The 57,671-nt window shown below is 28.0% G+C and carries 51 protein-coding genes and 1 tRNA gene (1 of these 52 running past the window's edge); 24 read left to right on the top strand and 28 right to left on the bottom strand.

Annotated features, from left to right (window positions below):
- Positions 1-53 precede the first annotated feature (53 nt).
- The 3 genes from secF to yajC are packed head-to-tail and all read right to left on the bottom strand — an operon-like array spanning position 54 to position 2,986.
- The gene (gene secF, locus BRSU_RS10635) at positions 54-977 is read right to left on the bottom strand and encodes a protein translocase subunit SecF (protein ID WP_048595341.1); all 924 of its coding nucleotides are present in this window, start codon (positions 975-977) and stop codon (positions 54-56) included.
- A 33-nt stretch (positions 978-1,010) separates the two neighbouring features.
- Positions 1,011-2,522: a protein translocase subunit SecD gene (secD, locus tag BRSU_RS10630; protein ID WP_048595340.1), complete on the bottom strand. Its 1,512-nt coding sequence runs from the start codon at positions 2,520-2,522 to the stop codon at positions 1,011-1,013.
- A gap of 32 nt (positions 2,523-2,554) precedes the next feature.
- Positions 2,555-2,986 (bottom strand): preprotein translocase subunit YajC, encoded by a 432-nt coding sequence (gene yajC, locus BRSU_RS10625; protein WP_048595339.1) that lies wholly within the window; start codon positions 2,984-2,986, stop codon positions 2,555-2,557.
- A 205-nt stretch (positions 2,987-3,191) separates the two neighbouring features.
- Here yajC and BRSU_RS10620 point away from each other — a divergent pair.
- Both BRSU_RS10620 and BRSU_RS10615 read left to right on the top strand, forming a co-directional pair.
- Positions 3,192-3,276, top strand: a tRNA-Leu gene (locus BRSU_RS10620).
- Positions 3,277-3,352: 76 nt separating this feature from the next.
- Entirely contained in the window at positions 3,353-3,553 is a 201-nt protein-coding gene (locus BRSU_RS10615) for a hypothetical protein (RefSeq protein WP_048595338.1), read from the top strand.
- A 9-nt stretch (positions 3,554-3,562) separates the two neighbouring features.
- Here BRSU_RS10615 and BRSU_RS10610 read toward each other — a convergent pair whose 3' ends face one another.
- From BRSU_RS10610 to BRSU_RS10585, 6 genes are all read right to left on the bottom strand, one after another.
- Positions 3,563-3,856, bottom strand: coding sequence for a DUF6506 family protein (locus BRSU_RS10610; protein ID WP_048595337.1), 294 nt, complete (start codon positions 3,854-3,856; stop codon positions 3,563-3,565).
- Between the two features lie 354 nt (positions 3,857-4,210).
- Positions 4,211-6,175: a methyl-accepting chemotaxis protein gene (locus BRSU_RS10605; RefSeq protein ID WP_048595336.1), complete on the bottom strand. Its 1,965-nt coding sequence runs from the start codon at positions 6,173-6,175 to the stop codon at positions 4,211-4,213.
- Between the two features lie 118 nt (positions 6,176-6,293).
- Complete coding sequence (gene lpxD, locus BRSU_RS10600) at positions 6,294-7,334, bottom strand: UDP-3-O-(3-hydroxymyristoyl)glucosamine N-acyltransferase (RefSeq protein WP_048595335.1); 1,041 nt, start codon at positions 7,332-7,334, stop codon at positions 6,294-6,296.
- Positions 7,335-7,437: 103 nt separating this feature from the next.
- Positions 7,438-7,863, bottom strand: a complete 426-nt coding sequence (locus BRSU_RS10595; protein WP_048595334.1) for an OmpH family outer membrane protein — start codon at positions 7,861-7,863, stop codon at positions 7,438-7,440.
- 44 nt (positions 7,864-7,907) lie between these two features.
- Positions 7,908-10,541 (bottom strand): outer membrane protein assembly factor BamA, encoded by a 2,634-nt coding sequence (gene bamA / locus BRSU_RS10590; protein WP_048595333.1) that lies wholly within the window; start codon positions 10,539-10,541, stop codon positions 7,908-7,910.
- Positions 10,541-14,923, bottom strand: coding sequence for a translocation/assembly module TamB domain-containing protein (locus BRSU_RS10585; RefSeq protein WP_048595668.1), 4,383 nt, complete (start codon positions 14,921-14,923; stop codon positions 10,541-10,543). The genes bamA and BRSU_RS10585 overlap by 1 nt, the downstream gene beginning before the upstream one ends.
- 292 nt (positions 14,924-15,215) lie before the next feature.
- Between BRSU_RS10585 and BRSU_RS10580 the strand changes: the two genes are divergently transcribed.
- The 9 genes from BRSU_RS10580 (at position 15,216) to BRSU_RS10540 (ending at position 22,383) form a co-directional block, all read left to right on the top strand.
- Entirely contained in the window at positions 15,216-15,650 is a 435-nt protein-coding gene (locus tag BRSU_RS10580; RefSeq protein ID WP_048595332.1) for a PTS sugar transporter subunit IIA, read from the top strand.
- A 274-nt stretch (positions 15,651-15,924) separates the two neighbouring features.
- Positions 15,925-16,356 carry a PTS sugar transporter subunit IIA gene (locus BRSU_RS10575; RefSeq protein ID WP_048595331.1) on the top strand — a complete coding sequence of 144 codons (432 nt, stop codon included), beginning with the start codon at positions 15,925-15,927 and terminating at the stop codon, positions 16,354-16,356.
- 22 nt (positions 16,357-16,378) lie between these two features.
- Entirely contained in the window at positions 16,379-17,437 is a 1,059-nt protein-coding gene (ulaG, locus tag BRSU_RS10570) for an L-ascorbate 6-phosphate lactonase (RefSeq protein WP_048595330.1), read from the top strand.
- A 32-nt stretch (positions 17,438-17,469) separates the two neighbouring features.
- Positions 17,470-18,945, top strand: coding sequence for a PTS ascorbate transporter subunit IIC (locus BRSU_RS10565; protein ID WP_048595329.1), 1,476 nt, complete (start codon positions 17,470-17,472; stop codon positions 18,943-18,945).
- A gap of 27 nt (positions 18,946-18,972) precedes the next feature.
- A complete protein-coding gene (locus tag BRSU_RS10560; protein ID WP_048595328.1) occupies positions 18,973-19,281 on the top strand; it encodes a PTS sugar transporter subunit IIB in 309 nt (102 codons plus the stop codon).
- 10 nt (positions 19,282-19,291) lie between these two features.
- The gene (locus BRSU_RS10555; RefSeq protein ID WP_245158092.1) at positions 19,292-20,209 is read left to right on the top strand and encodes an L-ribulose-5-phosphate 3-epimerase; all 918 of its coding nucleotides are present in this window, start codon (positions 19,292-19,294) and stop codon (positions 20,207-20,209) included.
- Between the two features lie 3 nt (positions 20,210-20,212).
- A complete protein-coding gene (locus BRSU_RS10550; RefSeq protein ID WP_048595327.1) occupies positions 20,213-20,908 on the top strand; it encodes an L-ribulose-5-phosphate 4-epimerase in 696 nt (231 codons plus the stop codon).
- Positions 20,909-20,937: 29 nt separating this feature from the next.
- The gene (locus BRSU_RS10545) at positions 20,938-21,576 is read left to right on the top strand and encodes a 3-keto-L-gulonate-6-phosphate decarboxylase UlaD (protein WP_048595326.1); all 639 of its coding nucleotides are present in this window, start codon (positions 20,938-20,940) and stop codon (positions 21,574-21,576) included.
- Between the two features lie 3 nt (positions 21,577-21,579).
- On the top strand, positions 21,580-22,383 hold the full coding sequence (locus BRSU_RS10540) for a Cof-type HAD-IIB family hydrolase (protein ID WP_048595325.1): 804 nt from the start codon (positions 21,580-21,582) through the stop codon (positions 22,381-22,383).
- 78 nt (positions 22,384-22,461) lie between these two features.
- Here the strand turns inward: BRSU_RS10540 and BRSU_RS10535 are convergent, their stop codons facing one another.
- The 6 genes from BRSU_RS10535 to BRSU_RS10510 form a co-directional block, all read right to left on the bottom strand.
- The gene (locus BRSU_RS10535; protein ID WP_048595324.1) at positions 22,462-23,340 is read right to left on the bottom strand and encodes a D-psicose 3-epimerase; all 879 of its coding nucleotides are present in this window, start codon (positions 23,338-23,340) and stop codon (positions 22,462-22,464) included.
- Between the two features lie 79 nt (positions 23,341-23,419).
- Positions 23,420-24,412 (bottom strand): autoinducer 2 ABC transporter substrate-binding protein, encoded by a 993-nt coding sequence (locus tag BRSU_RS10530; protein ID WP_048595323.1) that lies wholly within the window; start codon positions 24,410-24,412, stop codon positions 23,420-23,422.
- A 22-nt stretch (positions 24,413-24,434) separates the two neighbouring features.
- Positions 24,435-25,439: an ABC transporter permease gene (locus BRSU_RS10525; RefSeq protein WP_048595322.1), complete on the bottom strand. Its 1,005-nt coding sequence runs from the start codon at positions 25,437-25,439 to the stop codon at positions 24,435-24,437.
- Positions 25,440-25,502: 63 nt separating this feature from the next.
- The gene (locus BRSU_RS10520; RefSeq protein ID WP_048595321.1) at positions 25,503-26,516 is read right to left on the bottom strand and encodes an ABC transporter permease; all 1,014 of its coding nucleotides are present in this window, start codon (positions 26,514-26,516) and stop codon (positions 25,503-25,505) included.
- Positions 26,517-26,538: 22 nt separating this feature from the next.
- Complete coding sequence (locus BRSU_RS10515) at positions 26,539-28,032, bottom strand: sugar ABC transporter ATP-binding protein (protein ID WP_048595320.1); 1,494 nt, start codon at positions 28,030-28,032, stop codon at positions 26,539-26,541.
- A gap of 97 nt (positions 28,033-28,129) precedes the next feature.
- A complete protein-coding gene (locus BRSU_RS10510; RefSeq protein ID WP_083997900.1) occupies positions 28,130-29,086 on the bottom strand; it encodes an AraC family transcriptional regulator in 957 nt (318 codons plus the stop codon).
- Between the two features lie 199 nt (positions 29,087-29,285).
- Between BRSU_RS10510 and rhaB the strand changes: the two genes are divergently transcribed.
- From rhaB to BRSU_RS10480, 6 genes are all read left to right on the top strand, one after another.
- Positions 29,286-30,686, top strand: coding sequence for a rhamnulokinase (rhaB, locus tag BRSU_RS10505; protein ID WP_209435152.1), 1,401 nt, complete (start codon positions 29,286-29,288; stop codon positions 30,684-30,686).
- 19 nt (positions 30,687-30,705) lie between these two features.
- The gene (locus BRSU_RS10500; protein WP_048595318.1) at positions 30,706-31,950 is read left to right on the top strand and encodes an L-rhamnose isomerase; all 1,245 of its coding nucleotides are present in this window, start codon (positions 30,706-30,708) and stop codon (positions 31,948-31,950) included.
- Positions 31,951-31,979: 29 nt separating this feature from the next.
- Positions 31,980-32,807 (top strand): rhamnulose-1-phosphate aldolase, encoded by an 828-nt coding sequence (gene rhaD, locus BRSU_RS10495; protein ID WP_209435151.1) that lies wholly within the window; start codon positions 31,980-31,982, stop codon positions 32,805-32,807.
- 102 nt (positions 32,808-32,909) lie between these two features.
- Complete coding sequence (locus BRSU_RS10490; protein WP_048595316.1) at positions 32,910-34,496, top strand: FGGY-family carbohydrate kinase; 1,587 nt, start codon at positions 32,910-32,912, stop codon at positions 34,494-34,496.
- 23 nt (positions 34,497-34,519) lie between these two features.
- Positions 34,520-36,034, top strand: a complete 1,515-nt coding sequence (locus BRSU_RS10485) for an FGGY-family carbohydrate kinase (RefSeq protein WP_048595315.1) — start codon at positions 34,520-34,522, stop codon at positions 36,032-36,034.
- A 154-nt stretch (positions 36,035-36,188) separates the two neighbouring features.
- Complete coding sequence (locus BRSU_RS10480; RefSeq protein ID WP_048595314.1) at positions 36,189-37,229, top strand: hypothetical protein; 1,041 nt, start codon at positions 36,189-36,191, stop codon at positions 37,227-37,229.
- On the opposite strand, the gene BRSU_RS10475 is transcribed toward BRSU_RS10480, so the two are convergent.
- A complete protein-coding gene (locus BRSU_RS10475) occupies positions 37,226-37,957 on the bottom strand; it encodes a ComF family protein (protein ID WP_048595313.1) in 732 nt (243 codons plus the stop codon). The two genes, BRSU_RS10480 and BRSU_RS10475, sit on opposite strands and share 4 nt — an antisense overlap.
- A gap of 11 nt (positions 37,958-37,968) precedes the next feature.
- The gene (locus BRSU_RS10470) at positions 37,969-38,760 is read right to left on the bottom strand and encodes a prohibitin family protein (protein WP_048595312.1); all 792 of its coding nucleotides are present in this window, start codon (positions 38,758-38,760) and stop codon (positions 37,969-37,971) included.
- 247 nt (positions 38,761-39,007) lie between these two features.
- Here BRSU_RS10470 and BRSU_RS10465 point away from each other — a divergent pair, with 247 nt between their 5' ends.
- Positions 39,008-39,940, top strand: a complete 933-nt coding sequence (locus tag BRSU_RS10465; protein WP_048595311.1) for an alpha/beta fold hydrolase — start codon at positions 39,008-39,010, stop codon at positions 39,938-39,940.
- 385 nt (positions 39,941-40,325) lie between these two features.
- Here BRSU_RS10465 and BRSU_RS14870 read toward each other — a convergent pair whose 3' ends face one another.
- The 9 genes from BRSU_RS14870 to BRSU_RS10430 form a co-directional block, all read right to left on the bottom strand.
- Positions 40,326-40,484: a hypothetical protein gene (locus BRSU_RS14870; RefSeq protein WP_245158091.1), complete on the bottom strand. Its 159-nt coding sequence runs from the start codon at positions 40,482-40,484 to the stop codon at positions 40,326-40,328.
- 48 nt (positions 40,485-40,532) lie between these two features.
- A complete protein-coding gene (locus BRSU_RS14865) occupies positions 40,533-40,814 on the bottom strand; it encodes an NUDIX domain-containing protein (RefSeq protein WP_245158090.1) in 282 nt (93 codons plus the stop codon).
- A gap of 21 nt (positions 40,815-40,835) precedes the next feature.
- Complete coding sequence (gene tilS, locus BRSU_RS10455; RefSeq protein ID WP_048595310.1) at positions 40,836-42,200, bottom strand: tRNA lysidine(34) synthetase TilS; 1,365 nt, start codon at positions 42,198-42,200, stop codon at positions 40,836-40,838.
- 9 nt (positions 42,201-42,209) lie between these two features.
- A complete protein-coding gene (locus BRSU_RS10450) occupies positions 42,210-43,124 on the bottom strand; it encodes a DUF1848 domain-containing protein (RefSeq protein ID WP_048595309.1) in 915 nt (304 codons plus the stop codon).
- A 12-nt stretch (positions 43,125-43,136) separates the two neighbouring features.
- Entirely contained in the window at positions 43,137-43,760 is a 624-nt protein-coding gene (locus BRSU_RS10445; RefSeq protein WP_048595308.1) for an MBL fold metallo-hydrolase, read from the bottom strand.
- A 25-nt stretch (positions 43,761-43,785) separates the two neighbouring features.
- Complete coding sequence (locus tag BRSU_RS10440; RefSeq protein ID WP_048595307.1) at positions 43,786-44,541, bottom strand: lipocalin/fatty acid-binding family protein; 756 nt, start codon at positions 44,539-44,541, stop codon at positions 43,786-43,788.
- Between the two features lie 42 nt (positions 44,542-44,583).
- The gene (locus BRSU_RS10435; RefSeq protein ID WP_048595306.1) at positions 44,584-44,967 is read right to left on the bottom strand and encodes a PepSY-like domain-containing protein; all 384 of its coding nucleotides are present in this window, start codon (positions 44,965-44,967) and stop codon (positions 44,584-44,586) included.
- 32 nt (positions 44,968-44,999) lie between these two features.
- On the bottom strand, positions 45,000-45,143 hold the full coding sequence (locus tag BRSU_RS14600; protein ID WP_167336130.1) for a hypothetical protein: 144 nt from the start codon (positions 45,141-45,143) through the stop codon (positions 45,000-45,002).
- Between the two features lie 245 nt (positions 45,144-45,388).
- Positions 45,389-45,844, bottom strand: coding sequence for a PepSY-like domain-containing protein (locus BRSU_RS10430; protein WP_048595305.1), 456 nt, complete (start codon positions 45,842-45,844; stop codon positions 45,389-45,391).
- A 170-nt stretch (positions 45,845-46,014) separates the two neighbouring features.
- Between BRSU_RS10430 and BRSU_RS10425 the strand changes: the two genes are divergently transcribed.
- Complete coding sequence (locus tag BRSU_RS10425; protein ID WP_048595304.1) at positions 46,015-47,361, top strand: MATE family efflux transporter; 1,347 nt, start codon at positions 46,015-46,017, stop codon at positions 47,359-47,361.
- A 427-nt stretch (positions 47,362-47,788) separates the two neighbouring features.
- On the opposite strand, the gene BRSU_RS10420 is transcribed toward BRSU_RS10425, so the two are convergent.
- Both BRSU_RS10420 and BRSU_RS10415 read right to left on the bottom strand, forming a co-directional pair.
- Complete coding sequence (locus BRSU_RS10420) at positions 47,789-48,766, bottom strand: cobalamin biosynthesis protein CobD/CbiB (RefSeq protein WP_048595303.1); 978 nt, start codon at positions 48,764-48,766, stop codon at positions 47,789-47,791.
- Positions 48,767-48,810: 44 nt separating this feature from the next.
- Positions 48,811-49,395, bottom strand: a complete 585-nt coding sequence (locus BRSU_RS10415) for a histidine phosphatase family protein (protein ID WP_048595302.1) — start codon at positions 49,393-49,395, stop codon at positions 48,811-48,813.
- 249 nt (positions 49,396-49,644) lie between these two features.
- On the opposite strand from BRSU_RS10415, the gene BRSU_RS10410 reads away from it, so the two are divergent.
- From BRSU_RS10410 to BRSU_RS10390, 5 genes are all read left to right on the top strand, one after another.
- Positions 49,645-52,041: a sodium-translocating pyrophosphatase gene (locus BRSU_RS10410; RefSeq protein ID WP_048595301.1), complete on the top strand. Its 2,397-nt coding sequence runs from the start codon at positions 49,645-49,647 to the stop codon at positions 52,039-52,041.
- Between the two features lie 330 nt (positions 52,042-52,371).
- Entirely contained in the window at positions 52,372-54,204 is a 1,833-nt protein-coding gene (locus tag BRSU_RS10405; RefSeq protein WP_048595300.1) for a methyl-accepting chemotaxis protein, read from the top strand.
- Between the two features lie 218 nt (positions 54,205-54,422).
- The gene (locus BRSU_RS10400; protein WP_048595299.1) at positions 54,423-55,184 is read left to right on the top strand and encodes a hypothetical protein; all 762 of its coding nucleotides are present in this window, start codon (positions 54,423-54,425) and stop codon (positions 55,182-55,184) included.
- A 69-nt stretch (positions 55,185-55,253) separates the two neighbouring features.
- Positions 55,254-56,186, top strand: a complete 933-nt coding sequence (locus BRSU_RS10395) for a sugar-binding transcriptional regulator (RefSeq protein ID WP_048595298.1) — start codon at positions 55,254-55,256, stop codon at positions 56,184-56,186.
- Between the two features lie 548 nt (positions 56,187-56,734).
- Positions 56,735-57,671, top strand: partial view of an arylsulfatase gene (locus BRSU_RS10390; protein ID WP_048595297.1) — the start only. Its footprint extends 1,346 nt past the window's final position; only the first 937 of its 2,283 coding nucleotides appear in the window; its start codon is at positions 56,735-56,737; the stop codon falls past the right edge of the window.

The raw sequence follows: 57,671 nt of genomic DNA, 5'->3' as shown, positions 1-57,671 counted from the left end.
CATACATCATAAACAATGCATACTCTTTTTATAATTTATAATTTTTTAAATTTTTAGTCTTTCTTGGTTTTCATAAATAGTATTAAAAGTCCGCTTGCTATGAAATTACTAGCATAAGTACCTACAACAACACCGCAGAAGAATGTGAATGCGAAATCATAAAGTATGAATCCTCCCCATATCATAATGGCAAGTGCAGCGAGTAGGGTAGAAATACTAGTAATGATTGTTCTTCCTACAACGTTATTCAAACTTATATTTACTATCTCTTTGAAAGGTTTCTTTGAATCAGCATTTTCTCTTATTCTGTCAAATACTACGATAATGTCGTTGATTGTATAACCTATCAAAGTAAGCATTGATGAAAGAACTAATACTGAAAACTCTTTATTTAAGAAAAGAAGTATACCGAATACTATAACAACATTATGTATAAGAGTAATTATAGCAGGAAAAGCATATCTATAATTAAATCTTATAGTAATATATATCATTATGATAATCCAAGATACGATTATCAAAATAAATGCCAATTTTAAATTGTCAGCAGATACTACACCGCTTATGATGTTGCTTCCTATTAGCTTAACTTTTTCCTGAGTATATTTATCATAAAGCACCTTCATAGCTCTGTCAGATTCTTCATTAGAACCTCTGAATCTTAAAAGAAAGGCATTTACATTATCAGCACCTTCAAGTTCCTGTATATTAACAGTTTCTGTTCCGAAATTATTATATAAAGCTCTTATTTCAGCAATATTAATTACTTCAGGATTATCTATCTGTACTTTTAATTCAACACCGCCTGCAAAGTCAATACCCATATTAAAGCTGTTTGTGGTAAGTTTGTTTATAAATAATGCAATAGAAGCTATAAACAATATAGATGATACCACAGCAGCTATAGGCATAATTTTAACAAACGGTATTTTATTTTTTGTCAAATCATTATTTTCTTTTTTTATATCTTCACTCATTTACGAAATCCTATTTATTTTTAAGAAGTTATATTAAATAAAGAAGAATCCTGCTTTCTTTACTATTTTAGTTCTTATAATCTCTTCATAGATATATCTTGTAATGAATACAGCTGTGAATAGGTTTATTAAAATACCGAAGAACAAAGTAATAGCAAAACCTTGTACAGGACCACTTCCGAATATCCAAAGTATTAAAGCTACAATTATAGTTGTAATGTTGGAGTCAAATATTGTCGCAAATGCTCTGTCATAACCAGATATAATAGCATCAGCAACACTAGATTTTACTTTTAACTCATCTTTTATACGCTCAAATATGATAACATTGGCATCAACAGCCATACCTATAGTAAGAATAAGTCCGGCTATACCAGGCAATGTTAAAGTAAATCTTAAAGGTGATAATACTGCTATAATGAGTACAACGTTTACAAGCATCGCAATAGTTGATAAAACTCCTGATACTCTATATACAGCTATCATAAATACAGCAACTAAAACAGCAGCCATAAGTAATGCAGTAGCTCCAGCTTTAACAGAGTCAGCACCTATAGACTGTCCTACAACTTCTTCTTCTACAATGCTAACATTAAGAGGTAAAGCTCCTTCTTTTAATATTCTAGCTAAGTCCTGAGCTTCTTCTAAAGTGAATCTTCCTGTGATAACACCTCTTCCGCCTCTTATCTCATCATTAATATTAGGAGCACTTATAACTTTATCATCTAATACTATAGCAAGCATTCTATTTTTATTTTGTGCAGTAACTTCAGCGAATTGAGTAGATCCTTCGGCATTAAGTTCAAATTCTACAGTAACCTCTCCGAATTGACCGCCGCCTACCTGAGCATTGATTAAAGCACTTCCCTCTAATGAAGGTTCTTTATTAACAATAACAGGAGCTCCCCTTACTCTTCTTCCAAAATCATCTTTCTCGCTATAGAAATAAAGCTGTTTTCCATATTCAGGTACTTTAGCTGTATTAGTGAATACTCCCATAAGCATATCATTAGTAGTTAAAGTAGCTGTAGCTTGTTCATCAACCAAATTGAAAGTTAAAGCTCCCTGACTAAGTACTACACTTTTTATTCTGTCAGGGTCTCTTGCACCAGGAAGTTCAACAACTACTCTGTCTTCTCCCTGCTTTCTTATACCTACTTCACTTACTCCAAATTGGTCTATTCTTCCTCTAAGTCTTGATATAAGTCTTTCCATAGCATCATTTTTCTCTTCAGCTGTAAGAGATGAAACTGTTCTGTCCAATCTGTTTGCATACTCTTCAAAATCAGCCTGAAGTACTATCCTTATACCGCCTTGTAAGTCCAAACCCATATTTACAGATTCGCTTCTTAAACGTTTAAGGGATTGAACATTATCTATTTGTTCTTTAGTATATCCTTTAGCTATCATTTCATCTAAAGACATATTACTTTCTTCTTTCTTTTCATCAGATGTGAAAAAATACCATCTCACTGTAGGAGTAATAAACCAAGCCATTACACCAAGTCCTAAAATGATGAATGCTAGTCTTAAATTATGACTCATATTATACTATCCTATTATTATATTTTTAGTTATTATTCTTTTTTATCTTCTGCCTGAGCTTTTTCCAAATCTTCTTTTAATTGATTTTTATCTTCTATAGCTTTTTTATCCTCTTTTTTCTTCTCTTCTTTTTTAGGAGTGTTTAGCATTTCTTCTGTAACTACAGCAGATATAGAAGATTTAACTATTTCCATTTTAGTATTTTCACCTACTTTAACTATTGCAACTCTTCCGCCTTCTTTATCAGAAACATATTCAGCTATTATTCCACCTGCTATTATTATTTTATCTCCTTTCTTTAATTCAGCTATACTTTGTGCTAATTTTTTTTGCTGTTGTTTTTGCGGTCTTATTAACAAAAAATAAAATATGGCAAATATGGCAACCATCATACCTATAGATACTAATGGGTTTCCTCCTGCCTGAGCTTGTTGTCCTTGTGCATATAATGTAGCTGTGAACATTCTTTAATTACCTCTTGAATTTTTGAAATTTTTTTTAATAATATATCATATTATCAATAATTTATACTTATGTCAATATTTTTTCTAATATATTTCAAATATGAAAATAGTATACTTTAATCTGATTAATTTATAAAATATAAAAAAAATCAAAAATATCACTTGATTTTTTTTTATTATATGTTAATATTTTAGGCAACTACCAGCTCGGGTGATGGAATTGGTAGACATAGCAGATTTAAAATCTGCTGGTCCTTGTGACCGTGCCGGTTCGATTCCGGCCCCGAGCAAATAACAATCAATTTATGAAACGGAGTAAGCAGAGTTTGTAGTGTAATACCTATAAACTTTTTTTGTATATTGAATATGGTAAATAATCATGATAAACTTTCTAAACAAAATATTATTATTCTAGTAATAGGACTTGCTATATTTGCTATCAGCTTTCTATTTATAGCTATGGTAGGACAAAATCCTGAAGGTTTTATGGGATTTTTAGCACCTTTCACTATGCTTGTTGGTATTGTTACTATAGTTGCCGGTTTCTTATATAAATCCAATTCTTAATATAATTATTTAATTCTCATTTCCGAACAATTTTTTGTAAATATCATTCTGTTCTTCTAAATGCACTACAAATCCAACTGCGATCTTATTTTCTGTAGCTTCTATTATTTTTCTAGCTCCTTCTTCTCTGAATCCTCCGCACAACTCTATACAGTCAATGCCTTCTGATTTTAATTCTTTAGCTATTTTGCATGCTTCTTCTATATTTGAAACTCCTATTATTTGTGAAATGCCATTATGTATAGATGCTTTATCTTTTTTACTGTCAAAAATTTTATCCATTATTAAATAAGCGAATTTCATTTTATGCTCCAAAAAAGTATTTGCTTTATTATAAATATAATTTCAAAAAATATAAATAGGGTTGGGTGTGAGGCAGAGTTATAAATTTAAAAATTTTCAGTATATACTTAAACAACTATATTTTGTCAATTTTTATATTTCTAAATTTAAATTATAATTTTTGATGATATAAAATATAATCTAATATTGTTGGAATAATATAAATTATTAGTTTTTGTACAATAACAAGTAATAAGCCGCACGTATAAAGTACATTCGTACGGCTAGTAGTTGACAAAGTTAAAAATTTTTAGTATATACCAAATAATTATGGTTTGTAAATTTATATATTTTCAGCTATCATAAAAATATTTTTTATTTTAAACTGAAAAATTTCATCAGATCAGCAAGTTTTTCAGTTTCTTTTTCCATATCAATAACTATATCAGCATTAGTTTTTACCAAATTGCTATTTTGTTCAGCACTAATATCAACACTATTAACGGCACTTTGAACCTCTCTTGCAGAAGCATCTTGCTGAGTAGAAGATTCAACCATTTGACTTACTATATAGCTGCTTTCTCTAGCTTTATTAGTGATATCTTCTAATGCATCCATAGTTTCTTTTATTTTTTTATTTCCATCCTGTATTTTTTCTATACTAGTATTAACTATATTTGTAATATTTTTTACAGATTCCTGAGAAGTTTGTGCTAAATTTCTTACTTCCGCAGCTACAACAGCAAAGCCTTTTCCTTGTTCTCCGGCACGTGCCGCTTCTACTGATGCATTAAGAGCAAGTATATTAGTCTGCATAGCTATATCATCTATAATTTTTGTTATGTTTGAAATTTCAGAAGTTGCTTTTGTAATATCTTCCATAAGAACCATAGATTCTTTTGATAGATTATAGCAATGTTCGCTTGAATTTGTAAGCACTTGTATCTTATCATTAGTTAATACTATATCATTAGTAGTTTTATCTATAACTTTTAATGTATTAGTCATAGTTTCATTTATAAGTTTTAAATCATCTCTTTGTTTTTCAGTTCTGCTTGATAAATCCATTGTACCAGCACTTACATTCTTACTTGCATTTTCCATAGTATTAGTGGTGTCTAGTATTTGTTTTATTATATTTGATAATTTATTTTGAGTATTTTGAATAGAATTAAATATCATTCCTATTTCATCTTTCCTGCTGCTTAAAGATTTATTTTCATCAGGACTTAAATTACCGCTGCTTAGTTTTTCAGATATATGCATAACTTTCAATATAGGGTCTATTATACTTTTCTTTATCACAATATTTATAATGATTAAAAATACTATAATAATAATAATAGCTAATATACAAGTTACAATAGCATTTTTTATATTTTCTTTTACTATGACAATTTCAGGTACATTTACAAGTAGAGCTAATGAATTATTATCATCTTTCAATGAATCTAATGGTATTAAAATATTAAATGTTTTTTGGTCATCTATTTTGGTTACGAAAGAATATTTATTATTATTGTTTAAATTATCAATTATTTCTTTTGAATGATTTTTATATATATCTGATATTTGTTTCCCTATATTTTGAGTATTAGTTGCAGCAAGTATAGTTCCGTTTTGATTAATTAAATATCCAACTAAACCATTATTTGTAGATATATCAGATACTATTGCAACTAAGTTATCTGCAGAAAAATCAACCCCTATAGTACCTAAAAAATTGCCTGAATCATTTAATATAGGCTCAACTACACTAACAGTCAATACAGTTCCAGCATCCTCATAAGTATCATCTTTTTCTACATCACTTATATATAATTGTTTTGTACTTTTTGGTATAGTATAATAATTTGGATTAGCATCAAATTCTTCTTGATACACTTTATCATAAGTAACTACATTATTATCATAAAAATATGAAGGACCATACCTTCCATCAACTTCAGAACCATAATCTGTATCTATAAACTCATTATCTCTTCCGTCAAAAGCGTTTTTTTCCCACATTTCATATATTGAAAATAAGTTTTTATTATTTTGAAGCATATCCCCTAAAATTATTGCATGCGATTCTCTTGTAACAGTTCCATTTACTATATCATTTCTTAGTGATGATGACAATGTTTTTAACGTTGATATATAACTTAGCATTTCTATTTCTATATCTTTAGCATATGTTGTAATCATATATTCTGTAGAGGCATACCCTTTTCTTTTTGAAGTAGAAATATTATGTGTTACCATATAAGTAATAACAGCTACAAACATTATTGATATAGATACTGTAAGAAGTACAAATATTTTAAACTGAAGTCCAAGAGATTTTTTATTTTCCATAGAATAATCCTATTTATATATAAAAATTAATAATATTTAATATACAATAGTTTTGAGTTTTTGTAAAAAAATATTTGATATTTTCATATTATTTTTTACAATTTTTATTAAAATAAATTTACTTAATTCTTTTTATTTTTATTTCAAAACGCTCTTCAACCAGATTAATCAATTCAGGTAATTTTTGTTCTGCAATCATTTTTAATTTTTCTCTTTCTATATTTTGTGCCGGAGTCCCAAGCATAATAGAATTTGAAGGTATTTTTACATTTGACATTACAGCAGTTCTTCCTCCAAATATAACTCTGTCTCCTAATGTAACATGATCTGCTAATGCAGCCTGTCCTCCTAATATACAATGATTTCCTATTTTAGAACTTCCTGCTATTCCTACTTGAGATACTATAATAGAATGTTCTCCTATATCACAGTTATGTGCTATTTGCACTAGATTATCTACTTTTACACCTTCCCTTATTATAGTAGAACCTAATGTGGCTCTATCTATACAAACATTCGCTCCAAGCTCAACATCATTCTCTATTATAACATTTCCTCTTTGAGGTATTTTCATTTGCTTTCCATTAACTTCGAAGAATCCAAATCCGTCATTTCCTATAACAGTAGAAGAACCAATTATAACTCTGTCTTTTACTACACATCTGTCATGAATAGTAACATTAGCATAAATAATACAGTTTTCTCCAATAATTACATTATCACCTAAAAATACATTGGCTTCTATAATAGTTCCTTTTCCAACTGTTGTATTTTTTCCTATATGTACATTATCACCTATATAAGTATTATTATCTATATTTGCATTTTCTTTTATTACTGCTGTAGATTCTATAGTGCCAAGCGGATATTTTTTATCTTCAAATAAAAAGTAAAGCAATTTGATAAATGCTTCTTTAGGATTATTATGTATCAATGCAGTTTTATTTTTTAAATCTTTTATTTCATTAGCAGTATCTTCTCTCAAAATCAATGCATTGGCATTACTGTTTAATGCAGTTTCAAGATATTTGTTATTATCTATGCATACTATTGAATTTTCTATAATGTCATTAATAGGGGAGAGTGTAGATATTTCTTTATTTTCATCTCCTATTATTTTTTTTGCTTGAATAAAATTGCTTATATCTTTTACTTTCATAATAAATTTCTCCATTTTATTTATACAAAAAACTAAAATGCATTAATTAACTTTAATGCATTTTAGTTATTATAAAAATCATTGTTAAATTATTTTCTGTTTATTATTTTTGCAAAGATGCTTTAACATTTGCTATAACAGCTTCTGTTATATCAAAATTTCTATCAGCATAAAGAATAGCATGTTCAGTTCTTTCTAGTATTAGAGTATATCCTTCTTTTTTTACTATAGACATAAGAGAATTAGCAACTTGTCTTTTTACTTCTCCTCTCAAAGAATAATCTCTGTTTTGTGCTATAGATGTATCTTCCATATTTGTCTGCATAGCATCTCTTGTTTTATATTCTTCCAATTTTAATTTTAACTTTTCAACAAATTCATCATCGCTTGTGAGTTCTTTTATTACTCTTTCAAGATCAATATATCCAACCTTTGTGAGTCTATATGACTGAGTAAAAACTCTAGGACTAACAATAGATACTGTAAGTACCGCTATAAATAATAAACTCATAATATAATACTTTTTCATTTTTATCTCCTTAGAATTATAATAAAAATTATTTTTATATATTTTTAATAGAATGGATGGTTCATAGTAAATGCAATTCCCCAGCCTCTTCCAAGCCAAGCACCTAGAGGAGTAAATGTATCTCCCTCAAAATCCTGAAAACCTTTACCAAATCCAACATCTTCTTTATTGTAAACAAATCTTTTAGCAATATAGAATCTTACATTAAATATCGGTATTGTAAGTCTAAATCCGAATCCTACAGAATATATATATTGAGAAGGATCGAATATATCTTTAATATTCATAAATTGAGAAGGATATGAATGAGCATCTCCATCCTGATTCCAACCTGTACTATATGGCATCCATAATTGTCCTGCATCAAGGAAAGTAACAAATCCAAGAGTTTTAGGTATTATAGGTACGCGAAGTTCTGCAAAGAATCTTACTTTTGCTCTACCATAACTCCAAGAATCAGTAGTAGGTTTACCATCTGAACCATTAGCACCTAGCATATCATAAGTTGATAAACCTCTATTTTTCTTAAATATAGTATATTTAGATGTATCCCATCCCCTTACATCTTCAAATGGGTTAAGATAGTATAAAACATCCGCATCGTTTTGAAGAGAGAGTCCTGGTGTAGCAATTATTTGTCCTAATTCTCCGTAGAATGCAAATGAAAGCCATTCTGTAGCAGGTACGGCCAAGAATCCTGTAGCACTTAATCTTGTAAGCTGTGTATGTCCAAAATAGAAATCTACCATACCTCTTAAGAAACTTCCTTTAGTAGGGTTTAAATAATCGTTTCTGCTGTCTCTAAGTAAAGAATATGAGACAATGAATGTTGTGAACCAATCACTTTCCCATCTTTGGAAAGACCCATCCTTTTTATTAACTCTATGGGTTAAATATTTTTTTATGTCACTAAGAACATAATTAGGACCTGCAGCAGTAGCTCCTTGGTCATGCCATTGCTGATACTGCTGTACTATAGTATCAAATGTTATGAATGTTGAATAGTAGTCAGCAAAATAATAACCAAGTCTTACTATACCTTCAAAACCATGTCTAGTATAGTATGAATATTTAGGTATTCCAAAATCACCTGTTCCTATTTCATATCCCGTGTTTATTCCTTCATTAAAGTATGATAAGTCTACACCTAAATATATAGGTAAATTAAGCAAATAAGGTTCAGCAAAATTTACTGCTATACGTTTTTGCTGTTCTCCAAATTCCCCGCTTAATCCCAACTGTAAGCCTCTTCCTAAGAAGTTATTTTCTCTAATAGAAGCAAAAACTTTAAATCCGGAACCAGTGGAAAAACCGCCACCTCCAGATACCATGGCTGTTTTTCCTTCAGTTACATTTAAATTTAATTCCATAAGCCCTTCAGCAGAACCAGGTTTTACCCCTAAATTTATATTATCAAAGAATTGAGTGTTATATAATCTCTCCTGTACTCTTTGTATTTTTGCAGTATTGAATACTTCTCCAGGTTTTATATCTATATATCTTTCTATAACAAAATCTTTAGTTTTTGTATTCCCAGCTATAGTAATATTTTCTATATGTACTTTATCATTTTCAACTATATCATACATTATATTTACAATTTTATTTTCTTCATTAACGTTGATTACAGGTATAACTTGTCTGAATATATAACCTCTTTCAGAGTATTTATTTTGTATACCCTGAAAATCTGACATATGGTATGTATAATTATACAAAGCACCTTTTTTAGATTTTATATCTTTTTGTATATTTTCAGAAGGTATAATGAAATTTCCTTTAAATCCTATATCACCAAAATAATATTTATCACCTTCTGTAATATATATATCTATTATTAAATCCTGTTCATTCTTTATTTGAGGATTTCTCCATTGATAGGTGAACTTTACATTATCAACTTTGGCTCTATAATAACCTCTGTCTGCATAATATTTAACTATTTTATCTTTGTCTCCATCAAATGTGAATTCATTGAATTTACCAAGTGTCATAAAGCCATTTTCTTTTGTTGACATTTGTCTCTTAAGTTCATTTGCAGTAAAATGAGTATTTCCATGGAATCTTATGTTAGCAACTTTAATTTCATTACCTTCAACTATATTCATCTGTATTAAAACATCAGAAGTATCTTTATTTTCTACTACTTTAGGCTCAACATAAGCTTTTAAATATCCCTTGTCCTGATAGTTAGTGATAATAGCATTAACAGCATCATTCAATTTTTGAGGTATATAAGGATCACCAGCTTTCATTATCGGTTTTACTGCATCATTAAGAGCTGTTCTGCTTAATCTTTTATTTCCTATATATTCTATATCTTTTATTATAAATCTTTCAGCTACTACAATATTTAAAACTACTCCGTCATCTTCTCTGTTGGCATCTATTGCAACTCTGTCAAATAACTGAGTATCAAATAATTTTTTTATAGCCTCATTTATTTGTGTTCTTTGAAATTTACTTCCAGCTTTTATAGGAAAATTGTTTATTATTTGTTCCTTTGTAAGTCTTACTTCACCTGTAACATCTATACGATTGATTGTAAGACCTTCATATACAGCTATATTTCTTGCTGTTTGTAAATTTTCAAAGTCACTTTCTGCAGATATCAGCAAAGCTGCAGCAAGCAAAAGAAATGAAAATAAAATAATACAATTTTTCTTAATAAAATTCACTAAAATCTCCACCGAGTAACAATATTAAAATCTTGTCCTTTTCCTCTTATATCGAAAGGATTTATTTTATACTCAAACACAAAATTTGCAAGTTTATAATTTTTTAATAAAGACACTTCAAAACCAAATTGATGGTCAAAATAATAAGGATCTACGTTTCTTCCATTTAAACTAGGTCTTGTTGTATCATTAACTCTATATGTAACATCGTATTTTAGGTATAAATATTTAGAAACATATTTACCTATACCAACACTTGTATTATCCCATACAGAAGTAGGACTAATATTGTTATTGTTTGTAACAAATAATAAATTATTTACTACTGTAGGGCTTAAGTTAATATAGTCAATACCTAAAAACTGTCTAAACCATCTTTCTACAGGTCTTAATACAGTACTTCTTAATAGTAAATCGCTGTAATTCATTGTAAGCTGCTGTAATTGATCATTATTTATGCTGCTTCTATTTGCTGTGCTATCTGCAAACATTTGATCTTCACGGCTTCCAAAACTTCCCTGCGGTATTCCAGCAAGCTGATTAACCTGATACTGCCCTAAAGCAGGTATAGTATAGAATTTTACAGGTCTTAATGCTCCATCCTGAGATGATAATAGCTGCGATAATCTTGCATCCATTTCCATATATAAAGTTACACTTTCACCTGCTAATTCATTTTCAAATGACTGAGAAGATGTATTTCCTGTTGAAGGATAATATTTTTTATATGTAAAAGCTGTAGCCTCTATTATAGGATCTAAACTGTTAGCTGTTGGAAATGTTACAGAACCTCTTTCTAACTGATATACATTTTGTAAATAGTATATACTTCCCCTTTCTACATTTATAGTTCCAGCAAGTTCTATTCCGTCAATAAGAGTATTATAAACTCTCATTTTAGAACCTTCTTCCAAATATACATCTCCTACTAAGTTATGAGCAACTCTAACCTGACGCCAAGCTTCTATAGTAAAATCCCAATATATTTTACTTAATATACCGTAAACTCTTTCTCTATATGTACTTCCGGAAGCAAGAGTGGAAAGCTGTACATCGCTTTTCATAAGAGTAAGTATTCCGCCTATTCTAGGTGCTCCAATATTTCCGCTTACTGTAAGGTCAACATGTACAGGACCTTTAACTTTGGCTATACCTAAATTTAAATTACCATCTAAAAGTCCAAGCTGTTCATCTGATGACAGCAAATCAAATGCCATATAATTTATATTATTTTTAAATATTTCTGCTTCGCCTGTTACAGTTAAATTTTTATTATTTCTAGATGTAAATGTTAAGTTATTAACATTAAACATATTTCCATTAAAACCGAAATCTACTATAGTATCATCGAATATATCATTGAAATATGCTATTTTTACTTTTTTTCCATGTCCTAAAAATCTTCCGTCTATTGCAACATTATCAGCATCACCATGTATATGGGCATACAATGTATATGGCTTTCCATCTACCATAAAATTGGTAGGAGATGAATTTATTTCTGTGAATAATACATTGAATATTTCAAAAATTTCTACATTTATTATGTCTGATGTAACTAATAAATCGACTTGATCTTTTTTAGTATTTTTTATAACTCCGTCTATATTGAGCATATCATCATTATTATATATATAAATTAAATCAGTTCTTGTATTTCCATCTTCTCCTACTATAGAGCCCTTTATACCATGATTTTTTGTGTTTGTAAGTAATATATCATTTTTATCTCTAATGACTGTAGTTCCAAATTCAGGTAATTTTCTTTTATTTATTGTAATAGGTCCTGTTTGAAGTCTATATTCTTCTTTTCCATTAGGAAGTTTTCTCATATTATAATTTATTGTTCCTGAAAATGAACTCATAAATGTCATATTATTAACTTCTACTGTCATATTTTGAAGATCTCTTGAGAAATAAGCATAAGGTATTTTTATCTGTTGTTTTTTTGCAAATGGTTTTGCTGTAAGAGTTCCAAAATCTCCTGTCTTAGTTATAAGTACATCTTTTATCTCTAATTCATTTTCTCTATAATATCCATTTAAAGAAACATCAAATTGCATTCCAGGTATCTGAAAATCTTTCACATCAAATTTTTCAAGATAAATTACAGGATTATTCATTAATCCTATTATAGTAGCATTAGCAGTTAATATGCCATAGGCCTGACCACTGATATCGAAAGGCAGCTGATTAACAGTTATTTTACCATATATATTATTTTTATTGATGGAGGTATCTACTGCAAATATTCCATTGTTTTCTAAATCTTTTAATAATGCAGCAAATTTTGTTATACCATCTGTAGAACTTAATATACCATCTCCTGCTATTCTGTTTTCTCCATAATCTAAAATAATATTTGTAAACATTAAACTTTGATTTGATAATTCAAATTGTGTATTTAAAGCAAATATTGGAGCAAGGTTTTTATTAGCCTTTACATTACCATATAAGTATAAAGGCTTTTGCATATAGTTATTTATATTAACATCTACATTTATATCAATATCTTTTATACTTAATGTTTTAGGAGTTTTTATATTTAAATCCATTATACCGTTTGTAGCTATAACTCCGCTTGCTATTATTTCTGATTTATCTGTTGAAGCATATATTATTTTGCTTCCATTAGTGGATGTTGTGCTGAATCCGCTTAAACCGTAATTTCCAGCAGGAGTATTGACATTTCCATTAATTTTAACATTGAAGTTTTTATCATATTCTATTTTAGCATTAGCATTTATTCCACCATCTTCAGAAAGTCTATAATAAATATCATTAATATCTATAATATTTTTGTAAACAGATGCTCCTATTCTTATTAAATATTCTTCTGTATATATTTTTCTAGATGAAGCCTGCAACACATGTACATTACCTTTTCCTCCTGTGTACATAGCATTACTCATAGTGTATTCTACATTTAAAGAAGATAAGTTATCTATAATATTTTGGCCTAATAATACTACAAATATATCCTGAGGTATTATGCCTTTTGCAGAAGCTATTACAGGATTAGTATTATCTAGAGAATAACTGGCATATAAAGGCTGATAATATTCATTTGGTATTAATCTTAATGATATTTCTTTTTCAGGTTTTTTATACAAGAATTCAAATGTCATAGGATTAGGCATAGTATTAGCATAACTAAGCGATGATATAGTAAATCTTGATTTTATTTCATCGTCATTAACATTTACAGGTTTTAGATATACTTTTGTAGATAGATAATTTGCCCCTGCTTTTACATTGTTAACATTTAAAGAAAGCACGCTTGATATAGGATCATTCAAAGGTACTATACCGCTTGCTATAATATATCCTTCTGAAATATTAATATATGCATTTGATAGCATTATATTAGAATTAGTTAATTCAGCATTAACCATCACATTAAATAATTTATCTCTTATATCTAAATCGAAATTAATATGTGATTTTTCTTTTTCTTCAAATGAATAATATCCATATGCTTCTATCTCAGCATCCCTGAATGTATTTATATAATTACTAACAGTGCTTATAGTTTTATTATCTAATTTTACAAAATTATAAATTATAGGTGTGTCTAAAACTATATTCATCATTTTGTATATATTATCTTTTTTTATTTTTACATTTGTAATAGAAAAGTCTATATCTTTATTAGCAACATTATATTTAAAATCTATAAAATCATTCTGATTTTCATTTTGTAACTTTGCTGCTAATATATTATATTCATTTGTTAAAAATAATGTATATTTGAACAAGTCTCCATGTTCATCTTCAGCGTATATTTTTGTGTTGACTTCTGATAGGTTAGTTTTACTTTCTAATGAAAAATGTATTAATGTTTTATCTGGTAAATTTATATCATATGAAAGAAAATAGCCATAATTTCTGAAGTTTCCATTTAACGAATTAAGAGATACTTCTGTAATATTATTATTATCTGCTATTTTAGCTGAAAAGTTGTTAATGTTAATATTTTTATCCATAAATATAGGACTTATATTATTAACTATTTCTCTTATATCCTCCAAAGAAGTTTTATTGGTATTATCACTTTGAAATATAGACATATCCATTAATACAGGATAAAATGCCGCATCATTAATATTTATATCGCTTAAAAGATATAATGGATCTCTTTTTATAAATATTCTAAGGAAGTTAAATCTTAATGAAGCTTTGTCCATTTCAAAGAAAGCTTCTTTATTGTTTTTGGAATATAGTTTTACATTATCTAAAACTAATTCTAATTTATATGATATGCTTATATCTGATATATATATATCTATTGGGCTTACTCTATTTATATATTCTATGATGTTATCTAAGTATTTTTGTTTATTAGATAATACTATAGATATACTAAATAAAGCTGGTATCATAAAAGCTAACAAGGTTGTAGCTACATACATTCTAAATCTGGAATATCTATTTTTTTGACGCAATTAAAATTCCATTTGTAAATATAATTTTCATTATATAATATAACCTATTTATATAAAAATTGTTATATTTTAATAATTTATTATCGTGATTTCTGTTTTTATATATTAAATACAACATAACTTTAATATTTTGAAACTTTTTTGTACATAAAAAATAAGAATTGACAAATAATAAAAATAAAAGTATAATATTATAATAAATAAAAGTTTATTATTTTTGGAGTTTTTTATGTTAAAAGAACTTATAAGAAACAAAATAGATATAGTTGATAATATTGATAATTGGGAAGATGCTATAAAAAAAGGGGCAGAGCTTCTTATTGAAAATAAATGTATAGAACCTAGATATGTAGACTGTATTATAAATAATATTAAAGAAAGCGGACCTTATATTGTTCTTGGAGATGGAATGGCTATGTCTCATGCCAGACCTGAAGATGGTGTTATAAAGAATGGTATTACTCTTTTGAAAATAAAAAATGGAGTAGATTTTGATGAAAATAATAAAGTATTTTTATTATTTACGTTAGCAGCAGAAAATAATGATCAGCATCAAGGATTAATGGAAGAAATTGCTGATTTATTAAATGAAAGTGAAAAAATTAAAAGAATAATGTACGATGAATTAACTGATTTAGAGATATACGATATTATTTTACAGTAATTTTTTTTAGCTGTAAAATAATTATAATATTTGTATAAAATTATTAAATATTTATAATAAATATTTTTCATTATCTCATATTTATTGTTATTAATTAAAATATAATATAAATTTTTAAATATTTAATAGTTTTTATTTTTTAATAATAATAATTATTATTTTAAATTAAATTCTAATAAGTATTTGTTTTGGAAATGGTACTATTATAATTGACAAAACTATAAAAAGTAATTATACTTATATAATAATATAATAAATTAAGTTTGGAGTTATTATGTTAAAAGAGTTTTTAAAAGGCAATATAAAGATTATAGAAAGTGTTTCAAATTGGGAAGAGGCATTAAAAATAGGATCAAAATCTTTGGTTGATAATAAAAATATAGAAGAAAAATATGTTCAGGCTATAATAGACAATGTATATAAATATGGACCTTATATAGTTCTTACTGATGGTGTAGCAATGCCTCATTCAAGACCTGAAGATGGTGTTTTGAAAAAAGGAATGAGTTTTTTAAAAGTAAAAAATGGCGTTGATTTTTATCAAACAGATGGAAAAGTTTATTTATTTTTTACATTAGCTGCTGAAAATGCAGATGGGCATCAGGATGCAATAGCTGAGCTCGCTGAATTTTTAGGCGATGATGAAAAGTTGGAAAAAATGATAAAAGAAGACCTTACAGAGGAGGAAATTTTATCATTATTATAAATTAAAATAAAAAGGAGAAAATATGAGCAAAATTGATTCAATTACTAGAGAAGGCTGGATATTAGATAGTTTTCCTGAATGGGGAACTTGGCTTAACGAAGAGATAGAAGAAGAAGTTGTAGAACCAAATACATTTGCTATGTGGTGGCTTGGATGTGTAGGTATTTGGGTAAAGACACCAGGCGATGCTAATATATGTATAGATTTATGGTGCGGCAATGGAAAAAGAACAAAGAAAACTAAAAATATGGTTGCAGGACACCAAATGGCTAATATGGCTGGTGTAAGAAAATTACAGCCTAATCTTAGAGCTTCTCCTTTTGTTATAGATCCTTTTGCAATAAAAAAAGTAGATGCTATATTATCAACTCACTATCATAATGACCATATAGATATTAATGTGGCTGCTGCTGTTATGAAGAATATTAAAGAGCCTATACCTTTTATAGGTCCTAAATATTCTGTTGAAAAATGGATTGAATGGGGAGTTCCTGCTGACAGATGTATAGTAGTTAAACCAGGCGATTCTGTAAAAATTAAGGATGTTGAGATAATAGCTACAGATTCTTTTGACAGAACTTGTTTGGTAACTACTCCTCCAGATGATTTGAGAAATACTGTTCCTGAAATGGATACAAAAGCTGTTAATTATGTTATAAAAACTCCTGGCGGAAATATATATCATAGCGGAGATTCTCATTATTCTATTTATTTTGCTAAACATGGTAAAGATTTTGATATTGATGTTGCTTTAGGTTCTTATGGTGAGAATCCTATAGGTATAGCAGATAAAATGACTTCTGTAGATGTTCTTAGAATGGCTGAAGCTTTAAGATGTAAAGTAGTTATACCTATACACTATGATGTATGGACTAACTTTATGGCTGATACAAGAGAAATAGAAGTTTTATATCAAATGAAAAAAGACAGACTTCAATATCAATTTAAGCCTTTCATATGGGAAGTAGGCGGTAAATATGTTTATCCTAGAGATAAAGATTTAGTTCAATATCATCACCCTAGAGGTTTTGATGATTGCTTTGAACATGAGCAAAATATTCCATTCCGTTCTATGTTATAATTAGATATGAATAAAATTAAAGGAGATAATTAATGGAGATTTTATTAAAGATATGGACATATTTTGCCCAAAATATTCTCACCCAGCCTGCATATTTTATTGGTTTTATAGTATTAATAGGTTATATACTGTTAAAAAAACCTTGGTATGAATGTTTAGCAGGTTTTTTGAAAGCTACTGTTGGATACCTTATACTTTCAGTAGGTTCTGGCGGACTTGTTAATAATTTCAGACCTATACTTGTAGGACTTAAAGATAAATTTAATTTGCAGGCAACAGTTATAGACCCTTATTATGGACAAAATGCTGTTCAGGCTGCAATGGAGCATATAGGTAAATCTTTCTCTCAGGTAATGCTTCTGCTTCTTATAGCATTTATATTTAACATTCTTTTAGTTGCTTTTAGAAAAGTTACAAAAATACGTTCTATATTTACTACAGGAAACGTACAAATACAGCAGGCTGCTACAGCTTTCTGGCTAATATTTTTCTGTTTCCCAGAGTTAGGTGATACTCCTATGCTTGTAATGATGAGTATACTTCTTGGTTTATATTGGGCTGTAGGTTCTAACTTAACAGTAGAAATTACTCAAGACTTAACAGAAGGCGGCGGTTTCTGTGTTGCTCACCAACAGGTATTTGCTTTAAAAATATTTTCTACTATAGCTGAAAAATTAAAAGGAAAAGGCGAAGGTAAAAAATTAGAGGATATACAATTCCCTGGATTTTTATCAATATTCAATGAAAATATGGTATCTACTTCTATATTGATGTTATTATTCTTTGGAATAATATTGTTGACTTTAGGAAGAGATTACTTAATAGCTAATAACTTTATGAAAGAAGGACAAAGTTTCTTCTTCTATACATTAACAACAGCTTTGAATTTTGCTGTATATTTGGCTATACTTCAATTAGGTGTTAGAACATTCGTTACTGAATTGACTCAGTCTTTCCAAGGTATATCTACAAGACTTCTTCCTGGAGCTGTTCCTGGTATTGACTGTGCTGCTACTTTCGGTTTCGGTTCTCCAAATGCTGTTACTATAGGTTTATTATTCGGTGCTGCTGGACAATTCCTTGCAATTATTACATTGATACTTATGAAGAGTCCTGTTATAATAATAGCTGGATTTATTCCTGTATTCTTCGATAACGCTACTATAGCTGTATTTGCAAATAACAGAGGCGGTATTAAGGCTGCTATGATTCTTCCATTTATTTCAGGATTATGTCAGGTATTCGGTTCAGCTTTCATAGCTTATTGGGTAGGTCTTGCTGCTTACGGCGGTTATTTAGGTATGTGGGACTGGGCAGTATTATGGCCTGGCTTTACAGTTATTATGAAATATTTAGGTTATGCTGGTGTTGGTATTATAATATTAATATTAATAGCTATACCTCAGATACAATATATGAAAAATAAAGATACATATTTCTTAATCACTGATGATTATGAAGCATACAGAGAAAAAATGAAAGAAAAACAACAGAAAGCAAATGCTTAAATATTTTATAGTAAGGAGATTATTATTATGCTAAAAGTTTTAGTTTCTTGTGCCAATGGATCTGGTACTAGTTTAATGATGAAAATGACTGCTGAAAAAGCTCTTAAGTCATTAGGCATTAATGGAGCAAATGTTCACCATTGTGCTTTATCTGAAGGTAAGAGTACAGCTGTTAATTATGACTTGGTATTTTGTCCTTTGAATTTTATTGATATGTTTAAAGAATCAATTGAAAAAGGCGTAAGAGTTATTGGAATTAAAAATGTTCTATCAGAACCGGAGTTTAAACAAAAACTTAATGAATCCGGATATTTAGAAGATTTGAAAAGTAAGTGATAATTTTTGAATGGGGAAATATTTATTAATTAATTATTTCCCTATTTTTTTAATTATATTGGAGGGTGCTATTATCAATAATTTATTTGGAATATATGAAAAAGCATTGGAAAAAAGTACTTCTTGGCATCAGAAATTATTGGATGCTAAAGAGTTAGGTTTTGATTTTGTTGAAATATCAATAGATGAAACAGATGAAAGACTTTCAAGATTAGATTGGACTAAAGAAGAAAGAGAATCATTAGTAAAATCTATATTTGAAACTGGTATAAAAATACCTACTATGTGTTTTAGCGGACATAGAAGATTTCCTATGGGAAGTAAGAATCCTGATACCAGAAAAAAAGCTATGGAGCTTATGGAAAAAGCTATTATATTTGCAAGCGATATAGGTATAAGAATAATACAATTAGCTGGTTATGATGTTTATTATGAAAAAGGCGATGAAGAGACAAAGCAATTATTTATAGAAGGATTAAAAAAATCTCTTGAAATGGCTGCTAAATATCAGGTAATGCTTGCTATAGAAATTATGGATACTCCTTTTTTAAACTCTATCACTAAGTTTTTAGAATATGACAGAATTTGTAACAGTCCTTGGCTTACAGTTTATCCTGATCTAGGAAATTTAACAGCTTGGGGAAATGATGTTGAAGATGAAATAAGAAAAGGAATTCATAAAATTACTGCAATACATATTAAAGATACTCTAGCTCCTAAAGAAGGTTTTGAAGGAAAATTCAAAGAGGTACCTTTTGGAGAGGGCTGTGTTGATTTTGTTAAATGTTTCAAATTATTAAAAGAACTTAATTATAATGGAACTTTTATGATAGAGATGTGGTCTGAAAAATCAGATAATCCTAAAGAACATGTGATGAAAGAAAAAAAATGGGTATTAGAAAAAATGAAAGAGGGAGGATTTTGTTAAATCATGCTTGAAGAATTAAAAAAAATAGTATTTGAAGAGAATCTTGAACTCGTTAAAAAAGAACTTGTAATATATACTTGGGGAAATGTAAGCGGTTTAGACAGAGAATCTAAAACATTTGCTATTAAGCCTAGCGGTGTTGATTATGATGTAATGAAAGCTGAAGATATGGTAGTTTTAGATTTGGAAGGAAATAAATTGGAAGGAAAATATAAGCCTTCTTCTGATACAGCTACACATATAGAGTTATATAAAGCATTTCCTGAAATAGGCGGAATAGTACATACTCATTCAAGCTATGCTACAAGTTGGGCACAAGCTAGAAAAGATATACCTGCATTTGGTACAACACATGCAGATTATTTTTATGGTGATATACCTTGTGCAAGACCTTTAACTAAAGAGGAAATAGAAGGAGAATATGAAAAAAATACTGGGCTTGTTATTATAGAAACTCTAAAAAAGAGAAACATTAATCCTATGGACATACCTGGTATCATAATAGCTTCTCATGGTCCTTTTGCTTGGGGTAAAGATGCTAAAGAAGCAGTTCATAATGCTGTTGTTATGGAAGAGCTTGCTAAAATGGCATATAGAACTATACAGATAAATCCTGAAATCAAATCTGTAGAACAGTATTTACTTAATAAGCACTATTTCAGAAAACATGGTGCAAATGCTTATTATGGACAAAATTGATAATATAAATAATTTTTAAGGAGAAAAATATGGCTATACCTTTATTACAAATTGCATTAGATAATACTACTTTAAGCGGAGCTTTAAAATCTGCAAAAGCTGTTGGAAATGAAGTTGATGTTATAGAGGCAGGTACTATTCTTTGTTTAGCTGAAGGAATGGAAGCTGTAAGATGTCTTAGAGCTTTATACCCTGATAAAATTATATTAGCTGATACTAAATGTGCAGATGCTGGCGGTACAGTAGCAAAAATGTGTGCTGATGCTGGTGCTGATTGGATGACTGTTATATGTTCTGCAACTATACCTACTATGAAGGCTGCTTTAAAAGAAGTTAAAGAACTTCAAGTAGAACTTTATGGAGATTGGACTTTTGATCATGCTAAAGCTTGGAAAGAAGCAGGAATTACTCAGGCTGTATACCATCAAAGCCGTGATGCTCTTTTAGCTGGACAAACTTGGTCTGACAGCGATTTAGAAAAAATTAAAAAATTAACTGAAATGGGATTTAAAGTTTCTGTTACAGGAGGTCTTGAAATAGATACTTTGAAACTTTTCAAAGATATTAATGTATTTACTTTCATTACTGGAAGAAGCATAAGAGATGCTGAAGATCCTGCTAAAGAGGCTAGAAAATTTAAAGAAGAAATATTAAAGTATTGGAGATAATCTTTGAATAATATTCAGCTTATAGCTACCGATTTAGACGGTACTTTATTAAATAGTAATCATCAAATAAGTGAATATAATAAAAATGTTATAAAAAAAGCTGCTGAAATGGGTATAAAAATAATATTGTCTACTGGCAGACCCACTTCTGCAGCTACCAAATTTTTATATGATTTAAATATTGATACAGAGCTTATATCATTTAATGGTGCTATGATAACTGATAAGAATTCTAATATTATATATCAGCAGAATTTAGATGCTTCTATAGGTAAGGAGCTTATAAAGATTGCTGAGAAGTATAATATATATCATCAGGGTTTTTTAGCTGAAAGATGGAATATAGGTTTTGTTGATAAAAGATGGATAGATTTTTATGTATCAATAGCCAAAATAGATAATTATACTATAGGTTTTGATAATATAGAAGATTTTTCATTCAGCAAATTTATGTTTATAGGTGAAAACAACAGATTAAAAGTTATAGCAGAAGAATTAAAGAAAACTTTTGGAAATAGTATATATTATACATTTTCAAGACCTGTTTATTTAGAAGTGCATAGCCCTAATGCTTCAAAGGCTAAGGCATTAAGTTATTTAGCAGATCAATATAATATTAAGCCGGATAATATAATGGCTTTTGGTGATAATAATAATGATTTGGAGATGCTTGATTTTGCTGGAGTATCTGTTGCTGTTGAAAATGCTGAAGCTATAGTAAAAGAAAAATGCGGACATCTTACAAAAACTAATGAAGAAGATGGGGTTGGTTATTTTATCAATAAATATTTAAATTTGGGATTATAGAATTTTTTATATATTCTTATTAATGAAAAGAAAATTAAGAGGTTATAATAAGTTTATAACCTCTTTTTTATTATTTTTTTATAATAATTCTCTTCTGATTTTTTCTAATGTTTTTAAGAAATGAACAGAATTTTTTGCAGCATTATCTAATTTTTCTTCAGAAGTATCAGCTACTAAATCTCTCCAAATTTTTATATCTGTTTCTACTTCTCCGCCTCTTTTTACAAAAGGCTCCATAACAGCATAACCTTTATAATCTATACTTATTAAAGCATCTAATATTTCATTCCAAGGCATTCTTCCTTCACCTGGTACTCTTCTATTAGGTTCTCCAAGATGGAAATGTCCCAAATATTTTCCTGCTTCTTTTATAGCATTAGCAAAACTTTCTTCTTCTATGTTCATATGAAAAGTATCTAACATCACTTTTACATTATCAAAACCAACTTCTTTTACAAAAGCAACAGCCTCTTTTGCAGTATTTAATAAATAGTTTTCAAAACGGTTCAATACTTCACAGCATATATTAACATTATATTCTTTTGCAATATTAGCTAATAATTTCATGCCTTCAATTGACATTTTTAAATCTTCTTCTTTATTAATTTTTTTAGAGTAATCAACAGGCCAATAAGAATAAATAGCTCCACATATAATATGTATATCTAATTTCTGCATAACAGAGAATACTTTTTTATACCAATCAAGAGCTTTGTTTCTAGTATTTATATTTCCTATATTATGTTCTGCTATAGGGCCATATCCTGCTGTTAATATAATATTATTATCATTAATTATTTTTTTTACTTCATTAATTTTATTATCCGAATAATCAAAAAGAGCAGAAGCATTGATTTCTAAAACATCAAAACCTAATTTAGATACTTTTTCTATATACTTTACAAAATCAGCACCCCAAGACTCTTCCCAATAAGAATAATATATACCATATTTCATATTTATTAATTCCTCCTATACTATAAAAAATTAGGCTGAAGTATAAACTTCAACCTAATTCTATTTATAATTATTTTATTTATTGTTTTTCATAATCTTCTGGAGGTCCTAAAATAACATTTTTATCGCCTTCCATTTTTATAACTCCCCAACCAGGTATATCTGCGCCGTCTGTTAATTTTCCGCCTTCAAGCATATATTTAGCAACAGCTACAGTTAAATATCCTAAATTAGGACAGTTCCATAAAGAACCGCAGTCAACAGAACCATCTGTTAATAAATCTTGAACGTCTTCTTTTACTGCAGAACCAACAACGCTAACTTTATCTTGTACTCCTAATTCTCTTACAGCTAAGCCAGCACCTATAGGTGTAGGAGTAGATACACAGAATAATCCTTTTACATTAGGATATGCTTTTATTATGTCTTTAGTTGTAGATAAAGCAACATCTTGTTTTTCATCTGTAGGGAAAGGATCAGCTACTAATTTTAAATTAGGGTATTTAGTTGTAGCATAATCTTTAGCGAAATTAATCCAAGTATTTAAATTTTCAGCAGATAATCCGCCAGTTAATATAGCCCATTCAGCAGTGTCAGTTCCCATATATTGAACCATTTTATCCAACATATGTTCAGCATATTCTTTATCAGATATCTGACGAATAGAAGCATCTACTAATGAAGCATTAGCAGGAGTATCCCAGTCAAGTACTAATATACCAGCATTTTTTGCTTTTCTTAATACTGGATCCATAGCAGCAGGGTCATTTGGAGCAACACAAATAGCATCAGCACCAACAGTGATATAGTCTTCCAACATTTTGATCTGTTCTGCAGCATCAGCAGTTGTAGGACCATTATAAATAACATTAACACCTAAATCTTTACCTGCTTTTACAGCACCGTCTCCTGTTTGAGTAAAGTATGGAATTCCAACTAATTTAGGCATAACTACAATAGTGAATCCATCTTTTTTTTCTCCGCCTGCAGCATTATTTGAAGCATTATTATTAGAACAACTAATAAAAACAAAACTCAATGCTAAAGCAGCTACAATGATTTTTTTGAGCATAAAATAGCCTCCTAAAATATTTTTATTTATTTAAACGATTTTGTATTTGTTTTTTATCACTTATAACATTTGATATATATCTCAAAGCTAATACTAATATTAATATTCCTCCTGTTATTATATTAATAATATATCTATTAACTTGAAGTATATTAAGTCCTGTTGATATTACCTGTATTATACAAACAGCGATAACAGTTCCAATAACTTTACCATGACCTCCGGATATGCTGGTGCCGCCTAAAACAACAGCTGTAACTGCCTGCATTAAGTAAGATGAACCATAATCTGTTTTAGCAGAATTATATCTTGAAGTGATAAATATTGAAGCTATACCTGTTAATAGTGAAGAATAAACATATACTTGAAGAAGAATTTTTTTAGTATCTATTCCAGAAAACTTAGATGCCAATTCATTACATCCTATCATATAAACTTTTGTTCCCCAAGCACTTCTCTCAAATAGAAAATAGCATAAAAATATTACAAGTATATAAATTATAATAGAATATGGTATGCCGAATAAAGATCCGTTACCTATTTCTATATAAAGTTCAGGAAAACCTGATATAGAACCGCCTTTTGTGAAATTGAGGCCTATACCTTCATATAGAGTTTTAGTACCTAAAGTAACAAGCATAGGAGCAACACCTATATATGCTATTACAGCACCATTGAATAATCCTAATATAATTGCTACACCTAAAACAGCAATAATACTTAATATAACACCAATCACTGGATTGGATTGTGTAAAGTTAGAACAAAGTACGAATGCAGATATTATGCTTGATAAGGATGCTGACATAGTAATGGACAAATTAATACCGCCTGTCAATATACATATCATCATCGCTAAAGCCATAAGTCCAAATTCAGGCATTTGAAAAGCCATTGTTTGTAAATTATATGGTGAAAGAAATTTTGTCGGGCTAAGAATAGCCATAAGCAAAAATACTACTAAAAATGTGATGATTAAACTAAACTCACCAACATATTTTGATTTAAACTCTGAAATAAATTTCATGAAAATACCTCTATTCTTATAAAATATTCTTTATTCTTTCTATTTATTCTTTTTTATTCTTATCTATTCTTCTATGTCTACACGTACTAATTTTGCCTGTTCTCTTTTTCTATTGATAACATCAACAGAAACAGCTATTACAATTACAATTCCCATAACTATTTTTTGCCAGAATGTAGGAACTTTAGCTAGAATTAATCCATTTTTAAGTACAGCCATTAATATAATACCTAATGTAGTTCCAAATACTGTTCCATATCCTCCCATTGTACTAGCACCGCCTAAAACAACTATTGCTATAACATCTAATTCATAACCATTATAAGTATTAGGGTCTACCTGTCCAACTATTGATATATGAGCAGCAGCAGCGAAACCTGTCATTATACCGCAAAATACATATATGAAAATTAATATCTGTTCAACATTATAACCAACTCTTATAGCTGATGAATAACTTCCGCCTACAGCATATATTCCTCTTCCTATCAGAGTAAATTTTAATAAAGCAAAAGTAATTATTCCCGCTATTATAAGCATTATAACCTGTATAGATAAACCTGTTGTTGAACCTTGAGAATTAGCAAAATTTCCTATTTGAATTCTTCCGAATTCTTTCCACCATTCAGGTAAGCCTGTAATCCATATTCCGCCTGTATAGAATAAAACTCCGCCTAATATAATTGTCATAGTACCTAAAGTAGTTACTATAGGAGCTATTTTAAATTTTGTTATTATTACTCCGTTTATAAGTCCTATTATTGCTCCTGTAAGCATTGATAATAAAATTACTATTATAGGATTTGAATTTGGAAAAGCATTCAAAAATTTACCTATAACAACGGCACATAAAGCTATAGTAGATGATACTGATAAGTCAATACCGCCTGAAATAAGTACAGGAAGCATACCGAATGCCATGATGCCCAAAACTGCATAACTTCTCATAAAATCGAAGATATTATCTATTTTCAAAAAAGCATCACTTATGAAAGTTAATACAAAAGATAATACAATAATTATTAATAATATACCAAATTCTTTTTGTTTAGTAATAGTTAATAAAAATTTAGACATAAAATAATCCCCTAAAAATTAATTAAACAACTGCTTTATGCATAATATCTTCTTGAGATACAGAATCATTGATGAATTCACCATTTATAGTTCCTCTTCTCATAACTAAAATTCTATCGCTTACAGAAAGAATTTCAGGTAATTCAGATGAAATTACAATAACGGATGTACCTTCTTTAGCCAATTTTCTAATGATTTGATGTATTTCAGATTTAGCTCCTATATCTACACCATTTGTAGGCTCATCTATGATCAATATATTAGCACCTGTTGATATCCATTTTGCTAATACAACCTTTTGCTGATTTCCTCCTGAAAGCTGAGAAGCTAACATATTAGGATCATTTGGTCTTACATCAAGCATTTTTATCCATTGATCTACAGAATCTCTTTGTTTTTTTATATCTATAAGACCAAATTTATTTTTAAATTTTGATAAAATAGGCAAAGTTATATTGCTTTCTATTGTTTTTGGTAAAATAAGACCTTGTGTTTGTCTGCTTTCTGGTATATATGCTATACCGTTTTCTAATGCCTCGCTTGGAGAATTTATAGATACTTCTTTGCCATTTATTAATATTTTACCACTGTCAGGCTGCAGTATTCCAAATATTATCTGAGCAAGTTCACTACGTCCGGCACCTACAAGTCCTGTAATTCCTACTACTTCGCCTTTATGAAGCTTGAAAGAAACATTTTTGATATTTCCTTTCTTAGATAATTGCTGTACTTCCAATACTATATCTTCATTTTGCTCTAATTTAGCGTATTTTTTTATTTCAACTTTACGTCCAACCATCAAAGAAACTAATTTATCTTCATCTACATCTTTTCTATCTAAAGTATCAACATATTGTCCGTCTCTGAATATAGTAAATCTGTCAGAAACTCTAAATAATTCTTCCATTTTATGGCTTACAAACATAATAGCCATATTTTTCTTTTTTAATATATCTATTATTTCATATAAATGTTCTACTTCACCTCTTGATAGAGCAGAAGTAGGCTCATCTAATATTATCATTTTAGCATCTTGTGCTATTGCACTTGCTATAGCAACCATTTGTTTTTTGGCAACAGATAAATTTTCTACTATCTCATTAGGGTTAATATCTGAACCTATAAATTTTAAAGCCTTTCTCGCATTCTCATTAAGTTTTTTCCAATTAACAATAAATTGCTTTTTTTCTATAATTTCATTAATACCTATATTTTCTGCCACAGTTAAATTAGCAAATAAACTAAAATCCTGATATACAACAGATATCCCTTTTTTGATGGCATCTATTACACCATTAAGTTTAGTTTCTTGACCGTCTATAACTATTTTAGCTCCTGAATCAGGCTGCTGAAACCCAGATAATATTTTTATTAATGTGGATTTACCAGCTCCATTTTCTCCAACTAGAGAATGTACTTCGCCATATCTAATATCAAATTTTACATTATTTAATGCTTTTACACCAGGAAAAGTTTTACTTACATTTGAAATTTCTAAGAAAGTTTTATCATCCATAAATATCAAATCCTAATTTAAATAATTATTTTATAATATAGTACATAAATAGATAAAAAAAAAGAACGTAATTTAACAAAAGTTACATTCTTTTTTGCTATTTTTTATATCTTTTTCTGTACTCTGCAGGAGAGAGTGTAAATATTTGTTTGAATCTCTTATGAAAGTAGCTGTTATTTTCATAGCCTATATTACTTATAATATCTGAAATGGACAGATTAGTTTCTATTAAAAGTTTTGAGGCTACCTCAAATTTTTTATTTTGCAGCATTTCTTTAAAAGTTTGACCAAATTTAGATTTTATGAATCTGCTTATCTGAAATATATTGCTATTAAGCTGTTTGGCTAATTCTGATAATTTGGCTGTTTTATACTCTGTTTCTATGTAATTTTCTATATATTTTGATATAGTATATTCATCATCTAATACAAAATTTTTTTCTAGAAGAAAAGTATAATTGTATAAATACATAAATAATATGCCAATAAGTTTTTTATTAATATTAACTTCATCTAAAGATCGGTTTGTTATTATAGAGTATATTAAATTTTCGATTATATTTTCTATTGGAAGTATTCCGAATGTATTAAATAGTAAAAATTGTCTTTTAGTATTATCACTTTTAGATAAATTTATTATAAAATCTTTTATATAGTTATTTTCATCTAACATAGATAATACATCATTGAAAAAATCTTTTTTTATTATAAAGTTTATGGCAACATCATTTTTATTGCAGGCTTTTATTTTATGAGAGATATTAAAATTTAAAAATAGCAGATCTCCCTTATTTAAGGTTATTTCTTCATTATCTATTATATGTATAATATTTCCTTTAAGAACATAAATAACTTCTATATATGTATGATTGTGTTCCGGTATATCTATAAATCTTGTATGTGGTCTTATTGTGATTAAATTCCCTTTCTTTAAGAATTTATTTACATCTACGCATATAAAATCATTGTCATCAGTATACAGCTGTTTTTTAAAACTCTTTTTTCCAGATAAAATTTCACGTTCCTCTTCAGTTATATTGTCAAAGAAATTCAAAATTTTACTATCTATGGTGTTTACCTCCGCATAATAATGATACTACTTATTATAACATAATTGAAGTCAAATTTCATTAATAAATCAAAAAAAAATACTGTTAGTTTCAAATTTAGTCCTTATGTAAAAAAAACAACTGTAGTAGAATATTTCAATAATAAATTTATTCTACATGTTATATATTATATAAAGAGGAATTATGAAAATAAATTATTTTTTAGCTGTAGATATAGGCGCTTCAGGCGGAAGACATATATTGGGATATATTAATGAAAATAATAAATTATCAGTTGAAGAAGTTTACAGATTCAAAAACGGCGTATCTGAAATTGACAATCATTTATGCTGGGATTTAAATTATCTTTTTTCTGAAATTGTAAAAGGCATAAAAAAATGTAAAGAAATAAATAAAATACCAGTTTCTATGGCTATAGATACTTGGGGTGTAGATTTTGTTTTATTGGATAAAGATAATAATGCATTGGGAAATGCTGTAAGTTATAGAGATAAAAGAACTTTTAATATTCCTGAGGAAGTGTATAAAATAATATCTAAAGAAGAACTTTATAAGAAAACAGGAATACAAAATAAGGAGTTTAATACAATATATCAATTATATTCAATGAAAGACAGCGTAATTTTAAGTAAGGCTGATACTTTTTTGATGATGCCTGATTATTTTAATTTTTTGCTTACAGGTAAAAAAAATAATGAATATACTAATGCCAGCACTACACAATTATTAAATGTTTCATCTTGTGAATGGGATACTGATATATTGGATGAGCTAAAAATACCTAAACATATGTTTCAAAATATATTACAGCCTGGAACATTTGTGGGTATGTTGAAAGATGATATAAAAGAAGCAGTAGGATTTGATTTGGAAGTAGTTACAGCACCATCTCATGATACAGCTTCAGCAGTATTATCAGTGCCTACAGAAAAAGATGACTTTTTATATATGAGTTCTGGTACTTGGTCATTATTGGGTATAGAAAGTGAAAAATACAATAATAGTTTGGATAGTTTGAAATTGAATTTTACCAATGAAGGCGGTTATAATCATAAATATAGATATCTCAAAAATATAATGGGACTATGGATAATACAAAATATTAAAAAAGAATTAGATAATAAATATTCTTTTGAAGAATTAAGTAATATGGCAAGAGAATTAAATGACAGCAGCGTTATTATAGATGTTAATGATAATGCATTCTTTTCTCCTAGTTCTATGATAGATAGTATAAAGGATTATTGTAAGACTAAATTAAATTATGAAACTAAATCTATAAATGATATTGTAAATATTGTATATAACAGTCTTTGTCATAGTTATCATGAAGCTATAAAAGAAGTTGAGTTTTTATCGGGTAAGAAAATGGATTCATTCTTTATAATAGGAGGAGGTTCTCAGGATAATTATTTAAATTCTTTAATAGCTAAGAAAACTAATATGCATATTTTCTCAGGACCTGTTGAGGCAACATCTATAGGTAATATTACATGCCAAATGTTAAATAAGGGTGTATTTTCTTCTGTTAAGGAAGCAAGAAAATGCATTTCTTATTCTTTTGATATAAAACAATATAATTAAAATATTTGAGGAGTTTTTTATGAGCAGATATGAAGAAGCTAAAAAAATGTATTCTAAATTATCAATAAATACAGATGAAGCATTAGAAAAATTACAAAATATAAAAATTTCTGTACATTGCTGGCAGGGCGATGATGTTAATGGTTTTGATACTAAACAGAATCTATCTGGCGGTATACAAACTACAGGTAATTATTTAGGAAAAGCTAGAAACTATCAGGAATTGATGCAGGATATGGATAAGGCTTTTAGTTTAATACCTGGAAAGCATAAACTTAATTTACATGCTAGTTATGCTATATTTGAAGACGGAGAATTTGCTGACAGAGATAAACTTGAACCAAAACATTTTAAAAAATGGGTTGATTTTGCAAAAGAAAGAAATATGGGTATTGATTTTAACCCTACATTTTTCTCTCATCCTAAAGCATCTCAATTCACATTATCAAGTCCTGATGAAGAAATTAGAAAATTTTGGGTAGAGCATGGAAAAGCTTGTATAAGAATATCTCAATATTTTGCTGAAGAATTAAATGAACCATGCGTTATGAATATATGGATACCTGATGGTTATAAAGATATACCTGCAGACAGAATGTCTCCTAGAGTAAGATTTCAAAAATCATTAGATGAAATATTATCTATAGATTATGATAAAGAAAAAGTTCTTGTTTGTTTAGAATCTAAAGTTTTTGGTATAGGTTTGGAAAGCTATACAGTTGGTTCTGCTGAATTCTGTATTAATTATGCAGCTTCAAGAGGTATTATGCCTTTAATGGATAATGGTCATTATCACCCAACAGAATCTATTTATGATAAAATTTCTTCTATGCTTTTATTCAATAAAAATTTAGCATTGCATATAACAAGACCTGTAAGATGGGATTCTGACCATGTTATATTATTTAATGATGAAGTTAAAGAAATATGTAAAGAAATAACAAGATGCGATGATATATCAAGAATAAAAATAGCAACAGATTATTTTGATGCTAGTATAAATAGAATAGCTGCTTGGGTTATAGGAATTAGAAATGTTCAGAAAGCTTTATTATTCGGATTACTTCAGCCTAATAAAACTTTATATGATCTTCAAATGAAAAGTAAATTTACTCAATTAATGTTTTTACAAGAAGAAATAAAAACTTATCCTTTTGGAGATGTATGGAATGAGTTTTGTAATAGAAACAATGTAATAGGCTCTGAAGAATGGTTTAAAGAGATAGAAGATTATGAGAAGAATGTTCTTGTTAAAAGAGTTTAATTTTAATAGTTATTATAAGGATGGAATTTATGGATTATAATATTAAATTTGTAAAAGGTTTTATAGAATTAGCTAAAGACGGATATCTTCATAATTGGCATGAAAGAAACGGAGGAAATTTAAGCTATCGTTTAACAGAAAAAGATGTTGAAGAAGCATCTAAATATTTTAAAGAAAATAATGAATATAAACCTATAGGTGTATCAGTTCCTAAATTGGCAAATGAATATTTTATGGTTACAGGTTCAGGAAAATTTTTCAAAAATGTTGATTTAGATACAGAGGATAGTACTTGTATAATACAGGTTGATAATAGCGGAGATAATTACCGTGTATTATGGGGCTTAAAGAATGGAGGAAGACCAACTAGCGAGCTTCCTACTCATTTAATGAATCATGAAATAAAAAAAATCACTACAGATAATAAACATAGAGTTATATATCATTGCCACCCAACTAATGTTATTGCTTTAACATTTGTACTTCCTTTGGATCATAAAATTTTTACTAGAGAGCTTTGGGAGATGGCTACTGAATGTCCTGTAGTATTTCCAAATGGTATAGGTATAGTAGAATGGATGGTTCCTGGCGGAAGAGATATAGCTATTGCTACTTCTAAACTTATGCATAATTTTGATGCTGTTATTTGGGCGCATCATGGTTTATTTTGTTCAGGAGAGGATTACGATATTACTTTTGGGCTTGCTCATACTATTGAAAAATCTGCTGAAATTTTAGTGAAAGTTTTATCTATGTCAAATAATAAGAGACAAACTATTTTACCTCAGAATTTCAGAGATTTAGCTGTAGATTTTAAATTGACTCTTCCTGAAGAATATTTATATGAAAAAAAATAATTATATAGGAAAATATATTAAATTTTGATGTTTTTATTTTTATAGCTTTATTATGTATCTGTTATTCTTACTAGATACTTATTTTTATTATGAGGAGTTTTTATGCAATATGTTATAGGTGTTGATGTAGGCAGCGGAAGTGTAAGGGCTGGAATATTCTCAATTACTGGGGATAGTCTTATATTTAAAAGTAAAGACATCAAAAATAGAAAAATGTCTGGTAATTTTGTTGAGCAGTCATCTACAGATATATGGGAAAGTCTTTGCTATGTTGTAAAAGAATCTATTAAAGAGGCTAAGATAAACCCTTTAGATATTATTGCTATAGGTTTTGATGCAACTTGTTCTCTTGTAGTATTAGATAAAGATGATAAACCTGTTAGTGTTAATCCGGATAATGATGATTATTGGAATATTATTATGTGGATGGATCACAGAGCAGAAAAAGAAACTGAACTTATAAATTCTAATAATTATGAAGTTCTTAATTATGTTGGCGGTAAAATTAGTATTGAAATGGAAATACCAAAAATACTATGGCTTAAAAATAATTTAATTGATTCATATAAAAGAATTGATAAGTTTTTTGATTTAGCTGATTTTTTGCAGTATAAGGCTTCTGGATCTGATATTAGAAGTTCATGTACATTGGCTTGCAAATGGACATATTTAGCACATGAAAATAGATGGGATAAAAGTTTTTTTGAGGCAATAGGTTTATCTGATTTATTAGAAAATAAAAATATAGGTACCACAGTTAAAGAACCTGGAAGTTTGGCAGGTACTTTAACAAAACAAAGTGCTTTAGAATTAGGGCTTCATGAAAATGTAAAAGTTTCTGTAGGAATGATAGATGCTCATGCAGGAGGTCTTGGTTCATTAAGAGATGAAGCTGATGATGTTCTTGTTATAGTTGCTGGAACTTCAGCTTGTCATATGATGAATAGAAATGAATCTACTTTTATACCCGGTATATGGGGACCTTATTATAATGCTATGGTTTCTAATATGTGGCTTAATGAAGGCGGACAAAGTGCCTATGGCAGTTTATTAGATTATACATTGAGAAATCATTCTTACTATAGCACTGTATTAAAACAAGTAAATGGTGTGCATAATAAAGTATATGATGTATTGAATGATGAGATTAAAAGATTAAGAGAGAAAGATCCTTATATAATAAAAGATTTACATGTTTTAGATTATCATTATGGAAATAGATCTCCAAGAGCAGATAATAAACCTAGAGGTATGATTGTAGGTATAGATATGGCTGAGAACTTAGAGTCTATGGCTAAAATATATTTGGCTGTTTTAGACAGTATATGCTTTGGTACTAGACATATTATAGAAGTTGCAAGAGATAATGGATATAAGATAAATACTATTATTGTTTGCGGCGGTGCTACTAAAAATACATTATATATGCAGGAATTAGCAGATATTTGTAATCAGGATATTTATTTTGCCGGTCATGATGAGGCTGTTGTTTTAGGAAGTGCTATTAATGCTGCTATAGCTTCCGGCGAATATCCTACATATAAAGAAGCATTGAATAAAATGGGAAGACTTGGAGATATAGTAAAACCTAATAATAAATTAGCTGATTACTATAATAAAAAATACGAAATTTATTTAAATATGTTTAATGATAAAATTAAATATGAAAATATTATGAAAGATTTTTAATTGATTAATCTGGAGATAGAAATATGCAATATTATATTGGATTAGATAATGGAGGCACTACTACTAAGGCGGCTTTATATGATGAATTAGGTAATGAAATAACCATAGCTTCAACAGATACAAATGTCATTAATCCTAAACCTGGTTTTACTGAAAGAGACATGGAAGAGATGTGGGAAGCTAATTGCAGAATAATATCTCAGGTTATTGAGATGTCTAAAATTAATCCTAAAGATATAGCTGCTTTAGCATGCTGCGGACATGGTAAAGGTTTATATTTGTGGGGAAAAGATAATAAGCCATCTTATAATGGTATTATATCAACAGATAACAGAGCTTGGAAATATGTTACTAATTGGAAGGAGAGCGGGGTAGAAAAAGAGGTATTTAAATTATCATATCAGCATATAATGCCTTGTCAGCCTGTTGCTTTATTATCATGGTTTAAAGATAATGATATAAATGTAATAAATAATACTCAATATATTTTTGAGTGTAAAGATTATATAAGATTTAGATTAACAGGAGAGGCAAATGCCGAGATTACTGATTATTCAGGATCTAATCTATTAAATTTAAATACAAAAAATTATGATGATGAGCTTCTTAAATTATTTGATTTAAGTATGATAAAAGATAAACTTCCTCCTATCAAAAATTCTACAGATATATGCGGTTATGTAACAAAAGAAGCTGCTCAAAAAACAGGATTATTAGAGGGTACACCAGTAGCTGGAGGAATGTTTGATATAGATGCTTGTGCTATTGCTACAGGTTTGGTTAATGAAGATAATGTATGTATGATAGCAGGTACTTGGAGCATAAATGAATATATAAGAAAAGATGCTGTATTAGACGGATCGGTATTGATGAATTCTGTTTTCTGTATGCCTGAATATTATCTCATAGAAGAATCTAGTGCTACTTCAGCCGGAAACTTTGAATGGTTTTTGAAAAATATTTTTGGTGATTTTGTACAAAGTGTATCTTCTAAAAAAGATTTATATAAAAAAATAGATGAAGAAATAGACTCTGTATCTATTAAAGATTTCTGTCCTATATTTCATCCGTTTTTAATGGCAAGCAATGTTCATCCTAATGCTAAATCTAGTATAATAGGAATGAATAATTATCATACTAGAGCACATTTATTTAGAGGAATGTATGAAGGAATCGCTTTCTCTCATAGATTTCATTTAGATAAATTAAAGGTCAGCAGAAATAAACCTATAAAATCTATCAAATTAGCTGGCGGTGTTGCTAGATCCAAAGTTTGGAGCGGTATGTTCAGTGATATTATGGGAATAGATATAGATGTAATTGATATAATGGAAACAGGAGCATTCGGATGTGCTATTGCATGTTCTGTGGCTTCAGGTCAATATAAAACTATGGAAGAAGCTGCAGAAAAAATGGTTAAAATTGCCAATACCATAAAAGCAGACAAAGATAAACATGAAATATATTCTAAAAAGTATAAATTATATAAACAAACATTAGAATTATTGGATAGTCTTTGGGATAATATTGATTTATAATTATATTGTAAGAATTTTTTCCATCATTAATTTCATTTTATAGAAAACTCTTTTTGGGGACTAATGGTCCCCTATTTTTATTTTTTACAGAATAAATTTTTGACAAATTTACATTTTACTGATATAGTTTTTCAAGTTAGTTAGGAGTTTAATTATGCAGATATTTCAAGAAAAATTATTAAAAGCTTTGGAAATTTATCAAAACGATTTTGATAATATTATAGGAAGTTTTTTTGATGATAAAGATAAATATAATAATTTAATAAGTAAATATTCATGCGAAATGGAAGATGATGTTGATAAAAATTATTTGTTAAGGGCTAGACTTTCATTTTCAATTATATATTATAAAAATCTACAAGCTTTAAATAAAGAAGCTTTGAAAAATATAATCATTCATTTATTTAATGAAGAATTAAAAGACAGAGAACACTCAAAGTATAAAGGAATAGGAATAGCATTAGAGTCTTTGACATTTCTTCTAAGTAAATACAATAAAGATAATAAGGATTTATTTGAAAAAGCAAAAAAGATAAATACTGATTGTGCTATTGGTTATGATAGTAATGTAAGATTTGAAACTGATATAGAAAAATTAACTATTCAGTATTGTATGCATTATGCTTTGGAATTGGGATTTAAAGATTTATATTATGAATTAATAGATGTATGGAAATCAAGCATTGAAAAATGGGACAGAATTAATTTAGAAAGGCTTAGAGATTTTGAAATTGAAATAGGAAACAAAGATGGTGAATTAGAGGCTAATAAAAAACTTTATGAGATTGTGAAAAGTGATTATGATAAAAATAAACAAAATCAGGCACTATCAAAGAAGTATTTATTTTATTTAGTTTCATATTTAAGTAATTATGCAGAGAATTTAATAATGCTTTCAAATTATGATGAGGCTTTGAATATTATTTTATCAAATATTGATGATATAAAGTCTATTAATAATAATACTTTTTATAAAGTTCATGCCGGCATATCAATAGTAGATAGTGCATTAAAAATTTTACTTAACAAAGAAATTAATGATAATATAAATTTATTATGGGATTTTATAAAGATAGCATTTACTAATGAACATAATACATATTCAAAGAGTTTATATGATTCTTTCTTTAAAGCATGCGATAAAATGAATGATTTAGAATTGAAAGAGAAAGTTGAAAAAGAGATAAAAAACTAAGCACGGGCTACGGTAAGCAAACCTATTTTGTTAATGCATTCTAGTTTCTTAATCTCTTTAGAAATTTCATTTAAAGTGCTTCCCGTGGTAAGTACATCATCTATTATAAGAAGATCTATTTTATTATGATCGCTGTAGTCGGTATTTATCACAAAAGCATTTTTTATCATGTTTAGTCTTTCTGTTTTACTGTTTAAAGAACTTAACGCTTTGGTTTCTTTTTGCCTGAATATTATATCATCTATTAATTTTATATTTAGAATTTTAGATATTGTTTCTGCTATAATTTCGCTTTGATTGTATCCTCTTTCCAAAAATCTATTTTTACCAAGAGGCACAAAAGTAACGGCATCATAGCTTTTAATATAATCTTTATAATAATAACTAAGCATAGCAGCAAAGTCTTTACAAATTAAATATCTATGAGAGAACTTCATTTTGTGAATCAAATCTACTGTATGATTATTATAATAAAGCATAGATTTACATTCATCAAAATAAAGTTCTTCATCTTTGCAAATGCATATTGATTTTTCACTTTCTAAAACTTTACCGCATTTGGGGCATCGTATATATTCATCTTTATGTATATAATCCAAATTTTTATTTATGCAGTCAATACAAACATAATTCATATTATTACTTTGCATTAATTCACCGCATATTATACAGTGATTAGGAAATATTAAAGAGAGTATATTATTTATAATATGTTTGTAAAGTTTCATTTAATATTTAATTATTTTACTTGTATCATAGGAGTAACTCCAGAGCCTGAAACTTGAGGCATTTTACCGTCCCATTTCTCTATATACATTCTCTGTATTAAAAGAGGAGTTAAAGATTCCTGCATTATTCTATTAGCTTCTGCTATACCTTTAGCTTTTGTTATTTCAGCTTCAGCTTCATATCTTACTTTTTCCAATGCATTTTGTGCTGTTAAAGCATCTTGGGAAGCTATCAATTTTCTCTCTATTGCCTGATCAAATTCATCAGAAAAATCATGTTCTATAATAGAGCATGCAGCAACTGTAATACCATAATCTTCAAAATCGCTCATAACTTCTTTTAAAAGCTCTCCAGCCATTTCATTTCTTTTTGTTATGAATTCTTCTATAGTATATCTTGCAGAAACAGCATTCAAACTCTCTGATATTCTAGGATTAACTAATTTGTTTTTATAATCTGTTCCAAATTTTCTAAATAAATCCAAAGCATTTCCTGTTATAGAATACTGAACATTTAAAGTCATAGATATTGTCTGCATATCCTTTGATGATACAGCATAAGTTTTTTCTACTGTTTGTTCTCTTACTTCCATAGTTTTTATTGCATCTATAAAAGGTATTCTAAAATGAAGTCCAGGCTCTTCCTCTGATATTGCTTTACCCAATCTACTTCTTATTCCCACTTCTCCTGTTGATACTATTGTAACGCTGGAAAATATTAAAAATCCAACAATTAAAACCACAGGCAATGCTATAAAAAGTATAGAATGCAGCTTATTTGAATTTAAATTTATTATTTTCATATGTTCCTCCTTAAATATGTATGAAATATTAAAATATAAATAATTTTTTTGCAAGTATATCCTATTGGGGTATTATTCGGAATCATTTGTATTAAAATAAAAATAATTTATTATGCTAAAATATTAATTGCATTAAGAAAAAAAATACTATATAATTTATCCTACTATTTACAAATAACAGCTGCATTAATTATGTCAAATTGAATAATAGTCAAAAAAAGTAATTTTTTATTATCGGAGTCTTTTTATGGAAATGCTTAATAGAGTTTTAATATCAGATGATGGTCATAGAATGTATACGTATATTTTTAAGCCTGATTCTAATCCTAAAGCAATAGTGCAAATAGTTCATGGACTTGGAGAGCATGCTGGAAGATATAAAGAGATTGCTGAAAAACTTAATAAAGAAGGATTTTTAGTTTGTGCTGATGATCATAGAGGATTTGGAAGAAGCACTGTAAGTAAAGATCAAATAGGGCATATGGCTGATAAAAACGGACATGAACTTATTATAGAAGATATGAAGCATTTGATGGTAAATACTAAAGCTGATTATCCTAATCTTCCTTATTTTATGATGGGTCATAGTATGGGTTCTTTTCTTACTAGAGGTTTTTTAATTAAATATCATAAAGATTTAAATGGTGCTATAATAATGGGTACCAGAGGAAAACCTAAAGGAATAGAAAACTTAGGAAAAACTATAGCTAATATTCAGAAGTCATTATTCGGCGGAAGAAAAAGAGCTTATTTACTTGACAAATTATCAGTTGGCGGATACGGTAAAAAATTCTTCCCTAAAGATAATTCAGATTTAGCATGGCTTACTTCAGATAAAGAAGAAATTAAAAAAGCTCAGGAAGATGAATACTTTGCAAATAAGCCTGCAAGTATAGAAACTTACATTCAATTATTTGAACTTATTGATAAAATTTCAAATAAGGATAATTATTCTTCTATGGATAAAAATTTCCCTATACTTTTAATATCAGGAGCGAAAGACCCTGTAGGAGATATGGGAAAGGGAGTTAAATGGGTTCATGAAATGTATGAGTCATTAGGATTTAAAGATGTTACTATAAGTCTTTATGAAAATGGAAGACATGAAATACTTAATGATGTTCAAAGAGATGATGTAGCTAAAGAGATAATTGCTTGGCTTAATGCTCATATAGCATAGTATTACTATATGATATTTTTATAAAGCATAGGTATAATTATTTATACTTATGCTTTTTTAATAGTATATACTGAAAATTTTTAACTTTGTAATTTTTTTATTGTTCTTTTTCCCACCGCACACCACATGCGGGCTTCGCCAAGAACCAAAAAGTGCAAGGATAGAATTAATACTAAATCATACTAAAATTGTTTTACCTGTAAGATAAATTATAAATTTTTGTACAATAATAAGTAATCAGCCGCATACTTTACAGTACTTCCTTCGGTCGTGTATAGTTGTATATCCATAATGATTTGCAATACCGTGCGGAAAGCCTCCGTGAAGCGTACCTAACGGGTATAGGCGAATAGTTGACAAAAACTTAAAAATTTTTAGTATAAATTTAATCATAATAGGCATAAGAACCTAATTCTCTTGATGCATCATAATCCTCTTTTATACTCATGGCATATTTATTTTCTGAGTTCATAAATTTTAAACATGATTTTATTGCTTTTTTTGAGAGGGGAGGAACATCTTTTTTATTTAAAGCTTCTTCCATATCAATCCAAATAACTTCGCTATTTTCGCTGTCATTAACTTTTGCATCTCATGAAATATATTCTGCTCTGAACATCAAATACCAATCATTTTCAGTAAAACGCATTGATACTATTTCTTTTGTCTTTACTTTCACATTTATTTCTTCTAATACTTCACGTTCAGCAGCTTCAGCAGGCAGTTCTACTTCATTGATGAATCCTCCCGGTATTATAAGAAGTCCTTTTCCTCTTCCGTAATTATGACGTTCTATAAGAACTTTACCGTCCTTTATTACTACACAGCCGACACCTTTTCCAAATATCATTCTTTCATTATCTAAAAATGCCATTTATTATTCCTCTTAATTTAATTAGTTTTTATCATTATAAAAATGTATTTCTAATATATATTTATCATATTTATTTACAGCAGAATTTTTTGATATTCTATTTAATCCGTAAGGCTCTAAATATAATGCTAGTATATCATCATTTACAGAAGTTATTACTGGTATTAATTCCCTTTCATACAAAGGTATTTTTAAATCTATGAAAATTTTTCTTAAATATTTTTTATTTCCATTAGGATAAGCATTTATAAAGTCAGATTCTTTTTTATTTCTCATTATTAATGGATAATCTGCTTTTATATAAATATTATCCTTATAATTAATATCTTTGTTTAAAACGGTTTTTATTTCTATTTTTTTATTTAAAAAGTTATATACTCCGTCTTTTTCAATTTTTATAAAATTATTTGTTTTTATATCATTAAGTTTTTTTTCATTTTGTTTTTCTATAGTTTTTATAAAGTTATATTCTTTTATCAAATAAAAATTATCCAGTCTTAATCTTATATTGGGCTTATCTGATTTTATCAGTTTTAATATTTCTGAAACTCTTTTCTCTGTTATCTCTATATTGTTTTTTGCTAAAAATTTGATTATGATTTTTTTTATAAAAAGTTCATTTGTATTTTTTATTTTCTCTATATTAAGTTTAGTGTTTTTTTCAGATATATTTTTTTTGTATAATTTATTAACTTTTTTTCTTAATATATATGTTTCTTCATAGCTTCTTTTTGCAAATCTTATAATATTGTTTTTAGCATTTGTATTTATTTCTTCAAGCATTGGTATTATTAAATTTCTTATCTTGTTTCTAGAATAATAATTTTTTTTATTTGAAACATCTTCTCTATGTTTAAGATTATTATTTTTAGCGTACTCTTCAATATCTTTTCTATAAAAATTTAAAATAGGTCTTAAAATATATCCTTTTTTATCTCTTAAACTTTTATAAACATTAGTTCCAGCACCTTTAATCATTCTATAAATTATAGTTTCAGCTAAATCATCTTTATTATGTGCTATTAATAAATAGTCGTATATTTTTTTATTATGAAGTTCTTCAAAAAAATTATATCTGTCATTTCTAGCTTCAAGCTGAATATTTTTTCCATTATAGCTGTTAGGTTTTATTTCTTTAACATATATTTCTATATTATATTTCTTAGCCATATCTCGTGCGAATAATTCATCATTTGTAGAATCTTCGCCCCTTAGATTATAATTAACATGTATTATTATTAAATCGAATGATAATTCATCTTTTAATCTGTATGCTATATTTAAAAGAACTTGAGAATCTATTCCTCCTGAATATGCTACGGCTAATGTTTTATTTTTTATATCGTCTATATTTGAAAGCAGAAAATTATAAGTTTCTTTTAACATAAAAATATCCTAAAGTTTAAATACGGCATTTTTTTCATTAACAATTATTTTTCTTTCTGTCATAACTGCATTTTCATTATCAATTAAATTTTTATCTGATAATATTTCATTGTTTGCATCATAATCTTTTAATATATTTTTTGAATTGGCATAGCAGTAAATGCATCCGTTAGTACAGGTATTATACATTCCTATATCGATACTTTCTATACAATTGCATAATTTTCTTTGGGATTTATCCTTTTTTTCTTTTATAGAATAGCCTAATATTTTTTGTATTCTTTCTTTATCTATACATGCAGATTTTTCTATTCTTATATTTGTTATATTATCAAAATCTTGAGAGCAGGATTTTAATTTTATGTTATTTTTTTCAGATATTTCTTTCATATTTTCTATTAATAAAAGTTTATCATCATCATTTATATTTTTAATATTGTTTTTTATCTTTGAATATATTTGCACAAAACTGAATATGCATTCATCTGTATAACCATTTAAACTATCAGCAAAGTTTTTAAAATTATTTATATGATAATTAGTATCAAAATCATTATTTAAAATAATAGGGTCGTATCTCCATATGATTTTTTCTTTACCGAATAATTTGCTTATAGTTTGAAAATTTTTTATTAATAAATTTTTATCAGGTATATTTTTTTCTATGTTTTTATCATAAGGTGTTATAGTAAAATGCAGATAAAACTCATATCCTAAATCTTTAACTTCTTTTAAAAAATCTATATTAGGATTCTTTGACCAAAATACTATTATATCAACTATATTTTTATTTAATGGTATTTTGTAAAAATTATTTTTACTTATAGGATTTTGAGTAATAACATATTCTTCTTTTAATCTATTCAAAAACCATTTAGTATGTAAAGAAGGTATATCGGTTCTTCTGCTTGCACTTATTATCATTTTGTATTTAGTTTAAAATACGCCCATTTTCTTTCTTTGTGATAATTTTACTCCGTAAGCATCATGTCCGGGATATAGTAAAGTATCATCATCTAAAGCAAATACTTTTTTGGATATGCTTTCTTCTAAAGTAGCAAAATCACCTGTAGGAAAATCTGTTCTTCCTATTCCATAGGCGAATATTGTATCACCGCAGAATAAATGTCCTTTAGTATAAAAACATACTCCGCCTCTTGTATGTCCCGGTGTATGTATAACTTTGAACTCTACATCTTTTAATTTGAAAGTATCACCGTCATTGAATTGTATTTCAGGGCTTTGGCATTTTATAACGCTTCCTAAATATGAACTTACATTTAAACTTCCGTCCTGAAAGAAATCATAATCCATACTATGAACGCAATGAGGAACATCAGGAAATTCTTTTCTTATATCATCGGCACCGGATATATGGTCGAAATGCCCATGAGTATATATTACTTTTACTAGTTTTTTTCCTTCCAATACTTTTTTATAAACATTATAATTATTTAATTGTGCTGCATCTATAATCATAGCTTCATCATCAGCAGTTACAACATAAGAATTCATAGCATACATATTATTATTTATGCAGTATATTTTTAATTCGCTCATTATTATTTCTCCCGTTTTTAGTAAATTATTTTTTTTCTGTATCTGTAAGGAAAATATCCATAGTATCAAGCATTCCAGACATAGTATTATATTTGATTATTTTTCTTGTTTTATCATCTTTTTCTATATAAGCTGCTATTTTAGGAAGAAATATTGAGAATGGTATTCCTTCTATTTTTATTTCCATTTCATAGCATTCTTTTTCTTCATTTTGCATTTTTATCTTTTTTATTCCATTATTTAGTATAGATACTCTTATTTTATTATCTTTGGAAGTCATAGGCATAATGATATTCATTTCATTTGTTGCCTCAAGAGGAAAAGTTCTGGCTATTTGATAAGCTCCGTACATAGAGAATATAGCTAAAGAACCCGGGGCATTTGTATAATTTACTTTGCCTCTTATATCGAATGTATGCTCCATAGTACCGAAATCATAATAATCTATTGTTTTATTATAAATGGTTCTCATATTTACTAAATCTATTTTAGAATACATTTCTGACTTTCTGATATTAGTCATCATACTTTCTTCTAATAAAAATGGATCTTTTAATTTATTTGTTACATAGCCTTTTATAGAAGTTTCTTTGACATTCCAATATCCGTTATTATCTATAGAAGTTTCTGTATATATTATTACAGCATTATTTTTCTTTCCTGATACTCCCTTATGAACAAAGTATTCCTTTTTTTGAAAAGATGGAATATTTGTATAAGAGTAGTATTGTGAAAATAAAAATGAATTTAATATAAAAAAAATTATCAATATGTTTTTCATCTTAATATAATAACCTTAAAAATACAAATTTCAATATATATTTCATACATTTTTTATTTTTAATATATTGCCTTCAATATCTATTATGATTATATTACCATTAATTTCTATTTCATATTTATTTTTTCTTTTAATTATTCTGTATATATTGAAGCTTGTATATTTATCTTTTATAGTTTTTATTACTTCTTTTTCAATAATATTATCTTCAGCAAGTTTTTCTACTATATTAAATGGTATTTCATTTCCGTTTCCTATTATAGAAGTCCATTCTCCTTTTGTATTAAAATTAATTGAACTTCCGCCTTTAAATACTGCACTATACGATGAATTAAATGTTACTTTAAATAAATAGTAATCAGAGAAATATGTTTCTATAAAGTCTCTTGCTTTTTTAGGCAAGTTATTTGCTGAAATAATATCCATAATTATCCTTATTGCTTCTAATAGAAATTAATTTATTGATTTTCTTCGTTCTTTTCTTTTTCTATCATATCTTCCAAATATGCCTTTAAGAAAATATAATTATGAACATCTGCAAGATTTTGATTATTGTTGATTTTTTTATTTAGGAATTCCACTAATTCTTCTTTTGTTTTCATATAAAATCCTTTAATAATTTAATTAATAATTTTTGGGTTAAACAATATAATATTATTTGCAGTATGTCAATCTATAATTAGTAGATAGAATTGCTTAAAATACAGTATTAAAAATGTATTTGAATCTAAATGATTTTAACTTTTTTTATAAATACTTATGATTTATTAATTTTGCAGATATATAAATATACATATTTATTTTTTAAGAATGTAATATTTTTATAAAAAAAATTATATTATTATTTTTAGGCTTTTTTTATTTTTAAAATATTTCCGTTATAGTCTATATAAATATAGTATGCATCATCTACTTTAAACTCATAGCCTTTGCTTCTTTTGTATATATTATTTATGCTTGTATATTTGTTTTTTATGATATTCATGATTTTACTGTCAATAAATTTTTCAGCTGTACTTATCTGTATTATTTTTCTGTTTCCTATTATAGAAGTCCATTCGCCTTTTCTGTTAAAGTTTATAGATGAACCGCCTTTAAAAATAACCATATAATGAGTGGATACTGCAGCACTATACACTTCATATTCGTTAAAGTATGTATTTACAAATTCCTGAATATTACTTGGTAATGATGTATAAGGTATAAATTGAATATTACTTTCATCATCAAAAAATAAGAATGAGGAAGACACTATATATAGTATTAATATTAAAAAATAAAATTTTATATTATATTTAGTCATAATTCTTTCCTCCTTATCTTAATAGTTTTAAATATATATTAAAAGTTAAATATTTCAATATAAATAAAAAGTAAAAAATCGTACTTTTTCTATTGACAAACAAATAAACATGTATATAATACTTCATTACTAATAGTACGAAATAAGACTATATTTTAAAGGAGTTTATTATGATGAATATTCAAAAAATGGATAAGTCTTTTTTCAAATATGTTTTACCTGCTATATTTTCAACTATGCTTGGAGGCTTTTATATAGTTGTAGACGGTTTTTTCGTTGGTAATTCTATGGGAGATATAGGCCTTACTGCGATTAATTTAGTTTATCCTATAGGTACTTTGCTTATGGCTGCTGCTGTTATGCTTGGTATGGGAGGCTCTGTTATAATGTCAACATATCTTGGAGAGGGTAATATAGAAGGATTTAATAGGGCTAAAGTAAATACTTTTATTTCTTTAATATTAGCTAGTATAATATTAACTGTTGTTCTTCTTTTATTAAAAAAGAGTCTTATATATTTGCTTGGAGCAAGAGATGAGGTATTTAAACAGGCTGATTCATATATTACTACTATAATTTTAGGAGGCAGTTTTCAAATAATATCATTCGGTTCTATGCCTATAATAAGAAATTCAGGAAAAACAATTCATGCCATGAGTTTTATGGGAGTTGGACTTATAACAAATATTATTCTTGATTATTTATTTTTAATGGTTTTTGATTTAGAGATGTTCGGTGCTGCTTTAGCTACAATAATAGCTCAGGGATTAGTTGCTTTAATAGCGGTTTATTATCTATTTCTAAGAAAGAAAAACAGAACAAAAATAAGATTATCAGATTTTGATTTATCTATGACAAAGAGAGCTTTGCAAATAGGGTTATCTCCATTTGGTTTGGTTATGGCTCCTTCTCTTATAGTGATATTTAATAATCTCCAATGCATCAAATATGGAGGATATTTAGGTACTACTGCATATTCTGTAATGAATTATATATACGGCTCTATTTTGCATTTGTTTGAGGGAGTTGCAGAGGGATGTCAGCCTATGATAAGTTATTTTAAAGGTGCATGCAGAAATGATCTTATGAGAAAAGTATTTAAAAAAGGTATATTGTTTGATATTATACTTGGAGCTTTTCTTATGATAACAGTATTGATTTTTAGAAATAAACTTGGAATATTATTCGGTGCATCTATAGAAACTAATGCTATAATAAGTTTGGGGCTTCCTATAATATCATCAGGTTTTATACTTCAGCCTATAGTAAGGCTTGGAACTGCATATTTTTATTCATCAGGAGAAAGCAGATATTCTACGCTTTTAACATATATAGACCCTTTATTTGTAAGTCCTTTATGTATATTGATACTTCCTTTATTTTTGAAACTTAATGGTATATGGTTTGCTGTACCTGTATCACAGTTAATATTAGCTATTTTATTTTCATTTATATTTTATAATACGAATTTAAAGAATGATAATTTAATCAATAAAGCAGTTTATCAAAATGAATAATTAATATAAAAATATAGGCTTTAAATAATAACAATATTATATTATTTAAAGCCTATAATTATATTTTTTTATATATACCTAAACAACTACATTTTGTCAATTTTTTTATTCAACTTTTTCCCGCCGCACACGCTCTGCGGACTTCGTCAAAGTTGCTGCCGCAGGCACGCTTCGCGAAAGTGCAAGTATAAAATATTAAATTTAAGCTAAAATATAGCCTTTCGCGAAGCGTATCCGAGCCTGTCGAGGATATAGCTTATTTGTGGCAATACCATACCTAAAGGTACTCCTTTAAGTCGCAGGCACTTCCTTCGGTAGCAAAAGAAGTGGGGTGCGGCACGACTGTGTGCTTCGCAGCAAAGCCCTGCAAATATTTTAAATTTAAAAAATTTATTTTTGACAAACTGTATTTGTTTTAGTATACTATTTAAAAAATTATTGAAGATATTAACATAGAAATAAGTTTAATTATTATCAATGCTGCCAAAGCAAATATAGCAGAAGTTAATATTAATTTATTAGCTTTTTCTATATGATTAGGATTTAAATCTTCCAAATATTCTCCTACTAATGGTCTGTCATATATTTCGCCGTCTTTTATATATTCTCCCCCAAGTTCTATATTCATAGCACCGGCAATACCTGATTCTAATCTTGCTTTATTATTTTTACCATCTCTTTTTAAAACAGCAAATGCATTTTTATATTCATATTTGAAGAATATAGATGCAATAATACAAATCAAAGCAGTAAAGAATGAAGGTATTATATTTAATATATAGCATAATTTGATATTTAATATTCCAAATACATCATCGCTTTTATTTTCATCTATATATATAGTATCAGAAGAACTCTCAGAAAGTACATATATAACTTTATAAGCTATACAAAGAGGAGCACCTCCTAACAATAAAAATATAGCAGGATATATATAATCTTCAGCAATGCTTATTATAGTATATTCTATTGTGTTTTTGATTATTTGTTCTTCACCAATATCTTCTGTATCAATTTCAGCATTTTCTTTTAAAAGAGATTTAGCTTTTTTAATGTCATTTGCTATCATGCTATGGTGTATATAGGAGCTTATTTCCAAAGGCTTTCTAATGCCTAATGTTATATAACATAGAGCAAGTTCTACTATTAATCCCAATATAAAATGAACTTTATATAAAAGCATTAAAATAAAGAAAGGAATTAAGAAACCTATAGCTATAAGTATTAAAGATGATAATATTCCTATTGTATATGCTAATATTTTATTTTCAGGATTTCCTTTTTTTCTAAATAGATCTTCAGCTATAAAATGAAGTCTTGATACAAAGACAAAAGGATCAAATTTGATGTTTTTTATAAATATATTTAGAAGAAAAGATATAGGCAGTATTAATAATATTTTCATGTTGTTTATTCCAATAAAAGTTATTACTAATAATCATCGTAAAATTATAACTTTTCTATAATATTTATATTATTTTTATCATCTATTTCTGCATAATATCCGCTTCCATTTTGTATAAGATAATCATAAAAATCTAATTTTTGATTATCATATCTGCTGAATATTGACATAATAACTCCTCCATGAGTTACAACAGCAGTATAATCTAAATTATTTTTATTCATATCTTCTATTATATAGAGATATGATTTTTCTGTTCTATTGAAGAAGCTTTCAGATGTTTCACCATTTGGTACATTGCTTTTCCAATTAGTTCTAAAAAATTCTTTATAATATGGATTATTTTTTAATTCATCATGATTTTTACCTTCAAAATCTCCGAAACATCTTTCTTTCAAATCATTTATAATTTCTTTGTTCATACCATTAAAATATATATCCGCTGTTTCTAAGCATCTTTTCATAGGGCTGCAATATAGTTTTTGTACAGGTTTATATTTTTCTACTATATTTTTTTTATTTATTAATACTTCTTTGCCAGATTCAGATAATGGAGCATCGGTAGAACCAAGCCATCTTCCTTCAGCGTTTAATTGAGTTTGACCATGACGTATGAACAATATTTTCATTTGATACTCCGACTATAATATTTTATTTTCTTAGATAATATTAACATTATAATGATAGTTTATTTTTTTTCAATGATATAATTTAATTTTTTGGTATACTAATATATAAATTAATAGTATTTAAAAAATTGTAATATAGGTTATCTATGTATTAAAAATACTTTGAAAATCAATTGACAATTTATACAATTTGGGTTATAATCAATAACTGTACAAAATCTAACAAAATTCAAAAAATAGGGTATGTGTATGAATTATGAAATATTAGCTGAAAACGCCCGCTTTTTTACAATATCAGCGGCAATTTTAACATTAGCGTTTGCCTTCTATTTCTATAAATGGATGCGTAAACAAGATGAAGGTAATGACACTATGAAAGAAATAGCTTCGCATGTACGCTCAGGTGCTATAGCTTATCTTAAACAACAGTATAAAGTTATAGCTTTCTTTTTTGCTGGAGCTTTCATTATTTTTGCTATTCTTTCTTATGCATTAAAAGTTCAAAACCCATTCATTCCTATAGGATTTTTAACAGGCGGTTTCTTCTCAACTTTGTCTGGTTTCTTAGGTATGAAAACTGCTACTTATGCATCAGCAAGAACTGCTAATGCTGCTAGTAAGTCTTTAAATGAAGGTTTAACAATAGCATTCCGTTCTGGTGCTGTTATGGGACTTACTGTTGTAGGTCTTGCTTTGTTTGACATTTCATTATGGTTTATAGTATTGAATGTATGGCTTGATAATAGTTTATTTGGCACAGATTTCCTTAATTTAGCTTCTACAGGTATAGCTAAAGGTACTGCTGAATATACTGCTGCTAAAATGCACTTTGTAACTACTACAATGCTTAGCTTTGGTGTAGGTGCTTCTTTCCAAGCTTTATTTGCTCGTGTTGGAGGCGGTATATTTACTAAAGCTGCTGATGTTGGTGCTGACTTAGTAGGTAAAGTTGAAGCAGGTATCCCTGAAGACGACCCAAGAAACCCTGCTGTTATAGCTGACAACGTAGGCGATAACGTAGGTGACGTTGCTGGTATGGGTGCTGACCTTTATGAATCTTATGCAGGTTCTATACTTGCTGCTATGAGTTTAGGTTCTGCTGCTTTCGGATATATTAATCCTGATGTTAGCCCAATATTTGCTGTATCTCTTCCTATGATACTTGCTGCTATTGGTACACTTTCTTCTATTATAGGTGTATTCTTCGTTAAAACTAAAGAAGGTGCTACTATGGGAGAATTATTAAAGTCTTTAAGAGTTGGTGTTTATGTAAGTAGTGCTATAATCATTGTAGTTGCTTTCTTACTTGTAAAAGCTTTACTTCCAAACAATTTGGGATTATTTGTTTCTATAATCGTTGGACTTATAGCTGGTAACGTAGTTGGTTTCTTCACAGAATACTATACTGCTGCTGAATACAGACCTACTCAATGGGTAGCTGAACAGTCTAAAACAGGTCCTGCTACAGTTATAATAGGCGGACTTGCTGTAGGTATGCAATCTACTTTAATACCTGTTGTTACAGTAGTTATATCTATAATATTAGCATTCGGTTTTGCGGGCGGTTTTGGTGCTGAAGCTTCTTCATTCTCTCAAGGTTTATATGGTATTGCTTTAGCTTCTGTTGGTATGTTATCTACTTTAGGTATTACATTAGCTACAGATGCTTATGGTCCTATAGCTGACAATGCCGGCGGTAACGCTGAAATGTCAGGACTTCCTGAGAGTGTTAGAGAAAGAACTGATGCTTTAGACTCTTTAGGTAACACTACTGCTGCTACTGGTAAAGGTTTCGCTATTTGTTCTGCTGCTTTAACTGCTATGGCTTTGATTGCTGCTTATATTGAAGAGATTAAAACTTCTTTAGGAAGAATGATTAATACTGGTAATCTTACTTCTATAGATATAGGTACTGTTCAATACACTGCTAACAGTGCTAAAGAATTATACGACAAAGTTGTTTATAGTTTAGGTATGAATGAGTTTATGAATGCTTTCAATATTCACTTAATGAACCCTAAAGTATTAATAGGTATATTTATTGGTGCTATGTTAGTATTCTTCTTCTGTGCTTTAACTATGAAAGCTGTTGGACGTGCTGCTGCAGGCGTTGTAGAAGAAGTTAGAAGACAGTTCAGAGAAATCAAAGGTTTATTAGCTGGTGATAAAGGTGTAAAAGCTGATTATGAAAAAGCAGTTCAAATCTGTACTAAATCAGCTCAGAAAGAAATGATTGTTCCTTCTGTATTAGCAATCATTGTACCTGTTGTAGTTGGTTTCTTATTTGGAGTACCTGCTGTTATAGGTATGTTAGTAGGAGGTTTAACTGCTGGATTTGCTATGGCTGTTATGATGTCTAATGCTGGCGGTGCTTGGGACAATGCTAAAAAATACATTGAAGCTGGTAATTTAGGCGGTAAAAAAATAATTGATCCAAAAACTGGAGAAAAAATTACTAACCCTAACCATGCTGCTGCTGTTATAGGTGATACAGTTGGTGACCCATTCAAAGATACTTCCGGACCTTCTATCAACATTCTTATCAAATTAATGAGCTTGATAAGTGTTGTATTCGCTGGTGCTATAGTTGCTTTCTCACCAAAAATTCAAGCAATATTAGGTATTGCTGATCAAATTATTAAGTAATCAATTTTATTTAATATAAATTATAAGCTGTCTGACTTCAATAAAAAGTTGGGCAGCTTTTTTATTTTTTATAATATTTGTTGTAAAAAAAAATTTTTAGAAAAATGTGTAAAAGTAAAAAAATATTTTAGATTTTTATTGACTTTATCAGTTTTTAATTTATAATCATCTTTTATTCAAGAGTTTAAATATATCAATTTTTTGTTTTAATAATGAAACTATTATAATAGCAGATACTATATTTTTACTGCTTATAGCCTTTGTTAAAAATTTTTATTATCAATATTACACATTTATAGAAAATAAAATAATTTTATAAAAGGAAAATATATGAAAAAAATACATTCTATAAGGGTACAAATGCCTATAGCCATAAGCATTTTAAGTACATTTTTTTTAGTCTTGATAGTAGCAATATTATCATACAGATCACATGCAATAGTTAAAGATTCAACATTATCTGGCTTTGATAATACAGTAAATGGTTATAAAGATATGCTAGATGTTTGGCTTGATGATAGTATAAATTTAATAAAAACTTATGCAGTATCCCCTATAGTAAGAAATTATTTAGTAAATAGAGAGATTGATATAAGAACCACTCTTACCGAATTTGAGGCTATTAATGAATATGTACTTGATATAGGTATAACAGATACAAATGGAATAATTTTAGATAATGTTAATAGTGTAAAGATAGGAGAAAATATAACAACAGTAAGACCTAACATTTTAAATATATTAAAAAATAATAATAATGAGGCATCTTTTGATGATGGAATACAGAGATCTAGTGCTGATAATAAATGGTCATTGGCTGTTATTTGCGGAGTGAAATATAATGGAGAATATGTTGGAAATGTATATATGATTATGGATTGGGAGGATTTAGCCATTAAACTTCAGGAATTAAAATTGCCTGAAAGAACGAGAATATTTGCAATTGATGATAATAATATTGTTGTATTAGATACTAAAAATGAAATTAATACGGAAGCTAATGAGGCATATACTTCAATAATAAAAGGAGGAATGTATTCTGGAGTTATGAATTATATATCTTCTGTAAGCAATGATCCTAGGACTGCGGTTTACAGCAGACTCGAAAATTTGGATTGGTATTTAATTATGGCTATGGATGATAAGGTTATTTATAAGGCTAATAATGATTCTATATTCATATCTATAATTATATGTATTTTATCTATTATTTTTATAAATGTATTTGCTTTTCTTTATATTAAAAAAGTTACTCATCCTCTTAAAGTTTTAATGCAGCATGCTACTAGTATATCAGAAGGAAATATAAACGCCCGTATTAAAGATAATTATGGAAAAGATGAATTTGGACAATTGGAAAAAGTATTTGATGTTATGAGCAGCAAATTGGCTGAGGTTGTTTCTAATGTTAATGATGCTTCAAGGGAAATAATGACAGCAGCACAAAGTATGATGGAAAGCAGTAATGAATTATCTGTAAGAACTGATTCTCAGTCATCTAGTTTGGAAGAAACAGCAGCAAGTATTGAAGAAATGGTTTCTAATATAAAAACTTCTGCTGAAAAATCTTTGCTTGGAAAAAATATGATGTCAGAATCTATGCAGTATATAGAAGATGCAGCCAATATAATTGCTCAAACTGCTTCAAATATAGAAGAAGTTTATCAGTCTAGTGAGAAAATAAAAGATATTACAAAGATTATTGAAGACATTGCCTTTCAAACTAATATATTAGCTCTTAATGCTTCAGTAGAGGCGGCACGTGCGGGAGATCAAGGAAAGGGATTTGCTGTAGTTGCTTCAGAAGTTAGAAATCTTGCTCAAACTACCCAGGCTTCGGTTAAAGATATCACTGAATTAGTAGATAATACTTCTCAGAAAATAGATACGGCTACTCAAACTGCAAAACAATCTCAGGAAATATTCGTTGATTTACAGAATAAAGTATCTGATACCTCTAAATTAATGGAGACTATTACATCAAATGCATTAGAGCAGGAATCAGGAACTAATCAGATAAGTATAGAAGTAAATAATATGGAATCTGCTACAACTCAAAATGCTGCTTTAGCTGAAAACTCAAATGAAATTTCAAAGAGCTTGGTTGAAAAAGCAGAGTTTTTAGAAAGAAGTATTGAGTTTTTTAAGATTTCACATAATTAATTTTTATTTAATGTAAATATAAGCTGTCTGACTTTAATTAGTTAGGCAGCTTTTTTATTTAAATATGAATTATAATTCTTTTTATTATAGAATAATTGTTAAATAATGGTAATTTTATATTTATTAATAATACTAATCATACTTAATATTATTAATTTTAGGTATTTACGATATCATTTTTGTTTTGTTATTTTTAATATAAAGTTTTTGTATTTATTATGAAGTTTGTAAAATATTTTTTATTTGTAAACATTTTAATTATAACTATTACATATAGTGCATTTGCTAGTTTAGAGATAAATTTTCAAGGACATTATGGAATTACTTTTCCGTTTAATTTTATAAAAGTAAATGATAATTATAAAAACACTATTTATGACAGCGTTAAAGGTACTTTAGGTTTTGAAGGAGCTGTATTTTTCCAAATAGGAAATTATTTTAAATTATTTGAAGATGATTATACGAGTATTATTAAGGGTGTGAGTTTATTTGTAGATATTGGTTTTAGTATTAATGCTTTGATGTCTGATTATAAAGAAAATAATAGAAAATATACAGAGATACTTGGATTTTATTCTATGATGGTTGGGGCTACTGTTAAATTAAATTTCAGTAAAATGTCTATAGGGTTTGGTACCGGAATAATAGCTCCTTTATATGCTATGGAATCTTCAAGTAAATACGGAGGGGTTATAGCTTCACCTAATTTGGATAATTGGAATGTTGATGATATGAGAAATCTATTTAAAGCTCCTATAATGCCTTATATAAAACTTACTGTTGAAGGATTTTTATATTTAGCTCCTAATTTTGCTTTTACTATAGGAGGATATATTATGTATAATTTTGGTATGCAGTATAAAACTGATGTTGTTAATAATAATTTAGGCGGCAATATATATAATCAATATAATTTCTCCGATCTTTCTATTGGTTTAATTTTAGGTATATCTTTTGGAAGAAGTGATGGATCTAATTAAAAAACTATAGTTTTGACAAATTAATTTTTTTTTGTATAATAAAATCAAAATCTAATTTGGATGCATTTAATGAATATCTTTGATGATGCAAGCTTGCTTTATACAGTTGCTAAATATTATTATATAGATGATTATTCCCAAAGCGAAATAGCTAAAATTTTAAATATATCAAGACCTCAAATATCAAGATTATTAAAAAGAGCCAGAGAATTAGAAATAGTAAAAATAGAAATATCCATGCCTAATAATATTAAAGATGAAAGCAAGGCAGAAAAGATAAAAAAATATTTGAATCTTAAAGATGTTTTGATAGTAGAAGATTCAAATGATAATAAACTTTTATATGTAAAAGCATCAGAGTATTTATCTGCTTTAATAGAAAATAGTAAAAAAATAGGAGTAGGGTGGAATGAAACCCTATACAATATTTCTATAGAATTAAAATATAATGACTCAGATAAACAAAAAGTATTTTATCCGCTTATAGGAAATTTAGGAAATAATAATAATCCTTATTTACAAATTACTACTATAGTTGATAGATTTGCTGAAAAATTCAATTCAAAAGCTTATTTCAATAATTATCCTGCATTGATAGAAAAAAAATCTCTTAATAATAATGACCTTGAAAAATTAGAGGAGTTCAAAAAATTTTGGTCTGATTTAGATGTTGCTGTAATAGGTTTAAGCAGCAGGAGAGAATCTTATCAATCATATATATCCGATATACCAAAAGTAGATAAATTAAATATTGATGAAATAGAAGGAATAATATTAGGAAGTTTTTTCATGAACAATGGAGAAACTTTTAATTATCCTGATAAATATTATATAAACTCTATAATGCTTTCAGAATTAAAAAAGATTAAAGATATAGTTTGTATAGTTTCCGGAGTAAAAAAAATAGATATTATTAAATTTGTAGCTATGAAGAAGTATTTTAATATTTTAATAACCGATGAAGCTACAGCAGACTCTATAATATCAAACTTCAATTTATGATATACTGAAAATTTTTAAGTTTGTCAATTTTTTTATTCAACTTTTTCCCGCCGCATACCAAAGGTGGACTTCGTCAAAGTTGCTGCATACCTAAAATGTACTTCGTAAAAAAAAGCAATTGTTAAACTTTATATTTTAAGAATATGTATTAAATATAGTATAATCCCCCAGTTTTTGGTTAAAAATGCAGTTGTTCGCAAAGCGTATCCGAGCCTGTCGAGGATATAAGGTTCTTTTATACCAATACCGAAAGGTACCTACTCGGTAAAAGAAGTAGGGGTGTGGGGGCAAAGCCACCACAAACAAAAAACTTAAAAAATACTTTTTGGAAAATTTCAAAATTTTTAGTATATCTTAAACAATTTTATTTTATAAATTATTATTTATTTAATCAATTTAATAAATATTAATAAATTTATATTTAAATTTAGAAATTTATTTCAGAACAATTGACAAAATACAGCTATATTGTATAATTATAGAAAAATTGTTCAGAACATTTGTTCTAATACCGTAAATAAGATTAATTTTGGAGTTTATTAATATTTATGAATAAAGATAATATTTTTTCTAAATCATTATTGTTTGCAGGTGCATTAAGTTCATCAATGATAAGTGCAAGCTGTAATGATAATAATTCGGCGGCTGATAATAGTGTAGTTTTAGCTAATAATAATATAGAAAAGCCCAATATTGTTTATATAGTTATAGATGATATGGGCTTTTCGGACTTAGGCTGTTACGGTTCAGAGATAAGCACGCCTAATATAGATAAGCTAGCAGAAAACGGACTTCGCTATAATAATTTTTGTGTTACTCCTTTAAGTTCACCTACAAGAGCAGCACTTTTAAGCGGAAGAAATTCTCATTCTGTAGGTATGGGAAGGCTTGCTAATTATACTTTAAATGCTCCTCATTCTACAGCACAAATAACAAATACTGCAGCTTTAACACCAAGAGTACTTAAAGATAATAATTATAATACTTATGCAGTAGGTAAATGGCATGTGGCTCCTTTATGGGAAACCAGCAGCATAGGGCCTTATAATAATTGGCCTTTAGGAAGAGGATTCGATAAGTTCTACGGATTTATGGACGGAGAAACTGATCAATTTAATCCTGAACTTGTTGACGGAAATACTCATGTTGATACTGTATATGATGATAATTATCATTTGACAGAAGATATTACAGACAGAGCTATTTATTATATTAAAAGCCATAAATCAATATCAAAAGAAAAACCTTTCATGCTTTACTATGCAACAGGTGCAGCACATTCACCTCATCAAGTACCGGAAGAATATGTGAAGAAGTATGAGAATGTTTATAATGTTGGCTGGGATAAAATAAGAGAGGCGAGATTAAAAAAACAAAAAGAATTAGGCATAGTACCAATGGATGCAGAACTTTCTCCATTAAATGAAAATGTTAAGCCTTGGAATGAACTTGATGAAGATACAAAAAGATTATTTATAGAATATG

This window comes from Brachyspira suanatina (assembly GCF_001049755.1).
In the GTDB taxonomy this organism is placed as follows: Bacteria; Spirochaetota; Brachyspiria; order Brachyspirales; family Brachyspiraceae; genus Brachyspira; species Brachyspira suanatina.
This window is presented reverse-complemented; position numbering and strand designations above follow the sequence as displayed.

What these genes read in the sequence shown, in the direction of transcription:
- secF (WP_048595341.1), bottom strand. Translation starts at nt 977, where the DNA reads ATGAGTGAAGATATAAAAAAAGAAAATAATGATTTGACAAAAAATAAA.
- secD (WP_048595340.1), bottom strand. Translation starts at nt 2,522, where the DNA reads ATGAGTCATAATTTAAGACTAGCATTCATCATTTTAGGACTTGGTGTA.
- yajC (WP_048595339.1), bottom strand. Translation starts at nt 2,986, where the DNA reads ATGTTCACAGCTACATTATATGCACAAGGACAACAAGCTCAGGCAGGA.
- BRSU_RS10615 (WP_048595338.1), top strand. Translation starts at nt 3,353, where the DNA reads ATGGTAAATAATCATGATAAACTTTCTAAACAAAATATTATTATTCTA.
- BRSU_RS10610 (WP_048595337.1), bottom strand. Translation starts at nt 3,856, where the DNA reads ATGAAATTCGCTTATTTAATAATGGATAAAATTTTTGACAGTAAAAAA.
- BRSU_RS10605 (WP_048595336.1), bottom strand. Translation starts at nt 6,175, where the DNA reads ATGGAAAATAAAAAATCTCTTGGACTTCAGTTTAAAATATTTGTACTT.
- lpxD (WP_048595335.1), bottom strand. Translation starts at nt 7,334, where the DNA reads ATGAAAGTAAAAGATATAAGCAATTTTATTCAAGCAAAAAAAATAATA.
- BRSU_RS10595 (WP_048595334.1), bottom strand. Translation starts at nt 7,863, where the DNA reads ATGAAAAAGTATTATATTATGAGTTTATTATTTATAGCGGTACTTACA.
- BRSU_RS10585 (WP_048595668.1), bottom strand. Translation starts at nt 14,923, where the DNA reads ATGATACCAGCTTTATTTAGTATATCTATAGTATTATCTAATAAACAA.
- BRSU_RS10580 (WP_048595332.1), top strand. Translation starts at nt 15,216, where the DNA reads ATGTTAAAAGAACTTATAAGAAACAAAATAGATATAGTTGATAATATT.
- BRSU_RS10575 (WP_048595331.1), top strand. Translation starts at nt 15,925, where the DNA reads ATGTTAAAAGAGTTTTTAAAAGGCAATATAAAGATTATAGAAAGTGTT.
- ulaG (WP_048595330.1), top strand. Translation starts at nt 16,379, where the DNA reads ATGAGCAAAATTGATTCAATTACTAGAGAAGGCTGGATATTAGATAGT.
- BRSU_RS10565 (WP_048595329.1), top strand. Translation starts at nt 17,470, where the DNA reads ATGGAGATTTTATTAAAGATATGGACATATTTTGCCCAAAATATTCTC.
- BRSU_RS10560 (WP_048595328.1), top strand. Translation starts at nt 18,973, where the DNA reads ATGCTAAAAGTTTTAGTTTCTTGTGCCAATGGATCTGGTACTAGTTTA.
- BRSU_RS10555 (WP_245158092.1), top strand. Translation starts at nt 19,292, where the DNA reads ATGGGGAAATATTTATTAATTAATTATTTCCCTATTTTTTTAATTATA.
- BRSU_RS10550 (WP_048595327.1), top strand. Translation starts at nt 20,213, where the DNA reads ATGCTTGAAGAATTAAAAAAAATAGTATTTGAAGAGAATCTTGAACTC.
- BRSU_RS10545 (WP_048595326.1), top strand. Translation starts at nt 20,938, where the DNA reads ATGGCTATACCTTTATTACAAATTGCATTAGATAATACTACTTTAAGC.
- BRSU_RS10535 (WP_048595324.1), bottom strand. Translation starts at nt 23,340, where the DNA reads ATGAAATATGGTATATATTATTCTTATTGGGAAGAGTCTTGGGGTGCT.
- BRSU_RS10530 (WP_048595323.1), bottom strand. Translation starts at nt 24,412, where the DNA reads ATGCTCAAAAAAATCATTGTAGCTGCTTTAGCATTGAGTTTTGTTTTT.
- BRSU_RS10525 (WP_048595322.1), bottom strand. Translation starts at nt 25,439, where the DNA reads ATGAAATTTATTTCAGAGTTTAAATCAAAATATGTTGGTGAGTTTAGT.
- BRSU_RS10520 (WP_048595321.1), bottom strand. Translation starts at nt 26,516, where the DNA reads ATGTCTAAATTTTTATTAACTATTACTAAACAAAAAGAATTTGGTATA.
- BRSU_RS10515 (WP_048595320.1), bottom strand. Translation starts at nt 28,032, where the DNA reads ATGGATGATAAAACTTTCTTAGAAATTTCAAATGTAAGTAAAACTTTT.
- rhaB (WP_209435152.1), top strand. Translation starts at nt 29,286, where the DNA reads ATGAAAATAAATTATTTTTTAGCTGTAGATATAGGCGCTTCAGGCGGA.
- BRSU_RS10500 (WP_048595318.1), top strand. Translation starts at nt 30,706, where the DNA reads ATGAGCAGATATGAAGAAGCTAAAAAAATGTATTCTAAATTATCAATA.
- rhaD (WP_209435151.1), top strand. Translation starts at nt 31,980, where the DNA reads ATGGATTATAATATTAAATTTGTAAAAGGTTTTATAGAATTAGCTAAA.
- BRSU_RS10490 (WP_048595316.1), top strand. Translation starts at nt 32,910, where the DNA reads ATGCAATATGTTATAGGTGTTGATGTAGGCAGCGGAAGTGTAAGGGCT.
- BRSU_RS10485 (WP_048595315.1), top strand. Translation starts at nt 34,520, where the DNA reads ATGCAATATTATATTGGATTAGATAATGGAGGCACTACTACTAAGGCG.
- BRSU_RS10480 (WP_048595314.1), top strand. Translation starts at nt 36,189, where the DNA reads ATGCAGATATTTCAAGAAAAATTATTAAAAGCTTTGGAAATTTATCAA.
- BRSU_RS10475 (WP_048595313.1), bottom strand. Translation starts at nt 37,957, where the DNA reads ATGAAACTTTACAAACATATTATAAATAATATACTCTCTTTAATATTT.
- BRSU_RS10470 (WP_048595312.1), bottom strand. Translation starts at nt 38,760, where the DNA reads ATGAAAATAATAAATTTAAATTCAAATAAGCTGCATTCTATACTTTTT.
- BRSU_RS10465 (WP_048595311.1), top strand. Translation starts at nt 39,008, where the DNA reads ATGGAAATGCTTAATAGAGTTTTAATATCAGATGATGGTCATAGAATG.
- BRSU_RS14870 (WP_245158091.1), bottom strand. Translation starts at nt 40,484, where the DNA reads ATGGAAGAAGCTTTAAATAAAAAAGATGTTCCTCCCCTCTCAAAAAAA.
- BRSU_RS14865 (WP_245158090.1), bottom strand. Translation starts at nt 40,814, where the DNA reads ATGGCATTTTTAGATAATGAAAGAATGATATTTGGAAAAGGTGTCGGC.
- tilS (WP_048595310.1), bottom strand. Translation starts at nt 42,200, where the DNA reads ATGTTAAAAGAAACTTATAATTTTCTGCTTTCAAATATAGACGATATA.
- BRSU_RS10450 (WP_048595309.1), bottom strand. Translation starts at nt 43,124, where the DNA reads ATGATAATAAGTGCAAGCAGAAGAACCGATATACCTTCTTTACATACT.
- BRSU_RS10445 (WP_048595308.1), bottom strand. Translation starts at nt 43,760, where the DNA reads ATGAGCGAATTAAAAATATACTGCATAAATAATAATATGTATGCTATG.
- BRSU_RS10440 (WP_048595307.1), bottom strand. Translation starts at nt 44,541, where the DNA reads ATGAAAAACATATTGATAATTTTTTTTATATTAAATTCATTTTTATTT.
- BRSU_RS10435 (WP_048595306.1), bottom strand. Translation starts at nt 44,967, where the DNA reads ATGGATATTATTTCAGCAAATAACTTGCCTAAAAAAGCAAGAGACTTT.
- BRSU_RS14600 (WP_167336130.1), bottom strand. Translation starts at nt 45,143, where the DNA reads ATGAAAACAAAAGAAGAATTAGTGGAATTCCTAAATAAAAAAATCAAC.
- BRSU_RS10430 (WP_048595305.1), bottom strand. Translation starts at nt 45,844, where the DNA reads ATGACTAAATATAATATAAAATTTTATTTTTTAATATTAATACTATAT.
- BRSU_RS10425 (WP_048595304.1), top strand. Translation starts at nt 46,015, where the DNA reads ATGATGAATATTCAAAAAATGGATAAGTCTTTTTTCAAATATGTTTTA.
- BRSU_RS10420 (WP_048595303.1), bottom strand. Translation starts at nt 48,766, where the DNA reads ATGAAAATATTATTAATACTGCCTATATCTTTTCTTCTAAATATATTT.
- BRSU_RS10415 (WP_048595302.1), bottom strand. Translation starts at nt 49,395, where the DNA reads ATGAAAATATTGTTCATACGTCATGGTCAAACTCAATTAAACGCTGAA.
- BRSU_RS10410 (WP_048595301.1), top strand. Translation starts at nt 49,645, where the DNA reads ATGAATTATGAAATATTAGCTGAAAACGCCCGCTTTTTTACAATATCA.
- BRSU_RS10405 (WP_048595300.1), top strand. Translation starts at nt 52,372, where the DNA reads ATGAAAAAAATACATTCTATAAGGGTACAAATGCCTATAGCCATAAGC.
- BRSU_RS10400 (WP_048595299.1), top strand. Translation starts at nt 54,423, where the DNA reads ATGAAGTTTGTAAAATATTTTTTATTTGTAAACATTTTAATTATAACT.
- BRSU_RS10395 (WP_048595298.1), top strand. Translation starts at nt 55,254, where the DNA reads ATGAATATCTTTGATGATGCAAGCTTGCTTTATACAGTTGCTAAATAT.